Origin of the sequence: Nitrospira sp., from assembly GCA_016715825.1 — a bacterium.
Taxonomy (GTDB): Bacteria; Nitrospirota; Nitrospiria; order Nitrospirales; family Nitrospiraceae; genus Nitrospira_D.
Map to the genome: position 1 here is coordinate 1 of JADJXO010000004.1, position 57,671 is coordinate 57,671.

General features: G+C 55.5%; 42 protein-coding genes and 4 pseudogenes. 24 read left to right on the forward strand and 22 right to left on the reverse strand.

Annotated features, from left to right (window positions below):
- Positions 1-71 precede the first annotated feature (71 nt).
- From IPM58_12040 to IPM58_12060, 5 genes are all read left to right on the forward strand, one after another.
- A complete protein-coding gene (locus tag IPM58_12040; GenBank protein MBK9307789.1) occupies positions 72-278 on the forward strand; it encodes a hypothetical protein in 207 nt (68 codons plus the stop codon).
- Positions 279-375: 97 nt separating this feature from the next.
- The gene (locus IPM58_12045) at positions 376-783 is read left to right on the forward strand and encodes a PilZ domain-containing protein (protein ID MBK9307790.1); all 408 of its coding nucleotides are present in this window, start codon (positions 376-378) and stop codon (positions 781-783) included.
- Between the two features lie 348 nt (positions 784-1,131).
- Complete coding sequence (locus tag IPM58_12050; GenBank protein ID MBK9307791.1) at positions 1,132-1,416, forward strand: PilZ domain-containing protein; 285 nt, start codon at positions 1,132-1,134, stop codon at positions 1,414-1,416.
- 500 nt (positions 1,417-1,916) lie between these two features.
- On the forward strand, positions 1,917-3,071 hold the full coding sequence (locus IPM58_12055) for an efflux RND transporter periplasmic adaptor subunit (GenBank protein MBK9307792.1): 1,155 nt from the start codon (positions 1,917-1,919) through the stop codon (positions 3,069-3,071).
- Between the two features lie 85 nt (positions 3,072-3,156).
- The gene (locus IPM58_12060; protein ID MBK9307793.1) at positions 3,157-6,342 is read left to right on the forward strand and encodes an efflux RND transporter permease subunit; all 3,186 of its coding nucleotides are present in this window, start codon (positions 3,157-3,159) and stop codon (positions 6,340-6,342) included.
- Between the two features lie 5 nt (positions 6,343-6,347).
- On the opposite strand, the gene IPM58_12065 is transcribed toward IPM58_12060, so the two are convergent.
- The 9 genes from IPM58_12065 to IPM58_12105 all read right to left on the reverse strand — a co-directional run bounded on the left by IPM58_12065 (position 6,348) and on the right by IPM58_12105 (position 12,799).
- Entirely contained in the window at positions 6,348-6,686 is a 339-nt protein-coding gene (locus IPM58_12065; protein MBK9307794.1) for an SCP2 sterol-binding domain-containing protein, read from the reverse strand.
- Positions 6,687-6,775: 89 nt separating this feature from the next.
- Complete coding sequence (locus tag IPM58_12070) at positions 6,776-7,216, reverse strand: S-adenosylmethionine decarboxylase (GenBank protein MBK9307795.1); 441 nt, start codon at positions 7,214-7,216, stop codon at positions 6,776-6,778.
- Positions 7,217-7,807: 591 nt separating this feature from the next.
- Entirely contained in the window at positions 7,808-8,131 is a 324-nt protein-coding gene (locus tag IPM58_12075) for a PilZ domain-containing protein (protein ID MBK9307796.1), read from the reverse strand.
- A gap of 68 nt (positions 8,132-8,199) precedes the next feature.
- The gene (locus tag IPM58_12080) at positions 8,200-8,562 is read right to left on the reverse strand and encodes a DUF1499 domain-containing protein (GenBank protein ID MBK9307797.1); all 363 of its coding nucleotides are present in this window, start codon (positions 8,560-8,562) and stop codon (positions 8,200-8,202) included.
- 151 nt (positions 8,563-8,713) lie between these two features.
- The gene (locus IPM58_12085) at positions 8,714-9,778 is read right to left on the reverse strand and encodes a DUF2914 domain-containing protein (GenBank protein ID MBK9307798.1); all 1,065 of its coding nucleotides are present in this window, start codon (positions 9,776-9,778) and stop codon (positions 8,714-8,716) included.
- A gap of 155 nt (positions 9,779-9,933) precedes the next feature.
- The gene (locus IPM58_12090; protein ID MBK9307799.1) at positions 9,934-10,995 is read right to left on the reverse strand and encodes a hypothetical protein; all 1,062 of its coding nucleotides are present in this window, start codon (positions 10,993-10,995) and stop codon (positions 9,934-9,936) included.
- A 34-nt stretch (positions 10,996-11,029) separates the two neighbouring features.
- Positions 11,030-11,677, reverse strand: coding sequence for a hypothetical protein (locus tag IPM58_12095; GenBank protein MBK9307800.1), 648 nt, complete (start codon positions 11,675-11,677; stop codon positions 11,030-11,032).
- Between the two features lie 83 nt (positions 11,678-11,760).
- Complete coding sequence (locus tag IPM58_12100) at positions 11,761-12,369, reverse strand: hypothetical protein (protein MBK9307801.1); 609 nt, start codon at positions 12,367-12,369, stop codon at positions 11,761-11,763.
- A gap of 58 nt (positions 12,370-12,427) precedes the next feature.
- The gene (locus tag IPM58_12105; protein MBK9307802.1) at positions 12,428-12,799 is read right to left on the reverse strand and encodes a hypothetical protein; all 372 of its coding nucleotides are present in this window, start codon (positions 12,797-12,799) and stop codon (positions 12,428-12,430) included.
- Between the two features lie 654 nt (positions 12,800-13,453).
- Here IPM58_12105 and IPM58_12110 point away from each other — a divergent pair.
- The 8 genes from IPM58_12110 (at position 13,454) to IPM58_12145 (ending at position 20,857) form a co-directional block, all read left to right on the forward strand.
- A complete protein-coding gene (locus tag IPM58_12110) occupies positions 13,454-14,344 on the forward strand; it encodes a polyprenyl synthetase family protein (GenBank protein ID MBK9307803.1) in 891 nt (296 codons plus the stop codon).
- Between the two features lie 105 nt (positions 14,345-14,449).
- Complete coding sequence (locus IPM58_12115) at positions 14,450-15,433, forward strand: NAD-dependent epimerase/dehydratase family protein (GenBank protein MBK9307804.1); 984 nt, start codon at positions 14,450-14,452, stop codon at positions 15,431-15,433.
- Positions 15,434-15,456: 23 nt separating this feature from the next.
- The gene (locus IPM58_12120) at positions 15,457-16,266 is read left to right on the forward strand and encodes a carotenoid biosynthesis protein (protein MBK9307805.1); all 810 of its coding nucleotides are present in this window, start codon (positions 15,457-15,459) and stop codon (positions 16,264-16,266) included.
- A 126-nt stretch (positions 16,267-16,392) separates the two neighbouring features.
- Positions 16,393-16,734: a hypothetical protein gene (locus IPM58_12125; protein MBK9307806.1), complete on the forward strand. Its 342-nt coding sequence runs from the start codon at positions 16,393-16,395 to the stop codon at positions 16,732-16,734.
- Between the two features lie 3 nt (positions 16,735-16,737).
- Positions 16,738-17,196 (forward strand): phage holin family protein, encoded by a 459-nt coding sequence (locus IPM58_12130; protein MBK9307807.1) that lies wholly within the window; start codon positions 16,738-16,740, stop codon positions 17,194-17,196.
- A 427-nt stretch (positions 17,197-17,623) separates the two neighbouring features.
- The gene (locus IPM58_12135) at positions 17,624-19,090 is read left to right on the forward strand and encodes a zinc-dependent metalloprotease (GenBank protein MBK9307808.1); all 1,467 of its coding nucleotides are present in this window, start codon (positions 17,624-17,626) and stop codon (positions 19,088-19,090) included.
- 115 nt (positions 19,091-19,205) lie between these two features.
- Entirely contained in the window at positions 19,206-19,712 is a 507-nt protein-coding gene (locus IPM58_12140) for a hypothetical protein (protein MBK9307809.1), read from the forward strand.
- A 101-nt stretch (positions 19,713-19,813) separates the two neighbouring features.
- Positions 19,814-20,857, forward strand: a complete 1,044-nt coding sequence (locus IPM58_12145) for a putative sugar O-methyltransferase (protein MBK9307810.1) — start codon at positions 19,814-19,816, stop codon at positions 20,855-20,857.
- Between the two features lie 110 nt (positions 20,858-20,967).
- Here IPM58_12145 and IPM58_12150 read toward each other — a convergent pair whose 3' ends face one another.
- Both IPM58_12150 and IPM58_12155 read right to left on the reverse strand, forming a co-directional pair.
- On the reverse strand, positions 20,968-21,978 hold the full coding sequence (locus tag IPM58_12150) for a hypothetical protein (protein MBK9307811.1): 1,011 nt from the start codon (positions 21,976-21,978) through the stop codon (positions 20,968-20,970).
- 358 nt (positions 21,979-22,336) lie between these two features.
- Positions 22,337-23,071, reverse strand: coding sequence for a PEP-CTERM sorting domain-containing protein (locus IPM58_12155; GenBank protein ID MBK9307812.1), 735 nt, complete (start codon positions 23,069-23,071; stop codon positions 22,337-22,339).
- Positions 23,072-23,637: 566 nt separating this feature from the next.
- On the opposite strand from IPM58_12155, the gene IPM58_12160 reads away from it, so the two are divergent.
- Positions 23,638-25,461 carry a GAF domain-containing protein gene (locus IPM58_12160; GenBank protein ID MBK9307813.1) on the forward strand — a complete coding sequence of 608 codons (1,824 nt, stop codon included), beginning with the start codon at positions 23,638-23,640 and terminating at the stop codon, positions 25,459-25,461.
- A 214-nt stretch (positions 25,462-25,675) separates the two neighbouring features.
- The gene (locus IPM58_12165; protein MBK9307814.1) at positions 25,676-26,044 is read left to right on the forward strand and encodes a hypothetical protein; all 369 of its coding nucleotides are present in this window, start codon (positions 25,676-25,678) and stop codon (positions 26,042-26,044) included.
- 95 nt (positions 26,045-26,139) lie between these two features.
- On the opposite strand, the gene IPM58_12170 is transcribed toward IPM58_12165, so the two are convergent.
- From IPM58_12170 to IPM58_12190, 5 genes are all read right to left on the reverse strand, one after another.
- Positions 26,140-26,676 (reverse strand): DNA-3-methyladenine glycosylase, encoded by a 537-nt coding sequence (locus IPM58_12170; protein MBK9307815.1) that lies wholly within the window; start codon positions 26,674-26,676, stop codon positions 26,140-26,142.
- A 61-nt stretch (positions 26,677-26,737) separates the two neighbouring features.
- Positions 26,738-28,780, reverse strand: a complete 2,043-nt coding sequence (locus tag IPM58_12175; GenBank protein MBK9307816.1) for a TonB-dependent receptor plug domain-containing protein — start codon at positions 28,778-28,780, stop codon at positions 26,738-26,740.
- A 25-nt stretch (positions 28,781-28,805) separates the two neighbouring features.
- Positions 28,806-29,222 carry a nickel-responsive transcriptional regulator NikR gene (gene nikR / locus IPM58_12180; GenBank protein ID MBK9307817.1) on the reverse strand — a complete coding sequence of 139 codons (417 nt, stop codon included), beginning with the start codon at positions 29,220-29,222 and terminating at the stop codon, positions 28,806-28,808.
- Between the two features lie 148 nt (positions 29,223-29,370).
- Complete coding sequence (locus IPM58_12185) at positions 29,371-30,294, reverse strand: cupin domain-containing protein (GenBank protein ID MBK9307818.1); 924 nt, start codon at positions 30,292-30,294, stop codon at positions 29,371-29,373.
- Positions 30,291-30,893 (reverse strand): sigma-70 family RNA polymerase sigma factor, encoded by a 603-nt coding sequence (locus IPM58_12190; GenBank protein ID MBK9307819.1) that lies wholly within the window; start codon positions 30,891-30,893, stop codon positions 30,291-30,293. Before IPM58_12190 ends, IPM58_12185 begins: the two co-directional genes overlap by 4 nt.
- A 510-nt stretch (positions 30,894-31,403) precedes the next feature.
- Between IPM58_12190 and IPM58_12195 the strand changes: the two genes are divergently transcribed.
- The 4 genes and pseudogenes from IPM58_12195 (at position 31,404) to IPM58_12210 (ending at position 39,900) form a co-directional block, all read left to right on the forward strand.
- Positions 31,404-31,841, forward strand: coding sequence for a DUF4331 family protein (locus IPM58_12195; GenBank protein MBK9307820.1), 438 nt, complete (start codon positions 31,404-31,406; stop codon positions 31,839-31,841).
- Positions 31,842-31,984: 143 nt separating this feature from the next.
- On the forward strand, positions 31,985-32,329 hold the full coding sequence (locus tag IPM58_12200; GenBank protein ID MBK9307821.1) for a hypothetical protein: 345 nt from the start codon (positions 31,985-31,987) through the stop codon (positions 32,327-32,329).
- A gap of 118 nt (positions 32,330-32,447) precedes the next feature.
- Positions 32,448-33,528, forward strand: a pseudogene (locus tag IPM58_12205) (HupE/UreJ family protein).
- A gap of 426 nt (positions 33,529-33,954) precedes the next feature.
- Positions 33,955-39,900, forward strand: a complete 5,946-nt coding sequence (locus tag IPM58_12210; GenBank protein MBK9307822.1) for an RHS repeat-associated core domain-containing protein — start codon at positions 33,955-33,957, stop codon at positions 39,898-39,900.
- A 726-nt stretch (positions 39,901-40,626) separates the two neighbouring features.
- On the opposite strand, the gene IPM58_12215 is transcribed toward IPM58_12210, so the two are convergent.
- Both IPM58_12215 and IPM58_12220 read right to left on the reverse strand, forming a co-directional pair.
- On the reverse strand, positions 40,627-41,241 hold the full coding sequence (locus IPM58_12215; GenBank protein MBK9307823.1) for a cytochrome P460 family protein: 615 nt from the start codon (positions 41,239-41,241) through the stop codon (positions 40,627-40,629).
- 251 nt (positions 41,242-41,492) lie between these two features.
- Positions 41,493-42,176: a Crp/Fnr family transcriptional regulator gene (locus IPM58_12220; GenBank protein ID MBK9307824.1), complete on the reverse strand. Its 684-nt coding sequence runs from the start codon at positions 42,174-42,176 to the stop codon at positions 41,493-41,495.
- A gap of 442 nt (positions 42,177-42,618) precedes the next feature.
- Between IPM58_12220 and IPM58_12225 the strand changes: the two genes are divergently transcribed.
- The 3 genes from IPM58_12225 to IPM58_12235 all read left to right on the forward strand — a co-directional run bounded on the left by IPM58_12225 (position 42,619) and on the right by IPM58_12235 (position 46,734).
- Positions 42,619-43,137, forward strand: coding sequence for a cytochrome P460 family protein (locus IPM58_12225; protein ID MBK9307825.1), 519 nt, complete (start codon positions 42,619-42,621; stop codon positions 43,135-43,137).
- A gap of 339 nt (positions 43,138-43,476) precedes the next feature.
- On the forward strand, positions 43,477-44,313 hold the full coding sequence (locus IPM58_12230; GenBank protein MBK9307826.1) for a hypothetical protein: 837 nt from the start codon (positions 43,477-43,479) through the stop codon (positions 44,311-44,313).
- 537 nt (positions 44,314-44,850) lie between these two features.
- Positions 44,851-46,734 carry a cation:proton antiporter gene (locus IPM58_12235; protein ID MBK9307827.1) on the forward strand — a complete coding sequence of 628 codons (1,884 nt, stop codon included), beginning with the start codon at positions 44,851-44,853 and terminating at the stop codon, positions 46,732-46,734.
- Positions 46,735-46,806: 72 nt separating this feature from the next.
- Here IPM58_12235 and IPM58_12240 read toward each other — a convergent pair whose 3' ends face one another.
- Entirely contained in the window at positions 46,807-48,210 is a 1,404-nt protein-coding gene (locus tag IPM58_12240; protein MBK9307828.1) for a Do family serine endopeptidase, read from the reverse strand.
- 268 nt (positions 48,211-48,478) lie between these two features.
- Between IPM58_12240 and IPM58_12245 the strand changes: the two genes are divergently transcribed.
- Complete coding sequence (locus tag IPM58_12245; GenBank protein ID MBK9307829.1) at positions 48,479-49,216, forward strand: hypothetical protein; 738 nt, start codon at positions 48,479-48,481, stop codon at positions 49,214-49,216.
- Between the two features lie 3 nt (positions 49,217-49,219).
- Positions 49,220-49,885 (forward strand): hypothetical protein, encoded by a 666-nt coding sequence (locus tag IPM58_12250; GenBank protein MBK9307830.1) that lies wholly within the window; start codon positions 49,220-49,222, stop codon positions 49,883-49,885.
- Positions 49,886-49,972: 87 nt separating this feature from the next.
- On the opposite strand, the pseudogene IPM58_12255 reads toward IPM58_12250, so the two are convergent.
- The 3 pseudogenes from IPM58_12255 to IPM58_12265 all read right to left on the reverse strand — a co-directional run bounded on the left by IPM58_12255 (position 49,973) and on the right by IPM58_12265 (position 57,558).
- Positions 49,973-50,301 (reverse strand): annotated as a pseudogene (locus IPM58_12255) (YnfA family protein).
- A gap of 65 nt (positions 50,302-50,366) precedes the next feature.
- Positions 50,367-53,440 (reverse strand): annotated as a pseudogene (locus IPM58_12260) (efflux RND transporter permease subunit).
- 1,786 nt (positions 53,441-55,226) lie between these two features.
- A pseudogene (locus IPM58_12265) lies at positions 55,227-57,558 on the reverse strand (copper-translocating P-type ATPase).
- Positions 57,559-57,671 lie beyond the last annotated feature (113 nt).

A 57,671-nucleotide genomic window follows, 5' to 3' on the forward strand; every position in this document is an offset into this window, starting at 1 on the left:
TTACAACGTTTGAGAACAAATTGGGCCGGGTCACTGTCCGCTACAGTGGCACAGGAGCTCATGAAGAAATCATGCGCTACCTTCAGTCTCAATACGGTCCACTCGATCACACACCAGGACAAATCGCGGTCGGCTCAGTGAAGGTATACGCTTGGCATGGCGTTCATACGGAGGTGACGTTGCGGTTTGAGAGTAAAATTGAACGAGGCATTATCTTTTTCGAAAGCCGCACACTTCCTGAAAAACTAGCCGATGGGACTAGCGCTACGGTCTTCTGACCATATCCTCGAACAGTATCACCACCACGCTTCCAGATGACTTCCAAGTATGCGGTCATATTGCTGAATTGATTTGGAAAGGCCCTTTCACGAGGGTATGATAACGGGACTTATCATGTACAACCGAAAGCCTTATGTGCCGTTAGACAACCGCTATGCCGAACGCATCGCGGTCACATGTCGAGTTCGCTATGTCGGCGAAGTTCCGACACAACCGCATCAAGGGGAAGGCCTCACGAAAAATATATCAGTCTCTGGATGTCATGTTATCAGCGACCGCCCGGTCACCCGTGGCACATTATTAACGCTGACCGTCTCACTTCCAGACGGACTACCACAACTGGTCATCAAATCTGCGCATGTGGTATGGGTGTCCGGGTGCCAGTTTTCCGTCCGATTCATGGACCTGAGTCAGGACCGCCGGAAGCGGCTGCAAGCCTTCATCTGGAAAAGTATTTCCCTCAAGACGGTGAGTGATCAGCGAACCCGATTCCGACTCATGTAGTTCCCCACCAGCCCGCTGGCAGATCCAGCAGGAAGCCGTACGCTTCCAAGAGCACGTGAGCATTCTTTTCTCCCTGCACCTGTGTTCAGAAACCCTTCGGTGACGAAAACCCGCTCGTCACGCTCTGTGTCCCCCTTCGGGGCGAGGTTTACCCCCTCCGTTTGTAGGGAAGTAATACTAATATCCCGCGCTACTCTTTATGCATAGGAAAACGCTCGGAGCGGAATCACAATCGTGGAGGGAATGACCATGAGACGGATGAAACACATAAGACATTCAGAATGTCGACACTCCCACCCTTCAATAGAACGCCGGACAATACGGAGGACGCCCATCTCCTTCGGGCTCATGTATTCGGGCTTCAACGGAGAAGACGTCTTGATCGGTGATGGCTTCGTTGCCGACTTGTCAGAGGGCGGAGTCGGTATTCGTGGGAATTGTCCGGTGCAGGTTGGGATGGACCTCACATTGTTCCTGTATGTGCCGAATGAGGAAGATCCGTTATTCATCCTAGAGGGAACCGTGGCATGGACGACAGGGCCGCTGTTCGGTGTGACCCTGAAAGAGCTGAGTCTGTCCGAAGGGAATCGGATGCGGGTATTTCTCCATCCCCCGTCTGTTGGCCAAGCATAGCGGATTGTTGCCTCGACAGGCCGTGCGGTGCTTTGAGGGGACTTTGTTCCCTTTAACAGCCTGCACGACCCGTCGCCCCGCGCGTGACCCTATCTTGCCTTTCCAGTGACCTGATGGTAGGAGTGATGAATGATCGCTCACCCAGCATGAACAGAATTAGGCAGCCGACTCCTCATCCTCAACAGAATTCACGACCATCGGCTAACCAACGCCAAACCAGCGTGACCAACGCTATTCCAACGCGACTTGCTTCAAACGTATTTCTGAGAACGACCACGAGACAAGTCAGGACAACAGCCGGAGTCAGTATCCCCCTGCGCTTTCAGTTGCCGCATGATACTGTCGGCTTACCCATGGATCACAGGCAAACAAACACGGTCGCCGAGCGTATCTCCCTATTCCCTGACGAACTCGCTCCGCTATTGCGTAATTCATAATTGCTGCCCACTCCCATGAACCATCTCGCTCGCCATCCTTTGGTAGTCCTAGGAATCGCCGTTGTGGTTGTACTGACCGCCCTTCTCATCGTTCGTCTGAGCACAGGCGCTAAGACCGATACACATAAGCCACGATTCGTTACCGTTGGCATTGCGTCTCCGATCAGACAAGATCTCGATGTTCGCTTGGCCTACACCGCGGATATCTCACCCAATCAGGTGGTGAATATTTTCTCGCGTGTCGACGGCCACATTGCCACATTGCACGTTGATAAAGGGGATTTCGTAAAGGCGAATCAGCTGCTTGTTGAGATCGATCACACGGACTATCAGCATGCGGTTAACCAAGCCAAAGCTAATCTTGCAGCAGCCAAAGCAAGAGTCGCACAACAGGATGCAGTTGTGCGTAATGCCAAGCTTACTGTTGATCGCATGCAGACTCTCATCAAAGATCAGTTCGTTTCGCGGCAGGACCTCGATAATGCAGAGGTCAATTTTGATACTGCGAGAGCGGCACAGGAATCTTTGCAAGCACAAGTGAACCAAATGCACGTTGCCCTGGCTCAGGCAGAAGCCCATCTGGCCTATAGCTATATCCGAGCTCCCTTTGCTGGCTATATCGCCGAACGCAATCTCGATACCGGGTCCTATGTGAGCAGTGCTACGGCCAGTACGTCGACCATGTCACGAGGCATCATGAGCGTACATGACATCGATACGGTTCGTGTTCTGGTCGAAGTGGTCGAACGAGATATTCCGCTCGTGAAAATCGGGCAAGGAGCTGAGCTTCGAGCTGAGGCGTACCCTGACCAGATATTTCATGGAACTGTGACCAGGATCGTCCAAGCCTTGAATCGTGCCACACGCACCATGACTGTTGAAGTCGACTTACCCAACAAAAATCACCGACTAAAAGGTGGAATGTTCGGCCGCGTCGAAGTAATGGTTGGGACACATCATCAGGCCTTGCAGATCCCTATCGACGCAGTCAGTCGCCTGGAAAGCACACAATATGTGTTTATTGTCGAAGAAGGACACGCGAGGCGGGTAGAAATTGAAATCGGTGCCCGGCAAGGGAACCAGATTGAGATCACTAAAGGCCTGACAGGAAATGAAGAAGTCATTGTCTCAGGAAAAGACTTAGTTCACGATGGGACGCCCGTCCAAACTCGACTTCTTTCACCAGCTTTAGATTCTGATCCAGTGAGTAACGAATGAGGCCTGCACTTCTCCCACATAGACGCAGTTCTTACAGGGCGGATTCAACCTCCGCAGCCAACTGCCCTTCTCTGATGTCTGCGACATGTGGCTAACTCTACTCGCATTACGCAATCGCATCGGCATTTTGATGCTGTCGTTGGCGTTCGTGGTATTGGGTATCACGTCACTTCAAAGACTGCCGGTTGATCTTTTCCCACAAATCCAGGTTCCCGTCGCATTCGTGGGTGTCATTTATAAAGGGGCACCTCCGCTCGACATTGAACAGAGTGTCGTATACCCGATCGAGAAAGCCGTCAGTTCTGCCTCCAATGTGGAACATGTCGAGTCGTTCAGTAAGCAAGGCCTCGGGGCAGTCCAGATCTGGTTCAACTGGGGGGCCAACCTCGATGTCGGACAAATGGAGGTCATGCAGCGTATCACACAGATTCTGAACAGCCTCCCTCCAGGTATTCTGCAACCGTTCATCGTCAAGTTCGATGTCTCCAACATTCCGGTTTCAGTTGTCTCGGTCTCGAGCAACGAGCTGGATGAGCGCGCACTCTATGATCTTGCGTCCAACACGATCGCCCCGCAGATCGAGCAAATCGCTGACGTGGCGGCCGCGACCGTGGAAGGAGGAAAGATTCGCCAAATCAACATCAACCTCGATCCGGCGCTCCTCAGTGCCCGCGGGCTTTCGATCCTTGACGTCGTCAAATCGGTCAAAGCATCCAACTTGATCTTACCCTCAGGCGATATTAAGGCCGGCAACCTCGACTACAACGTGTTTACGAACAACCAGTTCAGGACGGTAGAGCCGATACAGGACGTCATCGTGAAGGTAAATCCGCAGGGTACCCCTGTCCGTGTGCGTGACGTGGGAACCGTGACGGACTCCTCCGACATTCAAACCAACATCGTCCATACCGACGGAGCCAGATCCGTGTTTCTTCGTGTCAATAAACAACCGCTCGCCAACACGGTCGCCGTCGTCGACGCCCTCCGCGCCGCTTTGCCTCAAATGTTTGGTATCCCCGAAGGGGTAAATCTTGGCATCTCGTTCGACCAGTCTCTCTACATCCGTCAAGCTATCCGGAATCTGGTCGAACAGGCCTTCCATGGTTCATTGCTGGCCGCGGCAGTGATTCTCATCTTCCTACGAAACCTGACCAGTACCCTGATCATTTCCGTGGCTATTCCGCTTTCGATGCTGGTGACGTTTGTGGTTCTGTACTTCACAGATCAGACTCTGAATGTGTTTACACTCGGCGGGCTGGCGCTAGGAATCGGTCGGCTCGTGGATGACTCTATCGTAGAACTGGAGAACATTCAGCGCCACCTCAACATCAACCCCAATCGATGGAACGGCATTCTCGAAGCCGCCCGTGAAGTGGCCATGCCGATCTTTGCCTCGACCGTGACGACGGTGGTTGTCTTCCTTCCGATGTTCTTCATCGTCGGTATCGCGCGCCTGTTATTGATTCCCCTGACCGTCACGATCGCCATCGCACTCTTCACGTCATTTTTCGTCTCCCGCACGGTAACCCCGGCACTCTGTTACAAATTCCTGAAGCCAGAACAGGAAGCACAACGTGCGTTGCCGAGCTGGCTGCGGGCGATGATGGAGTGGAGTCGGAACCGCTATGAATCGCTGGATCGAAATTATGAACATTCCCTGCAATGGGTCCTGGCCCATCGCAAGATTCTCATCTGTACCGTTCTCCTGATTTTCCTTGGCTCGCTCATGCTCGTTCCTTTGATCGGAACCGAGTTCCTGCCGGTTTCCGATGAGAGTCAGTTTCGGATCGTGCTGCGAGCGCCGGTCGGCCAACGAGTCGAAAAGACCGAACAGCAGGTCTCTGAAGTCGAACGGGTCCTGCGTGCCAATATTCCCACGACCGAACTGATAACCATCGTTTCGAGTACCGGCGTGCTATCCCAAGGTCGTTCCTCTCTGTTCAACCCCAATACCGGTCCTCACACCTCGTCTATTCAAGTGTACCTCGTCGAGCCTGCTAAGCGGACACGAACTCAGGTCGAGATCATGAACGATGTACGCCCCATGATTGCCACACTATTTCCCGGCGTCTCAATGTATTTCGACCCCGGGGGATTAGTGAAGCGTGTCACAAGCTTTGGCTCACAAAAGACCGTCGATGTGGAAATTTACGGACATGACTTCGAAAAGGCGAGAGAGGTTATTGCCCAAGTCAAAGAGGTCATGGAGCACACTCCGGGACTAGCTGACATTGAACCGAGCCGGGAGGAAAATTATCCGGAAGTCAACGTGACCGTGGATCGAGAGAAAGCCGCTCTACTCGGCATCACCGAAACCGATGTGGCCAATGCCGTGCTCTTTTCCTTGAATGGGAACGGCCAAACCGACCCGATTATTTACACCGACCCTCAAAGCGGAAACGAGTACTTCATCAGCGCGTGGCTAGCCGAGAAACATCGTAAGAGTCTCACCGATTTGGAGAATATTCTCCTCACCACCAAGGCCGGCGAACCAGTCCTCCTCAAGAATATGGCGTCGCTTAAGTTGAATGCCGGACCAGTGAAAGTGGACCGAAAGCACTTTCAACGCGTGATCCACATCACGGCAAATCCTATCAATCGAGCCTTAGGCGATATCGCGGATGATCTTGAGTCGGCATTCGCCAAACTCCAGCTACCTGCGGGGTTCAGCATCAAATTGGCCGGGCAGATTCAACAGCAACGGGAAACCTTCGAAGGCTTGCAGTTTGCCATCGTCCTCGCGCTCATGCTGGTCTATATGGTGATGGCGGCTCAGTTTAAGTCGTTCATCGACCCGTTCATCATCATGTTTGCAGTCCCGATGGGATTCCCTGGAGTTATCTTGATCCTGTTCTTGACAGATACGACACTGTCTACCTCATCAATGATGGGCATTATTATGATGTTAGGAATTGTGGTCTCAAACGGGGTGTTGCTGGTTGACTATACCAACGTGCTTCGTCGAAGGGGTGAGCCACTCCACCGCGCGGTCATGACCGGCGCGAGAACCAGGCTGAGACCGATCCTCATGACCTCGCTCGCCACCGTCTTCGGACTTCTTCCCATGGCAATCGGACTCGGGACCGGAGCCGAAACCAATGCACCCTTGGCACGTGCGGTCGTCGGAGGGTTGAGCGCTTCCACTCTGCTCACGCTGTTCCTCGTCCCAACGATGTATGTAATCTTGGAAGAGCGGTTTCCACGGAGATTCGAGGTAGAGCCTGACGAGCAGGGATCGGCGTCACATGAGGCATTTCCTGATCCCAGATAGTGCAGTTACGGTTCCACTATATTGGGAAACAAGGACTTCAGCTGCATGGCCAACCCAATGTCCCCCGCGATCTGCAAACGCCCAGACATGGCCATGGTCATGCTACTCAACTGCCCATTGAGGATTCGAATGCAATCTTCCCCAGCCATCGACAGAGTCACATGTGGATCGCTGTGCACTCCATCCTTCACCACGCAGGTTCCGTTCTGGACCAGCAAATGATATTGCCCGCCTTGAGGCCCTTTGAGATCAAACTGGTACACGGCCTCGACATCCTCCGCGACATCTTTGTCCAGTTTTGATGGAAGAGTGTCGAGCACTTCTCGAATAGTTTTCGCGTTCATGAATGGGAAAACTCCCCTCAGGATGATAACAACATTCGGGGGCGGCTCTATTCCGCCCCCGAGACAACTATATCTACGGTTGAAAAGGGTTAGTACCGGAGAGTGGCTGTTGCAACACTACGCCGGGCGCCGAAGAACTCCTTCGAAAAGGACTCAACGACCGCCGGATCATAGCCTTTGCAGCTGAAAATGTCGAGATAGGCGTAATTCGTATCGTTCGCAAAATGCCCGCTGATCAACGAGGTGGAAATCAACTGCACCATGGAATAACCGGCGACACGACCTTCGCCGAAATTCACAACCTGACACTCACCGAAACGCTTCATGCCGATGAGTTCGCACAACTCAACGACATAACGTTTGATAGATTCGGCATCACGGATAAGATCGGGATTGCAATCGTGGAGGTCGACTGCGGTACAGAGTCCCCATGCCTTGCCGTTGCCCACCATGTCCTGAACGGGTCGGGCCGTAGCTCCAGGGGCGTTGGATGGTAAGATTGTGGAGTCAGAACTCGGCGAGCTGCTCATAGGGGGTCGCTACCTTTCTGTAAGTGGGTTAGGCACATCGACTGACCGTTGCGTGAACTATACCATTTTTTTTCGCTGCGTACGTGCCGGCAAGGAATATTTCAACCTCGAACAGGAAGTTATCCGCAATCGGTTGACAAGGTGACCTCGCTCAGGAAGAATGGCCCCATATGACGACGCTCCCACAAGCACCACGAGTTGAACTCCCCGACCGCCTCTGTACCTGGTGCAAGGTGCTGATGAAAAAGCGGCTGGTTGGGGGGAATCGATTCATCCACTACACCTGTCCTAAATGCATTTTTCAGCACACCAGTCGACTCGCACAAAAATCATAAACAATTGATTTATCAATATGTAATTGAGTCTCAGGGTGTATGTGAACTTCCTGTGACCTCGGATTCGATACCGCTTCCCCCCGATGCATTCCCATTCCAGCGTTAGGGGTCTGTGCAGGGGACACTGCACACTCAAGAAACCATATGCCCCGTGGGATATTAAGCATTTGATAAAACCTGACGACCCCGGCCATTTTCCATGCCACGCAGGAGTCAAACGAACAGACCCCCATATATGAATGATCGCCGGGGAGGATTAGCCTCGAGAAAAACTGCTCTGGATGTGATCGTCAAGAATATGGACCAATCGTTCGCGGTCCTCCGCGCTGATCGCCATGATCCGTGCCCCCAATTTAGGAGCCCGCACATGGATGACCTCCAACTCACACGTTAAGGTTTTTCCGCCAGGAAGCTCAATGAGGAGCTGCAACACCTCGCCTTTCTTGACGAACAGCCGGCTCTCGAGCCGAACTCCCGACTCGCTCACATCGATGACCTTACAGGCTGCCGAAAGCGCCCCACGTTGTAACCGACCGGGACGGCCCATATCCACACGCGAATGTTTCCGGTTGAACCCCATGATCTAGCCTCCCGTGGCAGGCATCATAACAGGAGGAGTACCTGTACCAAAGATATTTGGAGAAACCGCTAGAGTTTCCTGCCTACGAGAGCCCGCAGGTCCTCCATTCGCCGGCGATTGACACCAAGGTCGCTGTAGCCCGTGCGGGAAGCGGAGCGGAAGTGGACGGTCTTCGTGTCGTCGTCGAAGAGAAATTCGACATCGTCGACGAATCGGAGCAGCAGGGAAGTGAACTCATAATGAAGGTAGGACTCGTCTTCCTCAATGAGTTTGGTCCGAGAGAGTGAATTGATCACGGCCTTCAACGCCTCCTTCGCCTCAGCCCGCGGCTTTTTGTAGCGAAAGGGCGTGATCGCATGACCTTCGTCAGTCGCCTGGGTCGACACACAGTTGGGGCTGTCAGGACAGGGAGAAAGGGTCCGTTCACTCATGGAGATGTCACTTTACATCCTTCCATAATGGCTCGCAACCGGGTGCCTTCCATCCGTCCCCCTCTGCACCCTGGAAAAGACAACCAGCACATTCCTATTCGTTTTGGAATTCGTCGCCACGCAACGGTTCCTAGATCGGTGTCCAAACCGCCTAATAGGTCACCGTCACCAGCCTGGGCTGCTCTTCCGTTTTGCTCACGACCGTCACCGCCACCCGTCCGATGATCCGCCCATCTTCAGTCTCGACATCGACACGCCAGTCGCCCGGATCAAGGCGCTGTTTGAGGCTGTAGGCTCGATATCCACCCTCGCGCCCCCCTGAAATTCTGATGGGAATCCGGTCGGCATGTATGAAAGGCTTCGTATCATTCGACCGATAGCGCCAGTGATGGTAGATGGTTGTGTTGAGATCAACCGGAGCAAATACCGCCGTAAAGCAATAGACCGGTTCATCCGTCGGGAAGGTCGTGTCGGCACGTTTCCAAAATTGATACCACTGCTTCTCAAAGACTAACTCGAACCGGTCACCCGTCCGCTTGATCTCATGATAGACCCCGCCGAACTTGAGCGATAGCGGCACCGGCGGAATCCAATTCATGAAGTAGAATCCGACCAGCATCGCGATGAGCACGATAGCGGGAGCCATCACCGCGAGTGGTTGCCGTCCTGATGAATCCGGACCATGACGGTAGACCAGTTGAACCAGATACAGCGTCACGCCCAGACTCAAGAGAGCGCCGAGCAAGAAGATCACCGCATTCATGAACCCGGTGATGACCGGCACAAAAAAGGTAAAAAACGCGAAACTGACCACCGCGTACAGACTGACCAGTATTCGAAGATTGGACAATCGATCGCGCAAAAACTCGTTGGTCACGAAGAGCGCAATGAGCACGGCAAAGAAGATCGCCGTCGTGGTGAACGTGGCGCTTTGGGAATAGAAAATTGCGTAGGCGCTGAAAAGGCCACCGAGAAGGAACTGACTGGCCATCGGATAGTAGGGACGGCTTTCCCAGGCCCATCGCGTAAATTTGGAGCCTGAAACGAGCGCTTCACGCTCAGGCGGGGATTCGATCCCCAAACGCCCAGTCAAGACGATCAGCGCTCCCAGCAAAACTAAGTAGAGCAACAGAAGCAGATTATCCAAAAGCCGATCGATTCGCGACAGCGTCACGGTGTCGTAGCCCACACCGCCGAGAAAGAATACTGCCGGCATGAACGGCTTCGAGAGTATGGACTGAAGCTTCGTGAGGGGGCTCACCCCTCCACTCTGCGAAATCCCGTTCGATTGTTCAACGAAAACACTGAATTGTGCGGGAGCTTGCACCGACTCGGGAACTGGATCCTGGGGGCGCTCAACCGGCATTCCGGTCACACAAACGCAGGAAGCGGCGCATACACGACCGGATGGCCAATGACCCGTTCCAGCCATGGTGCCATGGTATCTTCCGGGAGCGGCGCGTGATTCAGACGCGCTTCGATCTTGAACTGTCCGTTGGCACCGACAATCCCGATGATCGCCGACGCATCATCGCGCTCAGGCAACAGGGTGTGGGTCTGAAATTCGCAGAGCGTGGCATACAGGATACCATCAGGCTGGATCACGGTCAGGATCTCAGGAAGATCGTCAAGCGGACAATGGACCGAACAACGATAGGCGAATCGCGCACCTGGTTCGATAGCCTGAAACTCTGTTAGCGCTGCTTCGGAAAATCCGGTGAGATAGGCCCGCACTCCTGCCGGCTCCGGGATAAACGTCTCCGCAAGTTTGCTGGCCGGCACGAGAAACTCGAACGCATCCGTGGTGTTGTATTCGAACTGGCAGGGACCAAAGGCGTCGGGCCACGAGCAAAAGAACGGCACGGCCGCATCGGACGATCGTACGACCACCGCCTTCTTTTCGACATGCGTTTCAACTGGGAGATCCAAAACGGCAATAGCTTCCAGAAATGCCGCGCGACGCTCATCTAGCCAACGCGCCCGTTCATCGTCACCACGCACCTCCCCAGGCGTGATCACCGCATGGGTCTGAAGCCGAATACGGATGAAGGCGTGGGCATGCCGAAAGCCGATCCAGAACATGGCACGTTGATCATGAAGCCGCAACACTTCTCGAATCCGCCAGGGATGACTGATGGAGCAGTAGGTTCCGACATCCTGGTGGTGTTGATAGACCGTATGGTACGCACCGGAGAGGAGGAAGAAATCCCCTCTCCATCGTTCCCGGACATGGACGAGCGTGACATCTTCAGTCGCCCATGGATCAAGTTGATCGAACTCGTCCGGAGAGCCGACCGTCCATTCTTCGACGTAGCAGATCACGTCTTGAGCAGGGACAGCCGGCTTGAGCCCGAGCGCCGCAAGTCGATCACCTACCGCAAGAGCCTGACCAAAGCTCAGTGGCGTCGTCGTTTCCCACCGCCGCTCTCGCACGAATAACTTCCTTTACAGCGGCCGCCCCACCAATTCACTGCTCCGAGACTGAGCGCAGAGCCTTGTCTTCGATTGTAGTATCACTGATCAGCCGCTCAATCCCATCCTTGAGCGTCACGGACAACTGTTCCTGCACATCGTCCTCGCTAAACCAAAAGACGGTCCGACTGCGGCCTCCCTCAATGTTACGAATCGTGGTACTTTGGTCTGCCTGATTCTTCGCCACCACCTTAAATCGGCTCTTGGTGTCGATCACGGTGGAAAAGACGCGGCTCTTCGCACTCGCGGAAAAATCCATCACCTGACCACTCACGACGATATCCGCGTCCGGTACAGACCCTGGGGAAGCCACACGCACATCCCAGACTCGATCCTGCCACCCGCGAGTTCGTAGCCGATCGGCAATCCGCTGGGTGATCACACTGGCCAGCCGATCACCAGGCACATTGAAATAGGTGGTGCCTCCCCAAAGGTGTGTGCGCAGGCCCACCCGGCTTTTGTCCGCCCGTCGATCGTCAAACGGTTCAACGACGATCTTGACCGGCTGGATGTCGGTCACCTGCACCATCGGTGGCTTCTCACGTAAGTCCAGCGCGCGGACCGTTCCAGTTCCTCGACAACCGGCCACCATGGTCACCACCACGATAGCGCAACCTAGAATCCCTAAAGGCGATGGCTTCACGGGCTCCTCCCTGTCAAAGGTCAACGATCAAGCGTGCTTAGTCTACCCAAGTTATTGTTCGGAGACAATCGCCATAAGAAGACCTACGGGGTAACGATCGGAAGCATCGAGCGAAACGAACTACAGGCCACCTGGGCCAACTGGCCAGCTTGGATATCCCGATCGTTCAACGGCACACAACGCACAACTTTCATGAATGCTCGTTCTGCCAGAACAGCCGCGATCTGAGCCTTGCGGTCATGGGTAATCGGCAACGTATAGCCCTCACCACGATTCCAGTCCCACAATGACGGTGCCAAGGACAACTCCAGGGCATGGCCCGCGACTTGGTGAAATCTACCGAGAAACTGTCGTTTGTATTGTGAAATGCCAACTCCTTCCAACAGCAGCGCGCAGGTGACATGATGCCCCCACCAGACAAGCGTGCGAAATGTGAACTTATCAGCGCCGGAGAAATGTTTGGGATAATCCAAGTATTGATAAGGAAAGTCGTCCAGATGTTCACCCTTCACCAGTTGATGGAGCGTTGGGTCAAAACCTGGCGGGGTATCAAGCGAGAGAGTTGTGAGCTCCTGCTTCAAGGCATCATGGGTTGTTTCAAGCTGGGCTCGTATTTTTATCGTGATTGCAGCCTTTCTTCGAAAGAGCTGTGCATCAGCCAACAGTGCAGTTTCATCATTAGTGAACAGCATTGGATGGGCCATCATGAGAGAGATGTGAAGGGGTGATACCTTCTTCCCTCTCCTCCTACTATTTCTGTCTGGTTTCGAATATCGCAACCGTCAAGTCGTACAGCCGTCGGCAGTCGGCACAGCGCAGCCGCACCAGATCTTGAAAGACATCCATCTCACGGAGTGAAAGCGCCGACGAATGCGAGGAGACACAGGCCTTGAGGCATTCTTCCCCGGGTGGCTCGTCTTGAACGTTGTGTCCCCCGGACGCTCCCGGCACTGAAGGGCCACTCGACACGATAGTCGTTGTTGTGAGGTGATGGACTGACTTACACGAGCTGCAGGAGAGCACCACGATCTGCGCCTCGGTCATGCGCTTCACGGTCACGCACAGAGGGTGGACCGACCAGCACTGCTGAAGAAAGGCTCCGCTGCGAATGACCTGCGCCATGATCAGCCTAGGGAACGGTCGCGCACTCAACGCTGTCCTCAGCGACAGTCCAGTTGAGCACCGAGTGGTCTGGTCTAAGAAATCAGTTTCGCGAGATACAGGCACACAGGTCTGAACGTCGAGCTCGGACTCAGGACACGGCAGTCACGGGAGATTCGTTCTTCGTCGAGGGAGACGGAACGACGCCTTCCTGAACTAAGCGACAAGTCTTGCACACCCGAGGCCGTGCTTTTAAGAAGGAGACCTTTCCACTCGCAAGGCAACTGTAGTGCACGAACTCATCGCAGACGGTACATCGGGACCAACCACCTCGTAGCATCGTTTTATCCCGATAGAGATCCTCTCGACACACACGGCAGAGGCGGGGTTCCACCCCGAGTAGCATCGGTTCCCATTCACCACCGGCTTTTCTGATACTCATAGCGGGGCGAGTATAGCGGGACAACCGGCTGAAAAACAAGGAGAGGGAGACGCTACTTGGCTCTACTGCATGGAACCCACACTCAAGATTTTTGCATTACTGATACATGAGCATGGCAACGCAATGGAACTGGAGGCATAAGGACTCGCTCACGCCACCCGTTTGACTCATCTTTAATCGTTTGTTACTCTCCGCGCGAGTCGGCGCCAATCGCCCAATACGAGTGAGACTTCATGAATATTGCCGAGTATCTGGAACATAAACGAATTGAGGTTGACCGCTTTCTCGACTTCGTGGCTCCACCGGCCGTCGTGCCGCCGACGGCGCTGCATGAGAGCCTACGTTATAGCTTGATGGCGGGCGGGAAGCGGGTACGCCCGATCCTGACGATCGCAGCGGCAGAAGCCCTTGCTCAGACGCCTCCCGGCCTCATGGCAGTTGCCTGCTCGCTGGAACTCATCCATACCTATTCCCTAATTCACGACGATCTCCCATCGATGGACAACGATGACTTTCGCCGTGGAAAGCCCACAAACCATAAAGTCTATGGCGAAGCCATGGCCATCCTTGCGGGAGACGCGTTGCTCACCATGGCGTTCGACCTGGTCAGCAGGCCGGACCTCATGAAAGGCTGCGATCCTGTGCGGCAGGTCCGTATCATCCAAGAGTTGGCCTTTGGGTCCGGCAATATGGGCATGGTGGGCGGTCAGGTGTTCGACATCCAAGCTGAAAACAAGGATATCGATCTTCCGACCCTGCAGAACATTCACAAGCACAAGACCGGCATGCTCATTCGTGCCGCGGTCCGCATGGGTGCGATTGCGGCCGGAGCGAACGACCGTCAACTTGACGACATGACCGGCTATGCCGAAGATATCGGCCTTGCCTTCCAGATCGCGGATGATGTGTTGAACGTGACAGGGACGCGCGAAGAGCTTGGCAAGAATCCCAACACCGACGCTGAGCGTGGAAAGAAAACCTATCCGACGTTCTATGGCGTGGACGGGGCGAAGAAACTGGCTGATGACTGTGTCACCCGTGCCATTAGCCGCCTCTCCTCCTTTGGCCCTTCTGCCGATCCGTTGCGTGAGATCGCACGGTATATCACAAGTCGCAAAAACTGACGTCGCTCGTGAAGCGCATCTCGTGAAACGTCAATCCATGCAATCGACCAACCGTCCCTACTTCACACGCTTCACGCTTTACACTTCACATTTCACATTTTCGTTATGAAAGCCCTCGTCACCGGAGCAACAGGGTTTGTCGGGGCCGCCGTGGTTCGTGCCCTGCTCAAGACCGGGGTGGAAGTGCGTGTTATTGCCCGCCCAGGAAGTGATCCAACCAATCTCCGGTCGTTGAACATCGATACCGTCCCCGGCGATCTCCGTGATAAAGCCTCGCTCCACCGGGCCCTCACCGGTTGCCGCCACCTCTACCATGTTGCCGCACACTACGCGCTGTGGGCCAAAGATCCATCGATCTTCTATGACATTAACGTGGTCGGCACCAGAAATCTGTTGGAAGCGGCGCGTGAAGTGGGAGTCGAGCGCACGGTCTATTGCAGCACTATCGGTGCGATCGGCTTGCCGCCTGGTGGAGGACTCGGAACGGAGGAGACACCGGTATCACTCGAACAAATGGCTGGCCACTATAAACGCTCGAAGTACCTGGCTGAGCAGGAGGTGCACAAGCTGGCAAAGGAGGGGTTGCCCGTCGTCATCGTCAATCCCAGCGCCCCGGTCGGCGAGCGCGACGTGAAGCCGACACCGACCGGCCAGATCATCGTAGATTTCATGAAAGGTCGGATGCCGGCCTACATTGAAACCGGCATGAACATCATCGACGTCGACGATGTCGCCACCGGCCACTTGCTTGCAATGGAGAAAGGCCGCCAGGGTGAACGGTATATCCTTGGCGCTAAGAACCTGTTACTGCGTGAGGTATTTGAGATTCTCAGCACATTAACCGGCGTCAAAGCTCCGGCCCTAAAATTACCGAGAGGCGCGGTGCTCCCGCTCGCCTATCTCAATCACTGGTTTGCCAACCTGTCCGGCATACCACCGCGCATTCCGCTGGAAGGGGTAAAGATGGCCAAGTACAAGATGCACTACGATTGCAGCAAGGCGATCCGAGAACTGGGCCTGCCGCAACATCCCCCCGAAGTGGCGCTGGAGAAGGCGGTGCGATGGTTCAAGACTCACGGGTACGCATAATGGTCCCCGCGTAAACCCTGTTCATGGAAGCTGTTACACTTTTCCTCAAGACGATCGTCCTCCGGCCCTATGTTTTTATCTTCCTTGCCGCGTTTCTCTTTTCCGCCATCAAACTGATCGGGTGGCCACGCACATGGCGGTTCTGGCTCATCAGCTGGATCACGGCATTCATCTGCGAATTCTCGTCCACGAGAACCGGCGTCCCCTTCGGCTGGTACTTCTACAATGGTTCCACGGTCGGTCAGGAGCTCTATGTGTTCGACGTGCCGTTTATGGATTCCCTCTCCTTCAGTTTTCTACTTTTCGCTGCGTACTCTGTAGCCCTTGGACTCGTGCTTCCGGTTGACTCGTCTTCGACCAGCGCGAGGCGCTTTCCAAGGCCATTACGGTTCGACCTAGTTGCCCGAACCAGCTGGGCGGTCTATGGATTGACCGCGTTTCTCTTTGCCTTCATCGATATGGTGATTGATCCAGTGGCCTTGCGCGGCGACCGGTGGTTCTTGGGCAAAATCTACTACTATCCCGATCCAGGCTGGCACTTCGGTGTTCCGATGGCCAACTATATCGGCTGGACCGTGGTTGGGCTGATTGCCCTTGCCCTGTATTTCTTGATTGATCGTCGTCTTGCTCCCCTCTCACTTGCGCAACCGATCACCCCACGGCTTTTGCTCGGCATCGGACTCTACTACGGAGTGTTGGTCTTCAACCTCGCGATGACCTTCTGGATTAGTGAATGGTTCATGGGCCTGAGCGGCCTGCTGATGCACCTACCCTTGGTCGTTGTTCTCATCGTTCGCCTTGCCGGTTCACCACGGTTCTACCCGCCCACCTGAGGGAGTGGTATTCGCCAGGAAGAATTTGTATAGTGGAGCGAGCGTGTGTTCTGGTCCTGCTCACAGAAGCGGTTCCCCTTCGAATCGCCGGAACGACGAAGACACTCGACTTTACCGGATAGGGTTATGTTTCTGAGCGTCGATCGGCTGATACGAACCAGTGTTGGGTTATTCATGCTCGTCGGATTGTTTTCTGCTGGCCCGACCCGCGCAGCGGATGTTATGCACGTACTTGGTACCGTGACGGCTATCGATGTCCAACATATAGAAGTCAAGACAGCCAAAGGGCCGGTCGTCTCCGTGCTGCTCGACAAGCAGGTGAAATTTAGAAACAAGAACAACCTCAAATCAGTCGACCCGCCCGAAGTGGGCGACCGTGTCATCATTGAGGCGACCAAAGACAAGCAGAAGGTGACTGCAACCGTCGTTCATTATTCACCGATGAGAAACCCTGCTATCCCTCGGTAGCCGATGCCTGGCATTCGTTTTTCTCGCGCGGTTCACGAATCTCCATTCCACGGCGGTATCCGCCATGCGCTTATGCGCGTGTTCATCACCGGTGTAGCCGTGTTCCTGGCGATTGCAATGGTCCCGGGGCTGGAAGCGAACAGCCTCACAGCCGGTGTAGCGGCGGTCTTAGTCTTGACGTTCTTGAACGTGATCCTTCGTCCAGTGCTCTTTCTTCTCACCTTGCCATTGATCCTCTTTACCCTTGGACTCTTTCTCGTGGTTTTGAATGCACTGTTATTGGAATTCACGGCGTTTCTCGTGAAAGGGTTCACGGTCTCCGGATTCTGGTCGGCCGTCGGGGGTGCCTTGGTCATCAGTCTGGTGACGACCGTCCTCAACAGCTGGACCGTCGACCGCCAAGTCCATCTTGACGTCCACGAGGAACAGCGCCGTCCTCCCAAGATTATCAATCCTGATTGATGACTACCGGTACTCTGCTTCCTGATTCCGCCGCGCCCTTCGAAAAGGGAAGACGGTAAATACACCACCCTGTCACCGCAACGATCCAATCGATTACCACACGCTTTTCTACGTAGGCTTACTCCTTCACCTTCTACACTTTCTTGCAGAGGTGTTCCCCTTACTCGTCTGTGCCCCGTTGTATGTGTCAACATCGAACACGCTTCATACTGTAGAAAGCACAGCCCTTTGCTCAAGGGACAATCCCTTGCTACGCGATGGTATAGCCTTTGCTCCTGAATGAGTCAGCGCATTTATCAATTACAAGGAGGGTTACATGGAGCCGACGCTGCTGGGTGGACGGTCGCGGACAGATTGCCGCATACGTTCTTGCTCATCGTTCCGATCATATCCCTTGGTCCTTAGTCTATGCGCGATCACCTTTGGCATGTCCGATGTCGGAATCTGCGCCTCGCCGCAGTCCGAAACACCACTCCTTATTGAAGCCCCGAGCGACATTCCTCCTGCCATTGCCCAAGCCTTTCCGTCACCTCAGATGGCCAAGCGATGGGTGCGAAAGCATCGAACCATGGCCCTCAACCCGGTCGCGCTTGAGGCCTTACACTCCTCTCGCAAAGAAAATAAGGCTACCGTCACGCTGGACCTCTTCGAGACCGTGACACAGACGCTCGAACTCGATGAACCGGAAGTCCAGGGCAACAAGGCAAAGGTATGGCGTGGACGGCTACGCGGTGACCAGAACAGCGATGTCACCTTGGCTGTGCGCGGCAAGAAAATGGCTGGGACGATCGTCTCGGGCGACCGACTCTACAAAATCGAGCCGACTGAGGACAACCGTCATCGCCTCGTTGAAATTGACGACGACGCCATGCGTCCGGATCACCATCCACTCGTGGTACCCGATGATGGAACTCCTGCAGATCCGCCGGATCCAGAACCGGAGCTCCAGCAGCCTGATGCCAGTGTGGCCGCCTCAACTGATAGCGTGACCACAGCGGCAGCGACGAGCACAAATACCATCGTTGATCTGCTCGTCGTCTACACCTCCATGGCGCGCGCGAAACAGGGTGGACAAGCTGCCATGAACGCGTTGATCGCGCTGGGCGTTGATCTGGCCAATCAAGCATACAGCAATAGCAGAATCGCAATGCGACTCCGGCTGGTCCGAGCTGCCGAAGTCGCCTATACGGAAACGGGCAACATCAGCACCGATCTCTCGCGTTTACAGCGGACAACCGATGGATTCATGGATTCCATTCATCAACTGCGCAATCAATATAAGGCCGATCTGGTCGCATTGATCGTGGACAATGGGGGCGCCTATTGCGGCATCGCCTATGTCATGGCGAACGGCCCGAGGGCCAGCTTCGCCAATTACGCTTTCAGCGTGACGGATCGTGACTGTGTGGCGAACAACACCCTCACGCACGAATTGGGTCATAACATGGGGAACGCACACGATCGCGCAAGCGGCGGTACCGGCGTCTATCCCTATTCGTACGGCTATCGAGACACCGTCGGGAAATTTCGGACGATCATGGCCTATCCCTGCCCCACGGGGTCCTGCCCACGCGTGAAGTATTTTTCAAACCCAAAGATCAAGATCAATGGTCGGCCGGCTGGGATCGATCATCGGATCAATCCCACGAACTCAGCAGACATTGCGCGGTCTATGAATGAGGTCCGCAATACCATTGCCGCCTGGCGTGCAGGCGGCACAACGTCTGCCACCACCTTTGCTGATCCCTTGAAAAGTTCTCGACCCAACTTGCGGGGAGATTCACTCGATGATGTTGACGAATCGGATGACGATTCAGACGGCGATGCTCTCGATAAGGCTCGCACGGATTCTCAGGGGAAATCGCATGGAACGATTCGCACACCTTTCCCTTGAGCCGCAACATACCAAGAGGAAACTACAACTGCGTCCTCCCGGTCACAATCGCGCTGAATCGCTGAATTTGATATGGTACAGTGACGAAATATGTAGCGCTTCATGGAGAGCCTCTGTGTCTCACCGATTTCGATATCTTCCTCTCATTGTTATGGTGCTCAGTGGCATGGTGTTAGGGGGCGGGCTGAGCCGGACTGCGAAGGCTGAGGAGCATTCTGAGCCGAAGCGCTTGTGGCAAACCGTTCTCACACCTCAGTCGAATCAATCACCGGTGCCAAGAAAACCTTGGATGATTCGCGATCGAGAGGTTGCACTTGATCTTCCGCTCCTTCAACTTCTCAAGGATGCGGGAGCCAGACCCCTTCCTAGGATTACCGTTGAGCTTTTCGACAAGGCCAACCCCGAACTGGAGGTCTCTTCCCCGGCTTCCCGCATCAATGACACGAGTGTCATCCGCGGGGTTTTCAAACCTCCGGTCGAAGGCGACTTCACATTTGTCATCACCGGCAATCTCCTAATCGGAACCATCCAGATCGGCGATCGTATCTACAAGACCGACCACATTGGTAACGGCAGACTGCGGTTGGTTGAGCTCGATCCCGATAAAATGCCGAGGGATTGATGCATTGCATCAAGCGATCGTTTCGGGAAACACGTGAGGGAGGATCAAAGAAGACGGTGCTTGGGGTAACTGCGGTCATCACATTGTCTAAAGGCTGAGCAATGAGCCTCTTTCGTGTGACGGGAACACTCAATGGTATCTTAAGCCCTCTGGACCTTGCTGTCGTTCGACGAAGTCACTTCAAAGAGATCTTTGAGGATCCCGTTGAGAAATATAAAGGCTGGTGCAGCAAAGGCCATGTATCAGCCAACGCCTTAGAATATCTCCGTCACGATAATCCTCGACTGTTGGAATACAGGAAGCGATATGAAGGGCATCCCGCAGCGTCTCATTCAATATGGAAGCCAGAATACCTTCAAACTGACTTGAGCATGGGTTCTTTCCGTGACGATAATGTGTATTTGTGGCAAAGCAGACGAACCGGGCACGATCTCTTGGTCGCCTATGCATTCACAACCTACTACGTGAAGGAGATCGACACCCTCGGCCTCCTCGACCGATTGGATGAGGACGGATCATTTGGGGTATTAACCTTCACCATGGACCACGGAAAAACTGTGAGCAGAGACCTGCTGGACTCCGTGCTCGAGATTAACTTCCTGGAACGCCATCTCCAGGTATCACGGAGGTCGTCGATGCGAATCCTTGATATTGGGGCAGGCTATGGCCGACTGGCACATCGGCTGGTGAAGGGCTTGCCAAATCTGGAACAGATTCTATGCACCGATGCTGTTCCGGAATCGAGTTTCCTCTGTGAATACTACCTTCACTACAGAGACGTGTCGGGTAAAGCGAAAACCATACCATTAGATGCGGTCCAAACCAGTTTTGAACATCATGACATCGATATCGTGACCAATATTCATAGTTTTCAGGAGTGCACCATGGAGTCGATCACCTGGTGGCTCAATGCGATTTCACGATGTCAGGCCAAATACTTCATGCTGGCCCATTATGACGATGAGTTGTTCTCGCGCGAACAGGATCATTCCCAACAAAACTTTCGCCCTCTCTTGGAAAAGCACGGGTTCCATCTGATTGCGAAAGAACCTGTCTATGCTCCAGGCACATTGGCAGGACTCTATGGTCTGTACCCAAAACGGTGGCACTACCTGTTTGAGTCTAATTCGCGAAAGGAGTTCTGACCGTTTCTAGCACCTTCCTGACTCAATATGCAGATGGCAAACTCTCTCTTCCCAACAATCGACAAAATGTATGGTTAAAGCCTGACCAGAAATATCTGTGGCTTAGCTCACTACTTGGCCCGGACAGCCCCACATCGTCCCATCTTGAAAGCGATCAACCCGAGCAAACCCAACCCCGTCAATACGAGGGCACTGGACTCCGGCACAGGTGTAGCCGGATGGGCAAAAGCCACATGAACCGACGGCCCTCCTTCGATTGTGAACGCCCTTTGCTGTACTAGGTTTGCATTAGCGAGGATGATCTCACCAAAACGGCCACTGGCAAGTATCTGACCTCCTGGATTGATATCTATGTCCATTAGGTTTGAAATCCCCGTGTTCACTGACCGACGTATCATCCCGGTACCGTCAACCTGAAAAATGTTCCCGTCCCACCCAGCTGCATAAATCAACCCGTTCTGGTCGACAGCAATTCCCCGAACGTCGGCTATAAAAAGATCGTCCGGGAATGGGATGGTTCGTACTGATGCCAGAGTGGTTGGGTCAAAGACCTCTATGGAACTAGCAGGCGTCCCTTCTCCAGGCAAGGCGTAGAGCAGGCCATTAAGACCGATCGTGAGATCCTGATAACCCTCTGAGGTAGCAAAGCGCGTCGCTGAGAAATCCGTCAGGCTAAATCGAACAATTCCCATGGCTTCGTCTGCCCCACCATCCCCAAACGTACGCATATCCGTGAGGAACGCAACGTTCCCAAACGTATCGAGTCCACCAAAACTGACGTTGTTCACTGTGCTCAAGCCTGAGAATGTGTGATGCTGAAAACTATTTGAACGAGGATCGAGTGACGTCAGATAAGGATCAAATGTTCCGTTGTATAGGTGAACTCCGTTATTTGAGTCGACCTTCACATCTCGTAATTCATGGAAACCATCACCGTCAACGTCAGGAACGCTGAATGTCTGCACCAATGTCCCGGACGAGGTGTACTCGGAAAGAAGACCGGTTTCCCAACTCGCGGCGAGAATGTTTCCAGGTGTCACGGGAGCTGCCTGAGCATCGTCTACGCACACCACAATGAGGATCAGTAGAATGGCAGTACGATAGCAAATAGTTTTAAACATATTCTTCCCCTTGTCTCTTCCCTCTTCCGAGGTTCTAAAATTGAGCATTAGTGAATTCCCATCAGAGTTGGTATGGACTCCTCATTCATATGGGGCTACACGCAATACCCAATCCCACTGCCGATGGGGAGTCAGGGACTCGAATGTATGGAATCCTCTGATGGACGTACCAAGTACGATCAACGGATTCAACGGCGAGGCCAGATGGCCGAGTACCATCCCCTCAAAGTTTAGCGTCACCGGTATAGCCTGGGCCAGCCCACTGAAAGACAGCCACAAGGCTACGCATGACAGGTTAATTGTAATCCAACACGACGCTCGTCTGCTTTTCATGCGCATGAGTCTCCCTGGCATCCCTTCAAAGCCTGGGCAGACGCTCTTTTGACCGAAGATTTGCTGTCAGGCGACGTCTCATCTCATAGCCAATTAATCCGAGCAGCCCGATCTCCATCAACATCAGCGAGCTCGGCTCCGGTACAGCCGTCAAGGAAGTAAGCCTGCCCTGAATCCCAGCAACAATTCCCCCTCCCGTAAAAGTGATGTTGAATGTGGGATTACCTGGCAGTGGAGGAGGCACAAGGGGAAGGGCCGCGCTCGTGAACATATTTCCAAAAATATTGAATTGAAAAGAAGTTGGTATCAGGCCGTTTATTGAAGGGCCAATAATAGCCTGCTCAAGCCCCGATGGGATGAGAAGCACTCGATAGGCATCAGCAAAATTATTATCCTCAATTCGGATCTCATTTGGCCTTGAATGGGTGGCCATTGAATAGGTTCGGCCGAGAAAACTGACTGAAAAGTTACTGAGGGCATAACTCCCGATGACATTTAACGGATCGCCTATGATGAACTGATCAGGCGTTGTGGATTCGAACGTATAGGATCCGCTGATAAGAGTGCCGGGAAGAACTGTAGTATTCAACGGAGAATTTGCATTAAAGACGGCTCCCGCAAATTGAACCGTCACTGGTATGGCTTGGGCCGATTCCCTTGCCCCAAACGACATGACCGAGATTATGACAAGCCCTACCGCTACCAGCCGCCGAATCCCCGTCCGCTTCATGTGCATGATCTCCTCCTTTGTCAGAGCCACGCCTTCCTCTTAACCGCCTTCCAAATCAAAAAAGTGTCAAAACATAATGCAATCCGAACGCCACCCATTAACCTGTTGAAATTTATCGAAGGATATGAGCGACCGAGATTCAAGTTGTAAAAAATATTTACACCATGAATCGCCTTGTCGGTGAAGTTCTACCATGTGGACAGACAAATATATTTGCAAACCTAAACAATTGCGCCTGCTTCGGATATCCGCCCTGGTCCCAAGTGCACGTGTAAAATATCTTTGTATCGATGCCACGGTCATTACACCTCTTTTCACCTCCTATGTCATGTCCACAGCGGTCTACCTAGGAGGGCGCCGCTAAGACATGGCGGTAGGGAACGGTTGATGATCGTCCAAGATAGTAACCAAGCCGTTAGGGGTTCGGAGAGACGCCGACCGAGTCGCTCGTTCGACTCCGTCGAGAGTCTTCTCCTGTCTTGACTGATCACATTCGTAGCCGTAGCACATCGCCATCCAAAGGCCACCTGTACGAGTTGCGAAAGAGTAGCTATTCATGAAGGATCCGGCTACAATGCGCACCGATATTCGAACCTATGACCACATCGACTGCTCAGACCAAGCCATCCCCTGAGACCCTGCTTCAACGGACGTTGAATGCCGCGCTGAACGACATCGGGTCCGATTCGGTCCTAGCGGCCATCTTCCATCAAGAGAACGGCCCCCTTATCGAGCATGCGTCGCGTGGCTTCGCCCCGAGGGACATTCAAGCGGTACTCCGCACCCTGTCAAACCACCGAGCCGCCGTCTTGGCGACGACCACGCAAGACCAAGAAAGCGGACGCACGGTTCGCTTACGGTTGATTACCCCGGGCGCGAAGTCGCTGCTCGCTGTTCCACTTCGCCACCTCAATCGTGTGTACGGTTGCCTGGTCATTGGACGAAAGGAAGGTGCGGCTTTTTCGAAGAAGGAGAAGTCGCAGCTGGAGCAGATGTGCGATGGCATGACCAAGGCCTTGGACCGCGAAGGGCTTTTTAATACGAATGTAGTATTGAGCCGTTCTTACGTCACGCAGGAACCGAGCGCGCAACAGCCGGCCGGTGCAGAACTCTATCCACCGGTCACAAAACATTCCTCACCAGAACTCCAGGGCAGAATTGAAACGGTCTTGACCGAGGCCTACCAATTGGTGGCCTATGATCGGGCCTGGGCCTGCTACTACGATCCACTTGCGGGAAATGTCGAGGTGTTGGGCCTTGTCGATGACCTGAAAGGGGAACAGAAAGAGGCGAAGAAGGAACTCAAGCCCGGGCAGCGGCTCACCCTGGATAGCTCGGCTGCGGGCTGGGCGGTGCGGCATCGAAAGCCGCGCGTGGATCACGACCTGGCTAGCACGCAAGGTCGTTTTGTCGACCACAAGCATCTCTTTAAAGACCGGTTTCAGTCCTCGCTTGTTATTCCCTTCTTTGTCAAAGGGCAGGTTGGTGGAACCATTACGCTGGGGGCGAAGGATGCAGACCGTTACCAAACCACCGACGCTCGCACCCTGGAACCTGTCATTCTCAAACTCGCGGAACTTTTACAAACACCCGCGCCTCAGACCACGAACCCTCTCCTGGCGACCGAAGCTGGACCTTCTAGCCTCCAACCCTCCGCCACTGGTCCTTCCGAACCCGTCATTCGTAAGCAGGAGCGCCAGGCCGCCATCAGCGAATTCAGCACATTTTTAGCGACGGAAATTCGGGAACCGCTTGCCTCTATTCGATCCCAACTGGAGGAAGTGACCAGCGAAGGCATTCTCGACTTTGATCCCCAGACGCGCGTTGAGAATGCCATGCGTGACCTAATCCGGATCGAGGCGATTCTCAATGAAATCCTCGATTTCGCCAAACCGCTCGAACTCCACCGGCATCTCTGTCGGATTCCTGAAGTACTCGAAAGTGCGCTGGTCGTCGTGGGAACCGATCTCGAAGCGACCCGTATTCAAGTCACCAAAGACTACGCCAATATCATTGCACCGGTGAGAGGCGATGAAGCCAAGCTCCAACAGACGTTCCTCAGCATTTTCCGGAATGCCTCCGAGGCGATGTCTCCCGGCGGCCATCTTCATATCCAAGTCACGCAGCATCGCGCCGGTCGAGGGATTGAAGTACAGATATTGATCAAGAACGACGGCGTGCCGATCCCAGCCGAACTCGTCGACAAAGTCTTCGAGCCATTTTTCACCACCAAGCGCTCAGGGATTGGACTGGGCCTCCCCAGCGTCAAGAAGATCGTCGAAGAGCACGGCGGAGCGATCGCAATCAGCAGTGCCGCAGGGGAAGGCACAAGCGTCACGATTCGCCTTCCCGGGGTCAGCCGTGGACCAGCATTTCGACATCGCGGACGAGGCCGACGTCCCCCTCGCCGACCGACCTGACAAACCAATTTTCATCATCGTGCCTTAATCATGCTTTATTGTATGGTTCACAGCGGCTCGACGACGCCACCACGGCAAGGTCCGTCAGGCTTCGACCTGTTTGACAGAAATGCCGTCCATCGCTATGATTCTGCCCGCGTACATAAGGCTCACATTCGACAACTCAAGAACGCATGATGGTCATCTATCTTTCTTTTTCAAATGGAGAACAGGTATGAAACCTCTTACTGGTGTGTTTGCGACCGTGTCCTCAATCCTGCTTGCGTGTTCCGTCGCGTCGGCAAACCCGGCGCTGCTCCCCAAGCATGAGGGCTATCCGATGCAGAACTCGGGCAGTCCGGTCACCGGCCAGCCGACGGCAAACGATCCCGGCCAGGCGAATGCTGGGGGAGCCAACTCTCTGTTGAAAGCGGCTGGCTTCGACGATCACCACAGCAAGCAAGAGCTCGTGAAGACGGACAATGCGCGGATCACGCAGACGCAGGGTGCCGGCAGGCTTCCAAACGTCCAGGGGCCGGACATCAAGATTGCCCCTCCGGTGACCTCTGCAACCAAGATTACCGGCGATCGTAAGATCGACTGATTGCTCAGTGATCCACCGGGGAAGCCTTGTAGAACACAAGGCTTCCCCAGTTTGTGCTTTCAGAATCCGCTCCACCAGCCGGACGGCTCACCTGCTTAGACCCGGTGCATCAATCGGAACCGCCAAGGTTTTTTGGCCCAGGCCCCGGCGTAGTCGACGCCGATTCGCGGAAATGTCCCGACCTGCTTGCTGGGAACCCTGGAACCTCGATCTTCAAACCAGAGCGATTGGCCTTGTGTCAGATCGAGTCGATGCAATGACCGGTCGATCTCCAGCTCCCGGCACAGCTTCCCAGGCCCATCGATCAACCTCCCCTCGACTTCAATCGCTCGAATCAGCACGGCAGCTGGAAGTTCCGCCCGCTCCGTCACCACGTTCAACATGTCGTACATGCCGTAGATCAGGTAGACATAGGCTATTCCTGGAGGACCGAACAACACCTCGGTTCGCGTAGTCCTCCCTTTTGAGGCATGACAGGCTTTGTCTTCAGTACCGATATACGCTTCCACCTCGATGATTTTTCCAAGAAGGAGCCCCTTCCCGTTCTCACGCACCACATACTTGCCGATAAGGGAGCGCGCAACCGTCAGCGTGGGACGATCAAAAAAAGTACGAGTGAGGATCTTTGGCATCGCAATGCTTACTTCGTGGATGATGGATCGTGAGCCATTTTAAACATTGACCATGCCCCATTCAAAAGTACCAGGCCAGTCCCCCCATCACCGTCCTCGGATTGCCTGGTACAAAGTGAATGTCCGCCACGCCAGTCGGTTCGGTCCGCAGACGTGACTCAAACGCAAAGATCGCCTGTTCCCATTTGGTATTGAACAGGTTCTGCACGAAGAGAAAGGCCTCGAGGCGTCCATGAGGCAATTTGACGGGTATGCGATAGCGTTCTGAAAGATCGAAGGTAATCCACGAAGGCGACTTGATGCTCCGATCTTCAATCAGCGGTCGAACCCCGAGATACGTCGCCTGCAGTTGCGATGTGAGCCCGGGCGGCCACTGAAGAATGGCCGCTCCATAGGCGGTATATTCAGGCGCCAACGGGATGGCATCGCCGTTGCGAAATTCCGCATGGGTCCAGGTGAAACTCCCGTTCACATAGAGCGGTCCCCAGACTTGGCCCCGGACGGCGACTTCCACCCCCTGGCGTCGGGTGGCTCCACGAATTTCCGTCGTCCCTTCGTCACCGACCAGAACCAATTCCGACTTAAGATCCAATCGCCATGCCGTGGCGATCAGCTCGAGACCCTGCGGACCCCAGGGCCTGAATCGGATCCCGACTTCATAGCTTCTCGCTCTTGCAAGAGGAGACGCCCCGGTTGCTATGGCTGAGCGGGCATCATTGCTGTGAAACCCTTCTCCGTAGTTGACGAAGAATTCAGTACGTGCCCAGGGCCCGAGAATCATACTCATCTTCGGGAGAATAATGCCGGAACCCTTTCGACCGTCCGGCTGTTCGGCACAAGTGGCGCATCGGTTGCCTACGTCGAATGTGAAAAACTCTCCCCTGACACCTCCCGAAAACCGAACCCATGGTAGAGGCTGAACCTCTGCCTTGATGAAGGGCGAATAGGATACCGTTCGGGCATCGCTGTCGATGGTGGTGCCGGTCGGCGTGCGTAGGGTCTGCGTTCCCAATTTGGCATGAACATCGTCGACTCTCGTCTGAAACCCCACGGTCCCCACGGTCGGCATGCCCAGCAGTTCGATCCGTTGCTTGAAACCAAAATCGCCACCATAGATGGCCCGACGATCGAATTGTGCGAAGCCGTCGCCGTTTACGGGATCATTGAGGAAGAATGTAAAATCCGTGAACAGGTCCAGCCGATAGTATTGGCCATAGGCATTCGCAAAAAACTGACCACCTGTGGTGGTGTCGTAGTGATAGTTCACGTTCCCTGTCGTTCGGAGTGTATTGCCTCCTTCATACGGATTGATGGTACCAAACCGGTCCAGAAGCCCCGTACTCACGGCACGGAAAGGAATCTCACCGGAACCATCCCATTTGGAATGAAGGAAGGTGGCCTTGACACTCAACTCGTCTCTTCCGGTCAGATTCGTCGTGACCTTGCCCAATAGATTGGTCCGATAATATTGATTGTCGTTGAGATACGGGCCGTTCGTATAGAACCCTTCGGCGGCAAACAAGGTGCGGACGCGGTCTTTCGTCGGCGAGAGCATCAGCAGATACCGCTGGGCGCTATACTCTCCACCCGCTCCTTGAACGAGTCCTTCTTTCACCATATCGCGCGTCCGAAAATTCACCGCCCCTGCTGTGGCGAAATCCCCGTACTCCGGTAGGTAAGAGCCCTTGTGGACATCAACCCCAATGATAGTCTCTGGAATAATGACGTTGAGATCCGTATAGCCTTGCCCATGCGCATGGGTACGAAGATTGATCGGCATGCCATCAAGAAAAAATCCCACGTCTGTGCCGTGGTCCGCGTCGAAGCCCCGGAGAAAATACTGATCAGCTTTGCCGGCGCCCCCGGAGTGTTCCACCGCCACGAAGCCGGGAATCAAGCGAAGCACCTGGGCCGGGCGGCCCTGAGGCTGCAGAACGATTTCTTTGTCAGGGATGAACTGTTGTGACGAGGCTGCCACTGGCCGTTCAGCCACCACAGACACTTCTGGGACCTCGATCTCCAGTTCATCGGGATCGTGCCCGAAGGCGTCATCGCTCCAACAGAGAGCTAATATCAGAGATACCAGATAGGGTACGAATGGCATCTGGGGCACTCCACACAAATCCTATTTAGCGCAGTGCTTTTCCTGTCGTCGTCATCGTCAACTTGCCGTGTTTCACACCTTTTACAGATACCAACGCATCCGCCACCTTTTTGAGGTCCCCCCCCTTGCCTTTGACCACCAGGACTTCAAGACAGTGGTGATGATCGAGATGCACGTGCATGCCGGACAGAATGTGCCCAGCGTGTGCATGTTGGATGTCGGTCAACTTTCCAGTTAAATCCCGCACATGGTGGTCGTAGACAAACGTGATCGTCCCGACCGTTTCCTTGTTTTCATCCCACTCCTCGCCCACGAGCTTGTCTCGGATCAGATCACGGAGTGCCTCCGAACGGTTCGTATACCGCCGTCCTCGAATGTGACGGTCGAACTCCCCTAACAGCTTTCGATCCAACGACACTCCGAAACGGACCAGTTCATCCATAAGACCTCCACTAGGTGGTAGCACGAATAGTAGTTTCGTAACACGATTGAGCGGAACTGGCAATCTCAAACTCAGAGGCTGCTTACCTTACGACACGTCCACTGTGTTTGGATTCATGACAGGGAGGGAATCAGTAACAGACGGCACACTACCTCAACATCTCGTTCTGAGGAGAGGAAATCACGAGCAGGAGACATCCGTCGTCCGTCGACGTATCGTGGTGTACAGTGCCAGCTTCCGCGCGGTGATAGTCCCCGACCGTCATCGCACGACCGGCAATACTGCAACCACCTTCCAGAACAAAGAGCTCTTCCACTGTGCTGTGACGATGCGGCGCATAGCTGGTGCCCGGAGCAAAACGAAGCAGCGTCGTGACTCTTCGGGAAACCGGATCGAACGAGAGCACTTTGGCCGTCACTCCCGGTGCGATTCCACGCCAGATTCCCTCCGACGCCCTAATATAGGTGAGCCCCTTGGTCGGCCGTTGAAACATCAGTTTGGCCTTCCAGTACCGGACTGGCTCAGAGGTCATAGACCGAATCAAAAGAGTCCGGAGGAAATTTGAAAGGGCAGTCCGGCAAGAAGCTAACCAGGTAGCAAGAGAGTCGACATCATGCCTGGGCCTTGCCTCACTTTCATTTGCGGCCCCCTCGCCTTGCCGGACCGACGTATGGCCTGTAACGGAGGCTTGGTGTTCCAGATGAAGTTGGACATCGCTCGGCTCTTCAATGCGGGACAGAAGTCGCTCCCGTAATGAATCCCGAGGCTTTACGGGGACGGTGTTGAGTGCCAGCACGTCGGCAGTTCGCTCAAACTGTTTGGCCTCGCGAGCTTCTTCTACCGCAATCCGGTCTAGAAGCCGTTCACGAAGGGTCGCCTGAGGTCGTACCGGAGCCAGCGCACCAGTCAGTGCTCCGAGCGTTGCTTGATAGGCTTGCGTTGTTTCTCGCAGAAGATCTGATTCTCCTTTGAGCCTCACCGTAAAGACCTGCTCATCCTCTGGATCCAAGACCCCGAGGGCATGGAGTATCGCCTGCTCTTCTAATTCTTCCGGTAACTTAGTCTCACTCATGGCATCAGACCTGCTTCGTAGGGTGCAAGGGCCTCGCGCAGTTTGATCATCCCCAATCTCATTCTCGTCTTCACCGTCCCCAGAGGTAGTTGTAGTTTGTCAGCGATCTCGCTTTGACTCAACCCATAGAAATACGCGAGGGCGATGGCTTGCCGCTGGTCTTCAGCAAGCTTGGCCAAAGCATGTCGCACATACCGTCGACGCTCTTGCCCTTCCACATCCTGCTCCGGCGTCTCGTCGTCGCTGGCAAACACATGAGCGGCATCCAACGATTCGATCCGTCCATGTTCGGCGGCCCCCGCGCGAAACCGATCGATCGCCCTCGTTCGAGCCAACATCATCAACCACGCACCAGGGGTCCCTCTGGTCCGGTCATAGGTATGCGCCTGACGCCACACCTGAGTGTAGACGTCCAATGTGACTTCTTCAGCTGCTTCGCGATTCGTGAGAATTTTGACGACAAGACCGAAGACCTGGGCGCTCGTCCGATCGTACAGCGTCGCAAGCGCAGCCTGATCACCCTGCGCTGTGAGAGCGATCAGTTGAGTCCATTCTTGGTCTTGAGCCAGCTTGGTCAGGTGCACAGTCATGACCGGCATACGATCTCCCCCATAAAGCTGTACGAGCCAATGGGGAAGATTAGATTCCTGATTGCGGGTCTTTTTTGATCTCTCGATCGAAATCGGACTATAGCACCGCAAAAATCGACCAGCAAGCAGACCTGCCACCAAGAAGAGATCCAAACGGCAATCTGTCTCGTAATGGAAAGCAGACCGCCGGCAGGTGCTGATGCCAAATGCACCGTCACAACAGCAGCAGTTCACCGTGGAGAGGAGAGCAGAGCCATGAAACCATCCAAGTTTGAGTCTGTAGGAGTCGTCTGCGCCGTCGGACTCTTGTCCGGCTGCAATGGCAGTGACAACGTGCCACTCATCACCCAAGCGGACCAACAGCCGCCGTGGAGGAGCAGCGTGTTCCGGAATCGGATGCACTCACGTCAGAGGAGGCAGCATTGGTCAGTCAGGCTGAATCCGAACCCGTTCCGGCTCCACTACCCGACCTCTAATCCAACTCGCCGATAAGGCTGACGTACATAGGAGGAGGACACCATGTTTTCTCGAATTCGACCACTCGTTCTGGCAATGCTGGCGGTGTTCACGATAACACCAGCCTTGGCTGCCAGCCACCGCGAAGCCCCGCTGATCGCGAACGATCCGACGGCGGATATCACCGACTTTTACTTTTTCCGTAGCTGGCAGGACTCCGTCAAAGCCATTCTGATCATGAATGTGATCCCGAGTCAGGAGGCGGGATCGGGGCCTAATTATTTCAATTTCGCGGACGGCGTGCTGTATGAAATTCATGTCGACAACAATAAGAACAACATCGCGGCAAACATCGTCTACCAGATCCGCTCCACAACCGAGATTCGCCAACCGAGAAGCGCTTTTCCTCTCTCCTATGTCGCGTTACCGCCAATTACGGCGTTGGACGGGAATGGAACGGAAGGGTGGCTATTGCGGCAAAGCTATACGGTGACGGAATAACGATTTGGCCGACCAAGCCGTGATCTCGGTACCGGACCGATGTTCGCGGTGCCCTCGAACGTCGGTCCCCGCACGATGCCGACGATGCCAACGACGCAATCATCGTCGGAGCGTCTGGCGCCGATACCTTCAGCGGATTCAACGTGAACACCATCGGGCTGGAAATTCCTATCCGCGAGCTCATCGGTCCAAACGGCAATAAATTGCTCGGTGCCTATTCGGATTTCCTGCTAGATCAGCGCCGTTATCAGGCTGTCATTTCCCTACTTCAATCTGAAACGAGGGCCGATGGATTGCTCCTGCGTCTGGCGATTGAGGAACAGGCGTTACAGCTGCCCGCGTTCAAAAACCATACAGCCGAACTGACAGCCCGCTTTGCCGCCAGCCGCGAGTGCGGAACAAACCTCCATGTCAGGGAGGAGGCACGATTCACATTGGCCTTGCTTCACGATGCGAAACTCGCCCTGCCGTTAGCTCAGACTAATTGAGCTGTGCAGCGGGGAACCGAGCAGCCGCTCAGCCGGTGCTTGATTGGATAAAGGCGAACCCTGTGGAAGACTTTCAGTTGCGGCAACTTGCAACGCAGTTTCAGGAGGCACGATTCTGATGCGCACTCTGCTCATCATCACCTGGCTGCTGCTCAGCTTTCCTGCTTGGGCCCACAAACCCAGCGATAGCTATCTCTCGCTCTCGATTCAGCGTGATCACATTGAGGGACGATGGGACATCGCCTTACGCGACCTTAACGATGCCGTTGGATTAAATAGTGATGGAAACGGGCAACTCACCTGGGGGGAAGTCCGAAGCAAACACAACGAGATCACCGCGCACGCACTGTCTCGTCTTACCTTGTCTGCTGCTACGCAGGTCTGTACGAGTCAGGTGCTGGAGAAACTCATCGATCATCACACGGATAGAACCTATTCAGTCTTACGTTTCCGGTCCGATTGCGGCGGACCGATCGAACAGCTCGCGGTGGACTACCGACTCCTGTTCGATATCGACGCACAACATAAGGGGCTCCTGCGTATAACTCAAGCGGGACACACCAGCACCGCTATTTTCAGTCAAGAATCCACGGCCCAGGAATTCTCCATGGCCGAGTTGTCACGCTGGACCGAGAGCATGCACTTTGTCCACGAAGGGATCTGGCACATCTGGCTTGGCTTCGACCATGTCCTAATTCCTACTGGCTCTCTCGCTTCCCGCAGTTTTGATCCGAGTGGAGGAGCACTGGCAAGCAGCTGGTACGTTTCCATCGGTGTGCTGGAATGTCGTCAGCATCATCACGGCCTTTACCTTGGCCCACTCCCTGACGTTGAGTTTGGCTGCACTGGATATCATCCGGCTCCCGTCCCGCTTGGTAGAATCGGTGATTGCCGCCTCAATCGTGTTCGCAGGGATCGGTAATTTATACCCACTGATGATGAGCCGACGTTGGATGGTGACATTCGGATTCGGCCTCATTCATGGATTCGGGTTCGCGTCCGTTCTTACCGATCTCGGCCTACCTCATGACACATTGCTTCTAAGCCTGGTCAGCTTCAATGTGGGTGTGGAGCTCGGCCAACTCGCCATTGTCTCAGCATTCCTGCCCCTGGCCTATCTCATCCGCCGCTCCGGGTCCTATCCGAGATTGGTCCTCACCGGCGGATCGCTGGCGGTAGTCGCTATAGCACTCGTCTGATTCACTGAGCGGGCCTTCAACTGGCTCCGACGCTGCTCTTCCATGGGCACATCAATCCGTATGGTCAGTTCACGCTCGATCTGGCACGACCGTCATTTTTGAGGGCAGCCTGAGCCATCCTGTCACCATGACGCCACGTCTTCCCATGAGAGCAATATCAAGCCGCCATGCTGTTCGCTGAAGTGGAGGGCTATGGCGTGCCATCGCAGCGTCCCTTCCGTTACCCCAGGTACCCGAGCCTATTCGGGAATCTAAACCGATATCTCCGCTAGTACGACTCAGTTGCCCCGGTTTGTTCTCCGCTCCGGATTCAGCGGAATATGCAATTTATCCTGATAGCGCCAATCCGTTTTCGCCATTCACTCGTATACCAGTTAAGAGTGCCCACTCAATGGGAGCAGGGCCATGCTTGAGAGGAGGAAGACGATGAAACAGACCCCACCATGCCAATCGCAATCTCGAACGCTTCGTTATAGCGGTGATCAATTGGTGCTGGTCGAAAAAGACCCGCTCGGGTTTGGTCCCGATGCCACTGCGTGCTTCGACTTCGATGGTGATGGCGAATTCGAGCAGGAGGTACGCACCGATTCAGAAGGCCGCTACTCGTTTGCTCTCCACGTGCAACATCTATCCGCTGATGGTCGGTTCTCCATGTTCACGCGCGCGGCCCACGGCAAGAAGAAAAGCCCGGTTGTCACCGTGCACGCCATCCAGGAGAAGCCTTGCAGCCCGGCCTGTGAAGTCCCGGTCAACCGCGTGCCGATCGAACCGGTGCCAGGCGAGAATAAACCGCCCGAAACAGGCATCTGCACCTCCTCCTGTACGACGTGCGCAACAGATGACACGCTACCGGGCGACTCGTTGGATGCCTACACGAACAGCACGACACCCACGATGCACGGAGTCGAACTGGCAACGGGCAAGCTACGGCAATCCTGGTCGATGACGTCTTTCGCCACCCGTCAGCTTGGCTTTAACTTTACCCTCCACCACAGCTCGCTGGTGGACTACGATGGGCCTTGGGGACAGGGATTTTCGCACAGCTTCAACATGATGATCGTGCAGGATGCCCCCCTGACGGGGCAGATCGTCACCACCGACCTACGCTGTTATCCCATCTACTCAGACGACGGCTGTGAGTGGCGATTGCCACGAAGTTTCTTCTCGAGTCTGCGACTCGACAGGGCTCGCTGCCGCTGGACGATGACACACTTCTCGGGGCTCGAAGTCGAATTCTTTCAAGGGGCGTTGAATAAGCCCGGTTATCCGCTCTCGATTTGCGATCCAAACGGGAACAGAGCCTACCTTGAATACGACAACTCCGGTCTCTTGCAGAGCATTGCCACCGACCTGAATCAGACGCAACGCTTCACCTACGACGACAGCTATCGACTCCGCACCTTCACCGACCACATCGGGCGTGGCTGGCAATTCGGCTACGACGGGCATCATCGTCTCACCCGCATCCTCACTCCCGCCACCGAGTACGTTGATATCGCGGCTTGCCAGGAGATCACGGATCGCGACCTACCCAGTGTGCTCGTCAAGCAGCCGCGCACAACGTTGCTGGGCTACGCCGACCAGCGATTCCCCAGCCATATCACCTCAATCACGGACCAGCGCGGCGCCACGCCCGAATCGCGTCTATACGATTCTTTGGGGCGAGTCCAGACGACCTTCATCAACAGAACGCCTGTCCAATATCAATACGACGTGGATTTTGCGTTGGAGAAGCTTGAAGCGACCAACCTCGTCACTCGCGTCACCGATCGTGAAGGCAACGTCAACGACTATGAAATTCACGGAACGGCTGGGAGTGCATTCAACAGGAGGGGACGGTTCGGACTACGCCGGCAGATCACATGGACCGAGCGCGGCAAGGGCAATGTTCCACTGCGCGAGGCTGAGCCTCAATACTGGGAGCAGCGTTGGCTGCACGACTGCAATTGTCTTGCGCCCATCGTGGTGACGCAGCCGTTCAGCAGCGAAGACGCCAAAAACCTGACCTTTGACGGCAACGGCATCCCGGTCAACTGGCCGCGTACTCTCTATACCTACAACGACCTGCGTCAGATTCTCGTCGATCTCTATACCGACGGTAATGAATCGATCCGCACCCAGTCCGCGTATCAAGAGCAAGCCTTCGGCAACCAGAGCCAATACTCTCGCAAGACCCGTTGGACAGAGGCCCGCGACTTCGATAATAATCCGATCTACGCCGGGCTGAATTTCAGCCACATCTATCAGTACGATGCTCGCGGGAACCGCGCTCGCCACGATGCCCCGACCGTGACTCGCGGCGTCGACAGGCCCCAAGTCATCGCGGAGAGCTGGCTCTACAACCAATTTGGCCAAGCGCTTCAACACATCGATGCCAACGGGAATATCACCACCAACACCTACTACGACGGACCCAGCACCGGCGGCGAGATAAATACCAAGGGCACATTCGGCGGCTATCTGCAATCCACCACCCGAGGTGCCGAGGGCTCCAAGGATGCCGCAACCAATCTGACGACCACCTATCGAGTTAACCCGCTGGGCATGACGACGCAGGAAATCGATCCCAATGGGTTTGTCTATGACACGGAATACAACGACCTAGAGGAACGAACTCGGTGGATCGAGCCGTCAGTGACCCTGCGCAACGGCACGCAGGTTCGCTATGAAACGCGCTGTGTGTACGACGGCGCCGGCAACCAGGTCTTGGACTGCCGCAGCAATAGCGATGTGGACGGCAGCCTACCGGCGAATGCCTGGATCGACCGGTCGATGAGCTACGACGACGTCAACAACCTGCTCTCCCAGCGGGTCGAGGTAGACGCGAACGACGCCAACGACCTGATCACCCGCTACGCCTACGACGACAACGATGACCAGGTTGTCACCCGCAAACCAGAGGGCAATCGGGAATTTCGTCTCTACGACGAACGGCGCCTGCTGCTCAAGACGTTCTACGGGGTAGCAACGGGATCGCGCATTCTCGAAGGCTATCCAGACGATAAGCGCGCTGTCGATCTCGGCTCCACGGTCTTCGTCGGCATGACACTCACCACCTATGATGCGCGTCGCAACGCCACCCGCCTCCGCGATGGGCGTGGTAATTTCACAGACAGGTTCTATGACTTCTACAACCGGCAGACGGCCGAATCCGATCCAAACGGCAACGGCTGGGTGCGAGCCTATGATGACGCCTCGAACGTACTGACGACCGAGCGTGGCGCAGTATCGAAAGACATGGGCCAGGTCACCCAAGTGCTCGAACGCAGCTACGATCGGTTCGACGAAATCGGCCGTAGTTACCAGCACGTGCTCGATATCGATCTTGGGAGTGACGAGCGCACCGCTGTCAATCCGGACGATGGGCAAAACTCCAGTTATCGTACCAGCTTCGATCCCGGTTCGCGAACGGCCCAGAGCGCCGACGCCAACGGCAATACCACCGTTTACAACTACGACGCTGCCGACCGGATACTGACGGTGACCGACGCGCTAGGCAACGTACGAACTCATGTCTATGATGCCAACTCCAACATTGTCCAGGTGACAGAGACTGAGGTGCCAGGTCCCGGCGCAAGCGGTGTGCCGGAAACCTATGTCACCACCTTCGCCTTCGACGAGCTCAATCGTCGGATTGAACAACATATTCGCGGTCTCAATGGTAACAGCATCGACCATGCCTGGTTCTTTGCCTATGATTCGCGGAACAACCAGCGCGTTATGCAAGACGCCGAGGGCAACGTGACGCTCACCACATTCGACGACGCCGATCGCACGATCTTGCAGCAGCGCTTCGCCGGCGATCCGCTCACGAGTACCGCTCAGGAGCTACTGCACTACGAGTGGGCCTACGACCGCAACAGCCGCATGTCCGAGGAACGCGCCCTCTCCACTGTGACAGACCCGGCCAGTGTCCAAATCACCCGTCATGCCTATGACGACCTCGACCGGCAGGTGCGGACGGTCTACCCGGATTCGGACGATCCCATCGACGGTAGCGGCAATGGCCCGGACCGCCTCTTCGACCGAGTCGAGCTCCGGTACGATCCGAACTCCAACCTCGTCCGTGTCATCGAACAACGGGAGGTGGTCTTCGACAACAGTTTCGACCCTGGCAACCGGCTGACCAAGCAAGCCATTACTCGGCCGACGAGTGTACCCGGTGTGATAGGCCAGGTCTATGCGTACGATGCGCTCAACCGCGTCATCACCGCCGACAACGACTACGCCCGTGTCGCACACAGCTATGATCCCTTCTCACGGCTCACGGCCGAGGCGCAGTCGATCCGCCTTGATAGTTCCGGCTTTGCGAACGGATGGGAGAACCCTATTCGGGTGGCGCACGTCTATGACAAGGAGTCGAACGATACGATGTGTCAGGTGTTGGACGGCACCCAGACGGACCTCACCGTATCGACCACCTTCGACGCACTCAACCGCGAAGCCCGCCGCAGAGCACAGTATTTCGACAGGCCGATGCACGACATTGCCACCTATGCCTATCTGGGTCCGTGGCGGATGCAGACCAAGACACTCGGCAACGGTGCCCTGCTCACCCGCATGTATGACGCGAAGCGCCGCACTCAGTCGCACCGGTGGACGAGCCAAAATAATCTGCTGGTCGGATTTGAATACGACTATGATCGAATGGACAACGTCCTGTTCGAACGCTTCGCCCACGACAACGGCCTGTACGACCATTTCCAATATAACGACCGCTACGAAGTGGTCAGCGTGGATTACCGTGCTCCCACAGCCACGCCGCCGGCCAACCCGCGCACGCGCTTCTTCTATGACGATGTGTTCAATCGAACGCAGGCTAGCTTCGGCGATCCGTTCGAGACCACGTCCAATACTCTCGATAGCTACAGAGCCAACCGGGCTAACGAGTACACCCAGATCAAGCGCAACGGCCGGACAGTCAGGCAGATCCATGACCGCGCGGGTAATCTAACCCAGCTTCTGGTGCGGACGGTACTGAACCGGCAGCGGCGGACGGACAGCCTGGCGACTGCCCGCTGGGATGCCTACAACTTGCTCTTCGACATCGACACGGGCGTGACACCAAAACAAGACTACCGCTACGACGCACTACGCCGTCGCATCGCCACGATGGAGTTGGACGGTGATGCCATCCAGCCTGGCTCTCGACGCTACATCTATGACGGGTGGGAGGTGGTCGAAGAACGTCTGTTCGACGACGGGACGACGCTCGCCGCCGCTCCCTCGACACTGGAGCGTATCTACGTCACAGGCCGGGAGATCGACGAGCCGCTGCTGACAGCCATCGACGGCAACGGCGATCGCCAACTGGGCGGCAACGTTCCAAAGAACCTACCGAACACAAACGGCGACCAGGAATACTATTTCCTGAACAACCGCCTCGGTAACATCATGGCCCTGCTCGACGCCGATCGGGCGGATCGAGTGTTGGAGTACTACCGCTACAGCGTTTACGGCGAGACGACGGTCCTGCCTGCGGTTGACGACAACGGCGACAGCCTGGAAGACACTCTGCTCGACCTCTCAGACAACAGCGCACCTGGCTTAGAAACAGGTTTGTCCGGTCACAGCAACATCTACCTCTTCACCGCTCGCCGCTTCGACCAGGCAACGGGGCTCTACTATTTCCGAAATCGTTATTTCGAGGCTTCCACGGGCAGATTCATCTCGCGAGATCCAGTCGGACTCACAACTGGTATGAATATCTACGCTGCTGACTTTGTAAACCATGGCACCGATCCTCTGGGGCTGTATCGCTGGTCGTGTAAAGACGAGTGCTCGACGGTGAACCAAGCTGAGAACACAAGGCACATCACGGCGATTTCCTTGGGTCCTCCTCATGACCAAGCAGCCCCCGGCGGCATTCTCGCTGGCATTCAGGCACTTGCCTGGTCAGAGACCGCCTCGGCCTTTTCTAACGCCGCATCTTCGAGTTCGGCCGTTGCTGCTGGAACAGCCGTAGAGAAGGCCACTGAATCCGTCGCAGCGGTTTTTGACCAAACGCGCAACAATACCAGTGGCGCCTGGAAGGCGCTACTCGCCTCACACAACATGAGGATGGACCAGCAGCTGAGCATCTGGATGAAAGTCGAAGGGAAATGTTGCTTGGAGCAATGCTGCGGTTTTTTCAAGAAGTCACTACAGTTGGAACAACATACATACTGGCACCAGTGCAAGGATCCTGCACATGGATCCGGGAAAACTCTTGTTTTTGACTCCCCGTTTTCCGGTAGTTTCAGCAAGACGCAATCCCAGATGACAACGGCGCAGGATGCGATCCTCGCGGCACTGCCCAACTGCTTCGAAGAGGCCGTCCAGGCCTTTGACTGTACCAAGACCACGAACAATCCCAAATTAAACGGCAAATGAGCACCCACATCTCCAGCGATCATGGGCGAGCCACCTATTCACTCTGTGGATAATGCGACTCGCCCATAATCGTCCGTGTACCTACCCACCTCAAACGGTGAAGCAAGCGAAGATACCACACCACTTTCATTGGGGTGTGGACACACCAATGAAGAGAGGCTTCACCTGATAAGCCGCCGGTACGCAGATTTAATAATGCTTATTTATTGTACGCGAGGTCAAAATACAATGGAGAAGACAAGGCGAGAAGAGCGAAGGGTCTTATGGAGCAAGAAAACTAGGACAGGTGGTGCTTTATCCGGAGAGCATCACAAACCCGGGGGTCACCCATGGTCACGTGTGGCCCCCATCGACCGGTCGGCGTGGATCGTCAACGACTTATGCGCAGGTGATACGGTGTCGATGCCGTATCACCTCCCATGCCACCCAGCCGAACCGAACATGGGGGCACCTCAAGATTCGGACTATCACGTACGATAACGATTTTACCGGTACGTGCATTCCACAACTTACATTGAGTATGGTGAGCGATCTCACAGTTCACGAAGATGACTGCGACAAGATGAGTGAAAACAACGCCGATCAAGCCGTCGGGTTGAGTATGGCTACAACCGTGTCCAAGAAATCAGGAGCGGTACAGAATGATGCCCCATATTTTCAATGGACAGCGCTCAAGTCGTCCTGTCGTTCCAGCTTGCTTCTCGCTCAGCAACGAATGAATGCACCTTACTTTTTCTGCAGCACCGGATAGCCGAAAGTATAGACCCACTTATCCTCTTCGACAGCATTGGTAGGAGCCGCTGATCGTGCCGGCAAATGACACGGCACGCATTCGACTTGGAAATTTTTCGACACAGTGTGCACAGGATCATCGGCGTTAAAGAGCGACCACCCCCAGCCTTTTCCCCAGAGCTTGGAGTCTTTGTAGCGCCCCTTGGTGTCGCGCACAAGCACGAACCAGCCCTTGGTGGTCGTTGCATGTCCCACTGCCGGACCGGTGGTCATTGCCATGCTCTTGGCATTGAGCAACTCCTTCACCAGGACAGCCCCATCAGGAAATTGCCCCGTCTTCTGGTAATGGGCAATCGTCTCCGGTTGCGTGTGCACAACATGATACTCGTGCAAACCTGGCCCATCCGTTTCCAACGCCTTGTCTGTCTTGGCATGCGCCCAAGTCCCCAATGTAGGCCAGAGCCGATAACCTTCAGGTACGCGAATCTCGCCTGTGGCCCCATCCACGACAATTGGGAGGAACGGTTTCTCCTCTTCACCGTACGAGACCTTCATGACCTGCAGGGTCACAAGCGCGACCACTACAACACACAGCCATACCTTTGTCATAATCTCCCTCCTAATACATTGAAGTCTTCCGCCCTGAGGAAAGTGTCTCTTCCTCCCATATGGACGCTCACAGGTCTAATCAGGCACGTCATACGTCATCCGCATGAGCCTTGTCTGTCATCTAGATGACCATCTCGATTGTTGGCATACATCGGGGTTCTCTCAGTCCATGCCGGTCGTACCGGACGGATCGCCGTGGAATAAGGTCGCTCGCCTGTGTACCAGTGGTTTCGGTCTCAAACGTGGAGAGATTACGAAGACTTCTCTCTGGAGTGGACGATTTCAGCGAGGGCGGCTGGGCTACGGACACAAAGATAGGTACGCGTGTACCAGAGAAAGCCTTCGGCACGGAGCTCGTTCAAAATGGCCGTCACAACCTGACGTGCTGCACCCACAAGCTCAGCCAACTCCTCGTGAGTCATGCGGATATCCATGAGAAACCCCTCGTGATGCGGACAGGGTGATCGCCCGAACTCAACCAAGTCCAGGAGAATCATCGCCACTCGCCGACGGAGTGGGGCGGCAAACTGCCACTGAAGGCGTCGGTCAAGAATACCAAGTTGCTTGCTATAGATTTCCAACAGCGTTTCACAGAGAACGTCATCGTGATGAACCGCAGCTTCCAGAGTCCGTCGTGGAAACTCCAGAATGGACGTCGGCCCACTGGTGAGGGCGGATTCTTCCTTTATGCTCATCGCTGGGGTGAACGGCAAATCACCGAAAATGGCTCCTTTTCCTAATAGCATCCTCGTGAATTGCTCTCCAGCTTCACCCAGAGCGAGAAGTCGTACGTACCCGTCTTGAACAACATACGTCTTGCCAGGCCGAAAGGAAGCATACACCAACCTCCGATGGGGTAGACTTCGAACGGACAGCGGCTGCAGCTTCCTTAAAGAGGCCAAGAACCTGGATTGCAGATCGTCGGAATCTCTCACGGTCATCCTCCTCCGTTGATCCTGCAGATCGGAAATAGGCCATACTGAAGACTCATGACCCTACGCACCAGTCCCTCCCACCTCGCAACGACTCCGAACCAGTGGGCTGCATGCCTCCCCGCCTGAAACCATGCATGACGCCTACGGCGCTTAGCCATACGCAGGCCGGTTATAGGATTGGCCTATTTACTAACATTATCCTTCTCACTCGATTGTCATATGGATGACTGATCGCTCCTTAAAACTCCCCTACGCTCCAACCTCCGATTCTATACGCGTCCTTTGTATCGCAGCTCACTTTTTCCACAGGAGGTCATCCATGCATCTCAGACACGCGATTTATACGAAACGATTGCTTCCATTCGTCGGGATAGTCCTTGGAGCCGTGATAGGACTCACAGACAGCCCCACGCCCTATGCAACTGCCGGCTCCCCTCCGACGATGGTGACAGGAGGCTACGCCTCGACAAACAAGTGGGTGGAATACACCCCTGAGGGCAAGATGAAAAAGCCGCCGGTTTCCTTCCGCAAATGGGTCTATGTTGGAACCCCCCTGACTCCGAACGATCTGAACGATGGGAAAGCCAACTTTCCTGAATTCCACAACGTGTATATGGACCCGGACAGCTTCGTCCACTTTGAGAAGACAGGAGAGTACCGCGATGGGACGGTCATTGTGAAGGAATTGGTGAGCGTGGGAGAGAAGGAGGCCGCCAGCGGGAATGGCTATTTTCAAGGAGACTTCATCGGTCTAGAAGTGTCCGTGAAAGACGCCAGGCGCTATCCGACCGAGCCCGGCAACTGGGGGTATTATAGCTTCGGGCACTCCTATCCGCTGAAGGAACAGTCTGCAAAGAACAAAACGGACGAATGCAACGGCTGTCACCAACGGCATGCGATTAACTTTGTGTTCTCCCAGTACTATCCCGTGTTACGAGCCGCCATGCCCGCAAAGAAGTAAGCAGACGGCGCGTTCGCGCCTCTAAGGTAGCTCGAACGCGCCTTTCGTTCATCCAGCTAGCTTCCTAGCCTCCTCGCATTTGCAAATCTTCACACCGGCGTCAAGCCTCTTAACAGCCTTATATTTCCTGTCAGTTAGAAGCAGGCTGCTGATCTGCAATTCGCCGTTGAGGCTTGCCAGATCTTGTTGGTGTCCTGTACCTTCTCTTCCACCACACAGGAGGACAGCATGTCCAATGATCGTGCACCGGCTCACGATGATCGCTGGGGAGATCACATCCCCTGGTCGCTCCGCTACCAAATCGTTCTTGAGAAGGGGAATTGGACAAGGTTTTTTTCCTTGCTGAGCTATCGCCTTTCGAGCCTCATCAAACATCAAGAAGCCAATCTCCAAAACCTTCATCATTTCCTGGAACAGTTATCTGCCGAATCCTTGGGGCGTTTTATTGCGGACAATCGTACCTATACTCCCGATCACCAAGTTCAATTATTCTTCTCTCCAGATGAAATCCACAGAGAGATTGAAGAGCATAGAGACAAAGATCCCCTTCGTCCCATTCACGACCGCCTTGAAGTCCTGCAATCGTTTCTCGTTCTCCTCCCGTGTCATCAGAAGGATAACGCTCTCCCATCTCTGATTAGGGACATTAAGCGTTTCGCGGCTGAATCGAATATCTGGCTGAACATTCAAGGAAGCCCCCCAACACTTGTGCCGCTAGAAGAACCGCTCCTCCAAAAAGAAGTACTGGACAGGCTATTGCCTCGTCTCGAAGAGAAGTATCCAGATCGGGCAGCAGATTTGATCAAGGCATACCACGATCTACTCAAGGGCGTAGATACCAACACCGTATTTGCAAATGCCTTCAAAGCATTGGAACAGCTAGCTCGCGATCTTAGTGGGAATCCAAAACTTGAATTAACCAAAGAGCCAGAGCTTAGAGACCATTTTTCTAAACTGCATAGGACGAGCCTAGTGACCATTACCAAGCTCGCAGCACAGCGAGGTGACGAAGGAGGCCACGGCCGCCTGGGGCCGGACGAGTATGAGATCAGGTATCTGCTATTTAGCATCTGTAATGTGGCTCTCTTGCTCTTAGACTACAAAGAACACTGTGGCAGAACTATCGTGTCCGACGTGGTTTCATCGGTTCTCCGTCTGCCTTTGTCTCCTCTGTAAGTGATTGAGTAGAAAACGATTGGACTAGATCGTGACCCATAGTCTCTGACCTTGGCGGGGCTTCAAATCCCACGGCCTCTGTCCTCCTATCAGGCAGCTGTCTCGCTATTCCCCCTGAATCAGAATGTACATGACATTCCCTGGCGATTGACAAGCAGGAAAGCGAGGTCGGTAGGTTTCAGTGGATCGGCGAGGCACAGAAGGGTTGAACAATTTGGTACGTACTGCCGGTTAAGCTGGACATGAGACTACTCGATGGCATTCACACTGGAGTTCATCCCTTCCACGCTAGCGGTCCACGCTGTTCCGATGACGAAAAGGTTTGTACCAAGGACGTAGGTTCTGTATCTTGAGAAGCACCCGAGACGTCACCGCCCCCTTTTTTGGCACAGACATGGTGGCGTCCACGGGTATCCGTCTAATACCTCGTAACACACTGGTCGGTTCACAGACAACGATGGCTTCGGTCTTTCACCCAATCATCTTGAATCAGGCATCGCCGGCGTGCACGCAGGCTTAACCCTCTCGATCGCTCTCATGGCAGGTGTGCTGGCGCAGTCGCTCGCCCGCCATCTGAATATTCCGAGCACCGTGCTCCTCCTCCCCCTCGGCGCAGCATTGGGCCCTGAGTGGCTCAATTGGGTTCACCCTGGATCCATGGGACATGGACTCTTTGACCTGGTCGATTTTGCGATCGCTGTCATTCTGTTTGAGGGAGGACTAAATCTGCAGTGGTCGCGTCTTCGTCGACAAGAAGCGCCTATTCGGCAGCTCGTGACCTGGGGCGCCGTGCTGACATTAGCCGGCGCCACCTTCGCCGCCCATATGATTCTTGACTGGTCGTTTGGGCATTCGCTGCTGTTCGGGAGTCTGGTCGTGGTCACCGGGCCGACTGTCGTCGCTCCGCTTGTCCGGAACATGCGCCTACGCCCTCACATGCGAACCATCATCGAAGCAGAAGGTGTATTAATCGATCCGATCGGCGCAGTCCTGGCGATTCTCGTCTTGAACTTTGTGCTCTCGCCGGCGGCCGAGACGCTGACGAGCGAACTGCATCTGTTGGCCATGCGGCTGGGATTCGGCATCGTCGCCGGCACTGTCGGTGGTTTCCTCATCGGTGGGCTCCTCCGCTGGCCGGGCCTTGTCCCTCATGGTTACACCAATATCTTTACTCTCGCCTTGACGTACGGACTGTTTCAGCTCTCCGATCAGGTGATCCCTCAAAGCGGCATCCTCGCGGTCACCGTCGCCGGCATTCTGGTCGGGAACCTCGGGACGCAGGTCGATCGGGACTTGCGGGATTTCAAGGACCAGATGACGGTCATGCTCGTCGGATTGTTGTTCATCCTGCTCGTCGCCGACATTCGGTGGAAAGATATCGTAGAGCTAGGGGCGGCAGCCTGGTGGACTGTGGCCGTCTTGATCTTCATGGTGCGTCCCGCGAGCGTATTCTTGTCGACGATCGGAACCGGACTCCCCATACAAGAGCGGATGTTTCTTGCCTGGGTGGCTCCTCGTGGCATTGTCGCTGCTGCGATCGCATCATTGACCGCCGAGGCGATGCGGCAAGAACAGCTCGAGGGCGGCGAGGCCCTTCGGGCGATGGTTTTCATGACGATAGGGGTGACCGTGTTGCATGCGAGCATCTTTGCCCGACCCATGGCACACCTCCTTCAACTTCGACTTCCTAAGCGAGAAACCGTAGCGATCCTCGGCGTCCGCGAGTTGAGCTTGGCCGTGGCAGCCGAACTCAAGAAGGGCGGGACGCCCGTCGTGTTCATCGACTCCGAGCCGCGGCACTGTCGGCTGGCGGAAGACGCAGGGTTCCCTGTCATTTTCGGAGATGCCCTGGAGGAACGCACCATGATGCGCGCCCGATTCGATAGTGTCGAGACGGTGGTCGGACTGACGGAAAACGACCACCTGAACAGTCGGTTCGTCACGCTGGCGCGTACGCTGTTCAAAGTTCCACACGCGTATATGGCTGTGGATAGCCTAGATGGCCAGTCCTCTCCGACACACGTCCGCCAGGCCGATGCCGACATCCTCTTCGAGGGCCCTCACGATATCGAACGATGGAACGTCCGGTTCCGACAACGTGCGGTGGAGATGCTTGAGGTGATCTTTACGGAACCGCCCAAGCCGAGTACGGCAGCAGACGACAAGCCGGTTGAACCGAAGCGCGTCGCGAGCCCATTCAACGAACTGTGCATCTTCCTGGCGATTCACAATGGGAACCGGACGGCCCTGATGCGAATGGGATATGTACCCAAGAAGGGCGATCGCGCCTCGGTCGCGGTACATCGGTATGATAGCGAGAACGCACGGGAGCAGTTGCGACAACAAGGATGGACCCCTCTGCCGAGAGAAGAGCCTCAGCCGACTCCTGCCACATCGCGTATCGCTCAAGTCGAAAAATAATCAAGAACGACACGATGAGTTGGTGACGGGATCTCGTCGACTCTGCCATCCTGACAGATGGCCGCTCCTTCTCTACTCCCCTTGAATCGGGATATACATGACGTTGCTCTGGCGATTCACAAGGAGGAGGGCGAGGTCCGTGGGTTTGAGTGGTTCGGCGAGGCGCTGAAGAGTTGAAAAATTTTGGACGTATTGCCGGTTGAGTTCCAGCACGACATCACCCGGCTGCAAGCCGGACGCTTCAGCCAGGCTGCCTTCTTCGATATCCGTCACAACCACACCGCTATTCACCGGTAAGTCCATCTGGCGCGCCAACGGTTGGGTCACGTCGTCAAAGACCACCCCAGCGAGCGGATGGACGGTAGACGCAGTGGAGGCAGCCTGAACCTTCTTCGTCCGTTCACGCGGGGCTTCCTGAATGACCAGTTCAGCCTGATACACCTTTCCCTCTCTGATGAGATCCAGCCGATGTTTGCTGCCGATCGACGATTGCGCCACCAGATTCCGCAGATGGCCGCTATCCATCACATCGCCCCCGTCGAACCGTACCACGACATCGCCTCGTTTGAGACCGGCTCGTTCGGCCGATCCCTTCGATTGCACATCCGTCACGATCGCGCCTTTCACGTCCGGCAAGCGAAAAATCTTCCCCAGGGGAGGGCTGACATCTTGCGTGTAGGCACCGAGAAATCCTCGGACGACCCGGCCCGTCTTCATCAGGCTCTGCATCGCAGCTCTGGCCATATTGCTGGGGATCGCAAATCCGACCCCTACACTCCCGCCGGTGGGACTCGCGATCGCCGTATTGATGCCCACCAGCTCACCATGAATGTTGACGAGCGCCCCGCCTGAATTCCCGGGATTGATCGGCGCGTCCGTCTGGATAAAGTCTTCGAAATCCGCTACGCCGACATCCGCGCGACCGACAGCACTGACGATACCGAACGTGACCGTGCGGCTCAGTCCCAGCGGGTTCCCGATGGCAAGAACAAAGTCCCCGACATCCAGTTGGCTCGAATCACCCCAGGCGACGGTGGGAAGCTTCGTCGCCTGAATCTTCACGACGGCGACGTCGGTCTTGGGATCCGTGGCGATCACTCTTCCCTTGTATTGACGTCGGTCCGCCAAGACCACTTCCACATCGACCGCATCGGCAACCACATGGTTATTGGTGATGATGTAGCCGTCCGGTGCGACGATCACGCCGGACCCCTGCCCATATTGCCGACGGGTAGGAGGCTCTTTGAACAGGCCGAACGGCAACGCCTCGTCTCCAAAGGCTTGATCGCGTACCACCACGGTCGACGCGATACTCACGACCGCTGGAATCACTCTACTGGCAGTGCTCTTCACTTGGCGCTGCAAATCCTGGCTGCTTGCCTTAAGAACCTGCTGGGTAGCGGCCACTCCTGAAATCGGAGCGGTGAGAGAGGCTACGATTCCCCACACGATGATTCTGAGCCTACCAAGCTTCACGGGAGGGTTTCTCCTAGGATTTGTCATGATGGTAATACGTCCGAGCCTACCACGCGAACCCAATCACGCGCATTCATAATTCGATATGATGTATGCACGGTCGTGTAGGCCACCGCTTTCCAGTGAGCCGACGCGACCTTCAGCGGGCACGACAGCGTCCCGCCTGGGCGAGTTGGTCGGGAAGGATACGCGTATGTTACGATGACAGAAACCGGTTTCTTCTTCATTCATTCCCGGGTGAAGGTGATCCCTAGCCAAAGGTGACCTGATGACACGTTTTCCAAAATTCATAGCTGTGATCCTACTGACAACGGCTTCAGGACTTCTTGTCTCCCTTGCGCATGCCGAGGAAAGTACGTTTGGGACGCCTAAGGGAGATGAAGGCACCAGGATTTTTAAAGCGCCTGAGCATCCGTTTTACAGTGGTGATTTTCGGCTCAAAGGGGATCGCGCGTTCCTCATCGGAAGTATGAGCGATGCAGCGCCCTGGGATCATCTGGACTATGCGGGCAAGCACCTGAACACGGTGAAGGGATCGATTGAGATTGAGGTGAACGAACGTGCCAACATGGGGCGGGTAATAGCCGAATTTGTCGAAGGAGCTAGCCGGTATCGAATCGTCTTTGATCGGTTTGCCGCAAAAGCTCCGTTCCAGGATGGCGGCATTGCGACCAGAATCTATGAGCATGGCGATTCGAACAACGGCGATCCGCTGTATCCCAAAACGTGGTTGTACCTGGGTGGCTGGGGTACTGCGACGATGTATAAGGATGACCAGGTACTCTACAAAGACTATGACGCGCACTTCATGGTGATGGAACGGTCGCGCGACCCTAGAACCCGTGAGGTCCGCTACCCGGTCGCACGTACCTTGCCAGGCGGCGAAACCGATCCAGCCGGGATGGAAATCGATCTCTGGGTGCGATCAAAAGAACAAAACACCAACAACTTTCCTCCCTTTGAAACGTTTGTCCATCTCTGTTGGGAAGAAGTGACCTGGCGATAAGCAATGGGAAGCTCTTTCCAACGCATCCTTCTACTGGTTCTTCTGGCGATAGCTGCACCAGTGGTCGGGTATGCCTCTGAGAGCACGCTCCACGTATGGACGTTTGACCATGAATCGACGAATACTCTTCCTTCTACGTTCAAGATAGGCACCTTGTTTGATGGGAGACCTGCCGGAGAATGGAAGGTGCTCGCGACCGATCGGGCGAAGAGTCCTTCCCGTGTGCTCGGGCAACTCATGGCAAAGGGCGCGGAGCATGCGTATAAGACGGTGCTCATCGATGAAACCACCTCGTCAGACATCGAGCTTTCTGTCTCATTCTTGCCGATCGACGGCAAAGCCGATATGGGCGGGGGGCTGATCTGGCGCGCCACAGACGATCGCAACTACTACCTCGCGAGGGCCAATCCGCTGGAGCAGAATATTCGGATCTATCGGGTCGTGAAGGGTGTCCGGCGGATGCTCAAGAACTTTGATCGGATCATTGATGTCCGGCAGTGGCATACCCTCCGCGTAGTTACTCAGGGATGCCACGTGCAAGTGTTCTTCGATGCGCAGCAGGCGTTCGACCTGTGCGATCAGACCTTCTCAACCGGCCGGGTCGGACTCTGGACGAAATCCGATGCCGTCACCTATTTCGATGATCTGAAACTGCAGATTGTGCGCTGAGCCAGGTTGGTACAGCCGCTCGTTTACATCGACTCCGTTTCCATTTGGCCATTGATTCAGACCTGTGCATCTGTTTCAATTTCTTCCTCATGTCCTGGGCGCATACATGATGACCATCATGCCGCCCAAACAGAGCATGGCTCCCATTACGTCATAGCGATCCGGCCGAACTCCGTCGATTCCCCAGCCCACAGGAGGGACAACACAATAAACATTCCACCGTACGCCGCATAGACACGACCAAAGTGAGCAGGCTGTAGAGTTGGGATGACTCCATAAAGAATAAGAATGGCTGCACCTATTGCTCCGTACAGCCACGGTCGGCCTTCCCTGAGCGTCAGCCAGATCAGGTACCCGCCGCCGATTTCGCACGCCCCAGCCAGAACATAAAGCCCAAACGAGCTGACTAGGGACATCGATTCCTCCTTCACGCTGCACTGCGAATGTTGGCCGGAGGCATATCCGGTTACAAGTCACTGATTCATTGCTCTGCCCGCTGTTCAATCCACCGATACACCACAGGCATCACAATCAAGGTCAATGCCGTCGATGAGATCAATCCACCGATGACGACTGTCGCCAGCGGTCGCTGCACTTCCGCTCCCATACTCGTCGCGAGTGCCATAGGAGAAAAGCCAAGACCGGCAACGAGCGCCGTCATAAGCACGGGTCTCCAATCGATCCAAGGCTCCGCTGCGTAACGGCCTCATCCGGTGAGAGCCCTTCGGTCTCGAGTCGTCGAATATGACTGACCAGAACGACACCGTTGAGTACCGCAATACCGAACAAGGCAATGAATCCAACAACGGCAGACATGCTCAGCGGCAGGCCACGGAGCCAGAGGGGCAATGAGCCCCCGACAGAGCGAGCGGGACATTCAGAAAGATCAAGAGCGCCGGGCGCATCGCCCCAAAGACAACAGATAGGACGCCCAGAATCAGTAACAGCGTGATGGGCACAATGACGGCCATGCGTTGTGACGCCCCTCGAAGATGCTCGAATTGCCCACCCCAGGTCAATTCATATCCGGCAGGGAGAACTATCGCCTGCGCAACAGCCTGTTGAGCATCTACAATGAAGGCACCCAGGTCGCGTCCCCGAATATTACATTCCACCACGATGCGGCGCTGGACGTGCTCTCGACTGACCTGAGCCGGTCCGGAATCAACTAGAATCTTCGCCACGCGCGACAGCCAGAACAAGCTCGCCCTGTCTCGTCGGGATCAAGAGATTTCCCAATGTGCTGGGATCTTGCCCCACATGCTCGGCCAGGCGTACAACAAGCTCGAATGAAGAGGCCCTGCACGACAGTTCCCACCACCACACCTCCACGGATCGATTGCACAAGACTCAGCACCTCATCCGCCATCAGTCCGTAACGTGCAATCTGCTCGCGGTCGACGACCACCCTTAGGAGCGATGGGCAGGCCGGACACCTGCTCGACTTTCACATCCGCTGCACCCTGCACCTCCAGGTGCGGGCAACGGCATCGGCCTGCTGTTCGAGAGCTCCCAAGTCGGGGCCGAAGATCTTCACTGCCAGATCCCGATCGAACACCTGCGATCAACCCATTGAATCGCATCTCGATCGGTTGCGTGAAGCCGAGACCGACTCCCCGGCACCTGTTGATGAACGGCGGCTTTCATCTGCTCAATCAAGTCCTCCCGGGTACGTGCCGTAACCCAGTCATGCCGCGGCTTCATCATGACAAATACATCCGATAGTTCTACTCATGACATCGGTCGCCGCTTCGGACTGCCAGGTTCGCGTCACGACTTGTGTCACTTCAGGAAAGCGCCGCAAGACTCGTTCGATCTCCAGCGAGGTCGCAATCGACTCGCTTAATGACACGCTCGGCAACCGCCACACTTGCACCGCTAGATCGCCTTCCTCAAGTCGGGGGACGAACTCGATACCCAGTTGCGATCCGATGGTGAAGAAGATGAGAACATTCCCGAACCGCAGAACTGACCGGCCAGATCGGCCGTGCCAGCGCCAGCGAAGACAGGCGTACAGAGTTCGCGTGTTTTCCGAATCAACGAATGGTTCTCCCGCGATCTGACCTCGTTCGAACAAACCAGAAGGAAAGAAGAGGGCAACGGTCACGGCAAGCAAGAGGGAACCTGCGAGGCCATAATGACGGTCATGCGGCCATCAGGGCGGAACATCTTTCCCTCAATGCCGGTGAGCGCCAGAATGGGGTACATAGACGAGAGAATGATGATCCCCACCGCAAGCGCCAGGGCGCATGACCTCGTCCGGCAGCCAGTACTTGGGCCAGGCGCTCCTCTGGACGTTGCCGATTTGCGTTTGGCGTCGTCGCAAAATATTGTCGATCATCACGACGGAACCATCGACCAACAACCCGGAGTCGATAGCTCCCAAACTCTTGCGATTGCCGACACCCCGCGTGCATCATGCCGGTGAAAGCAATCAGCATCGACAGAGGATCGCCCGTTGACGCGACGATCAAGCCCGCCCGAAGGTCGCCGAGAAACAGGAACAACACCGCAATGACGAGCAGGCCTCCTTCAAGAAGATTGTTCCGAACAGTCTGGATCACTTGGGATGCGAAGAGAGTTCGACTTAATAGGGCAGCGATCACCACGCCGGGAGGCAACGTCTTTTGGATCTCCTGCACTCTCGCTTTTACCTGAGTCACGACACGTTGCGCATTCTCTCCCGCGAGCATCTGGACCATCCCGATCACCGTTTCGCCTTCTCCCATCGCGGTGGCGGCCCCGATGCGCAAAGCGGAGGCTTCTTTGATCTCCGCAAGATCGGCAATGTAAATCGGTACTCCTCCGGCACCATGAGACACGACGATCTTTGCAAGATCGGCTATGTGCGTAACCAGCGCTTCACCGCGAATGAGCAATTGTTCACGCTGGCGCTCAATGTAGCCACCACCTGCAATGGCGTTATTTCTTTCAAGCGTCTCAAAGACCTGTCGAAGCGACAATTTGTACGAGAGAAGCTTGGCCGGATCGACCACGACATGGAACTGCTGTGGCTCTCCTCCCCAAATATTGACCTCCACCACACCGGGCACGGCCCGCAGTCGCATCCCGACTTCCCATTCGAGTAACGTGCGCAGGGCCATTGCGCTATACCCTGGACCTTGCAGTGTGAATTGGTAAATTTCGCCCAATCCGGTCGTCAGCGGACCCATGACCGGACGACACAGCTCCCACTGGAATCCGCTCCATGGCACGAGCCAACCGTTCAGCCACCAGCTGGCGGGCTCGATAGATGTCAGTGCCGTCTTCGAAAATCGCTGTGACCGCCGAGAGTCCGTAGCGTGACACGGAGCGAAGTTCACGCATGGAAGGCAAGCCGCTCAGCGAGGCCTCGATCGGAAATGTGACAAACTGCTCTACTTCGACAGGACCAAGCGATGGGGAACGGGTCAGGATTTGGACCTGCACCGGTGTCAAATCGGGCACCGCATCGATCGTGAGATGAGTGAACGACCACAGTCCCACGGCAATGACGACCAGCAGTGCAACCACCAAAGAACCGATATCGCAATGTGAGGTCAACAAGCGATCCATCAAAGCCTCATTCCCCGCTCCCAATATGCGCCCTGAGCAGTTCAGACTTCAGATCGAACACGCCTTCGACGACAACCCGGTCACCTTCCCGCACGCCCTCGCGGATCTCGCGTCCAACCGTGATCGGCATGAAGATGTGGCTGGAATCCGCTCAACCAAACTCCTCTGGTCTGGTCAACGGCTGTGACAGCCGACAAAGGAACAGCCAGCGTGGCTGAATCCAGGACGCGGAGAGGTCACTTCAACATATTCCTGAGGTCTCGTTGCCCCCGAGGATTGGCGACCTCAAAGCGCACTTGAATCGTCCTGGTAACTTCGTCCGCGATCGGCGCGGGAGGTGAGCGGAGCGGTGGTCGGCTCGGCCCTGCTGGGCGTAATCGGCGCGATACTCTCCAGTTTTGAAGTTTCTGGCCTGTTCGATAGACAGATTGGCGAAACCCTGGACATCGGCTCGTATCCACGACTCTCGAACAGCTCGTCTCCCGGCGCCAGCCCCTGACCAAGCACGACACGTTGAGCTACAACGGTCGGCAATCGGAGACGTCACCGCATACCGATGTCCCTCCTGATGTGAGCCTCGCTCCAGCTGAGTCAATTCCGAGACGGAGAGCCCCATATTCAGAAGCTTCTCGTGGGTATGCTGATACCGAGCCTCCGCCTGAGTAGCGCCCCGGTCCTCGATAAGCTTTCGCTCCGGGACACTTCGGCGGCCCGCAATTTTTGAGTCCGTCGAAGGTTGTTTTCTGCGCCAGATCAACTTGCGCTTTCGGCAAGGTATTCCTCAGTCGAGTTGATCGAGCTGCAGACTGCCGATCGCGGCGAGCGGTCTGCGCGGCAATACTCGATCGCCGAGTTGAACGTGAATACGTTCAACCTGCACCGCGATTCGTGGTGATCTTCGCCACCTGCTTAAGATCAACGCGACCTGACCTGGGGCCGTGACAACTTCCGGTATCGGATGGGTGATGACAGGTTTGCGTGTTCAGTCGAGATCGAACGGTGACAGCGGGCTGCAATGAATGGCTGGCAATGGAACCCGATGTGCCGCCGACCTCAAGCATCGTCTTCCGGTGGGTCAGCGTTGCGATCGCCACAACCGGCCTAGAACGACAATCGCGGCAACCATCAAGGATCTCGATGTGGTGTATCGTCGCATACCAGTACTCCAAAGCAGATCCGAGCGCCGGCAGAATACATGTCTGCTGCGCAGAGATGCTTACAAAACGTCATGACCTAGAGAAGAGTGAACGCTAGACGGACGGGGAAAGGTGGCGCTCGCGAGTGAATATGATGAGTGAAAAATGCGTAGCGAGGGGGGACTCTCAGCGGACGGCACAATGGAAAGTCGGAGCAGGCATGATGCTCGCGAGGATTCAGCTACAGCAGAAGCGGGCCGATCGGCTTGAAAGCTTCACCCGGTTGAATCGATGAGGTATATGAACTCCAGTTCGTCTTCCGCAGCGGCTGCAGGATGAACTAAGAAATCACTATGGCTTGGAATCGTGTATTGAGAGCTACCGGTCGCATGGTGGGTGGTCATTATTCCCCGTCTAAATCAGGGACCACACCATGTGGGTGATTCCACCATGGAGATGTCCTCCTGCTCCATGCTGATGCTCCACCTCAGGATGAACATGGAACAAGGGAGCCGCAAGCATCCACAGGCACGCCCAACTCAGAACCGCCACGCGAGACCAGGATGTTACATCAGTCATTGAATGCATGGTGGATTAAAGCTAGCACAATTTTCACCTGCCAGCAATTGAGGGAGTTACAAGTCCATGCCTTAGCGCCGCGCGTTGGCGATAACCGAGACAGAACTGAACGTCATGGCGGCGCTCGCGATCATGGGGCTCAAAAACACCCCGACGAAGGGATAGAGAATACCAGCAGCGACCAGGGACCCAGAGGGATTGTAGACAAAGGCGAAGAAGGAGATTCTGCCGGATGTTCTGCATCGTCCCTGACTCCAACCGACGTGCGCGTGCGATCGCGCGATCCCTTGACCAGCGTACCCCGGCACTCTCCATCGCGATATCAGCCCCGGTTCCCATCGCGACCTGCGGGCCTGCGCCAAGGCCGGCGCATCGTTGATTCCGGCTCCCGCCATCGCCACGACATGCCTTCAGATTGGAACTGTTTGACCACCGCCACCTTTTGCTCCGGGCAACACGTCGGCGCGAACATCATCAGATGAAGCCGTCGCCCCACCGCCTCCGCGGTTATTCGATTGTCGCCGGTCAACATCACGATCCGCAGACCTTCCTTGTGCAAGAGGTCGATGGCCTCCGGCGTGGTGGACAATGGGATCGGCCACAGCAACCCGGCCGGCTTGCCGTCGATCGCGGCAAACATGACAGTGTGACCATCATGACGGAGAGGCTCGGCCTGAGCCGACAACACCGTCGTCTCGACGTTCAATTTGCGCAAACATCGCGGTCCCCACAGCCACCGTTCGGTCTTCGACTGTGCCTGTCACTCCCTTTCCCTGAGAGAGGGAAACTCCTGTGCCCGCGCCGGGACGATGCCTCAACCTGAGCACCGGACGCCATCGGCAGGCAAGGGATGTTCGCTGTTCTGCTCCAGACCCGCGACCAACCGAAGCAAATCATGCTCCGTTACCGGCGAAAGAGTCGACTGCCATCAGACGTGGTTTTACCTTCCGTGAGCGTGCCGGTCTTGTCCACCACGAGCGCGTCCACCTTGGCTAGCGTCTCCAATGCCTCGGCGTTCCGGATCAGCACGCCTGCCGTCGCTCCGCGCCCGGTTCCAACCATGATCGACATCGGTGTCGCCAGACCCAAGGCACAGGGGCATGCGATGATTAACACCGCGACCGCATTCAATAAGGCATAGGCCATGCGCGGCTCCGGGCCAATGAGTGCCCAGACGGCAAAGGTGATGATCGAGGCCACGATTACGATCGGCACGAAGTAGCCCGCCACGACGTCGGCAAGCCGTTGAATCGGCGCGCGGGTCCGTTGGGCTTCACTGACCATCCGGACGATTTGCGCCAACAATGTCTCCCGACCGATTCGCTCCGCCTGCATCACGAAACTGCCCCTGCCATTGACGGTAGCCCCACCACCGTGTCCCGCTGCTTCTCCACTGGAATCGGCTCGCCGGTCACCATCGATTCATCGACGGTAGCTCGGCCTTCGATCACCGCACCGTCCACCGGAATCTTTTCGCCTGGCCGGCCGCGCAACCGATCGCCGACCTGGACCTGTTCCCGAAGGAATGTCCTCTTCGCGACCATCCCGTGCGGATCACGCGAGCTGTTTTGGGGCAAGCCCCAAGAGTGTCTTGAGGGGCACTGCTGGTCCGGCTTCTGGCTTGCAGCTCCAGCACCTGTCCCAGCAATACGAGGGTGATGATCGCCACCGCAGGTTCGAAATAGACAGCAAAGCTCCCCTCCATGCGTACAGGAAGGAGTCAGGAAGACTCCAGGAGCCACCAGCCGCAACACTGTAGAGTAGCGGCACCGGTCCCGAGTCCGATGAGCGTAAACATGTTGAGGTGGCGACTCATGATCGACGACCAGGCGCGTTTCGAACAAGCGGTCGACCGATCAGCACCGACCGGTGTGGCCAGCAACAACTGGAACCAGACAAGATTCGCCCTGACACCAGGTGCTGTAACGGCTGACCCGGCAACATCTCGGAAATCATCAGGGCAAAAATTGGCGCCCCAAGTGCCACGCTCTACCGGAAGCGGCGCGTCATATCCACAAGCTCCGGGTTAGCCTCTTCCACCGTCACCGTCCGCGGCTCAAAGCCATCCCACATCGGACAGCTTCCCGGTTCGGCCTGGACAACCTCCGGATGCATGGGGCACGTGTATTCGGTGCGGGTCGGCAGGAGGCGTCACATCCCTCAGGCTCCAGCGCCATTCCACAGATGGGACAGGCCCCAGCCTTGGTTTCTGAAACCTCAGGGTCCATCGGGCAGATACTTGTGCCCAACTGGAGCAGAAGTCGGCTTTGGAATGCGCTGTTCAGGAGGGTTACATAATACTCGGGGTCGGCTCCGGAACTGTCGAGGCATCTGGTGCGCGCAGAAATAGTAGGTCTTGTCGCGATACGCAAATGACCCGGCCGAATCCGGCTGAACCGTCATCCACAGACCGGATCGAATTCTCGCCTGACGAGCCGGTTGCATCATCGGCAACACTCCGCGGGAGAAGGCATCGTAATGAGGTCAGCGCTTCTTGCCGAGCGCCCGTTCCGGTC

What these genes read in the sequence shown, in the direction of transcription:
- IPM58_12040 (MBK9307789.1), top strand. Translation starts at nt 72, where the DNA reads ATGCGCTACCTTCAGTCTCAATACGGTCCACTCGATCACACACCAGGA.
- IPM58_12045 (MBK9307790.1), top strand. Translation starts at nt 376, where the DNA reads ATGATAACGGGACTTATCATGTACAACCGAAAGCCTTATGTGCCGTTA.
- IPM58_12050 (MBK9307791.1), top strand. Translation starts at nt 1,132, where the DNA reads ATGTATTCGGGCTTCAACGGAGAAGACGTCTTGATCGGTGATGGCTTC.
- IPM58_12060 (MBK9307793.1), top strand. Translation starts at nt 3,157, where the DNA reads ATGTGGCTAACTCTACTCGCATTACGCAATCGCATCGGCATTTTGATG.
- IPM58_12065 (MBK9307794.1), bottom strand. Translation starts at nt 6,686, where the DNA reads ATGAACGCGAAAACTATTCGAGAAGTGCTCGACACTCTTCCATCAAAA.
- IPM58_12070 (MBK9307795.1), bottom strand. Translation starts at nt 7,216, where the DNA reads ATGAGCAGCTCGCCGAGTTCTGACTCCACAATCTTACCATCCAACGCC.
- IPM58_12075 (MBK9307796.1), bottom strand. Translation starts at nt 8,131, where the DNA reads ATGGGGTTCAACCGGAAACATTCGCGTGTGGATATGGGCCGTCCCGGT.
- IPM58_12080 (MBK9307797.1), bottom strand. Translation starts at nt 8,562, where the DNA reads ATGAGTGAACGGACCCTTTCTCCCTGTCCTGACAGCCCCAACTGTGTG.
- IPM58_12085 (MBK9307798.1), bottom strand. Translation starts at nt 9,778, where the DNA reads ATGCCGGCAGTATTCTTTCTCGGCGGTGTGGGCTACGACACCGTGACG.
- IPM58_12100 (MBK9307801.1), bottom strand. Translation starts at nt 12,369, where the DNA reads ATGCTGTTCACTAATGATGAAACTGCACTGTTGGCTGATGCACAGCTC.
- IPM58_12105 (MBK9307802.1), bottom strand. Translation starts at nt 12,799, where the DNA reads ATGGCGCAGGTCATTCGCAGCGGAGCCTTTCTTCAGCAGTGCTGGTCG.
- IPM58_12110 (MBK9307803.1), top strand. Translation starts at nt 13,454, where the DNA reads ATGAATATTGCCGAGTATCTGGAACATAAACGAATTGAGGTTGACCGC.
- IPM58_12115 (MBK9307804.1), top strand. Translation starts at nt 14,450, where the DNA reads ATGAAAGCCCTCGTCACCGGAGCAACAGGGTTTGTCGGGGCCGCCGTG.
- IPM58_12120 (MBK9307805.1), top strand. Translation starts at nt 15,457, where the DNA reads ATGGAAGCTGTTACACTTTTCCTCAAGACGATCGTCCTCCGGCCCTAT.
- IPM58_12125 (MBK9307806.1), top strand. Translation starts at nt 16,393, where the DNA reads ATGTTTCTGAGCGTCGATCGGCTGATACGAACCAGTGTTGGGTTATTC.
- IPM58_12130 (MBK9307807.1), top strand. Translation starts at nt 16,738, where the DNA reads ATGCCTGGCATTCGTTTTTCTCGCGCGGTTCACGAATCTCCATTCCAC.
- IPM58_12135 (MBK9307808.1), top strand. Translation starts at nt 17,624, where the DNA reads ATGTCCGATGTCGGAATCTGCGCCTCGCCGCAGTCCGAAACACCACTC.
- IPM58_12145 (MBK9307810.1), top strand. Translation starts at nt 19,814, where the DNA reads ATGAGCCTCTTTCGTGTGACGGGAACACTCAATGGTATCTTAAGCCCT.
- IPM58_12150 (MBK9307811.1), bottom strand. Translation starts at nt 21,978, where the DNA reads ATGTTTAAAACTATTTGCTATCGTACTGCCATTCTACTGATCCTCATT.
- IPM58_12160 (MBK9307813.1), top strand. Translation starts at nt 23,638, where the DNA reads ATGACCACATCGACTGCTCAGACCAAGCCATCCCCTGAGACCCTGCTT.
- IPM58_12165 (MBK9307814.1), top strand. Translation starts at nt 25,676, where the DNA reads ATGAAACCTCTTACTGGTGTGTTTGCGACCGTGTCCTCAATCCTGCTT.
- IPM58_12170 (MBK9307815.1), bottom strand. Translation starts at nt 26,676, where the DNA reads ATGCCAAAGATCCTCACTCGTACTTTTTTTGATCGTCCCACGCTGACG.
- IPM58_12175 (MBK9307816.1), bottom strand. Translation starts at nt 28,780, where the DNA reads ATGCCATTCGTACCCTATCTGGTATCTCTGATATTAGCTCTCTGTTGG.
- nikR (MBK9307817.1), bottom strand. Translation starts at nt 29,222, where the DNA reads ATGGATGAACTGGTCCGTTTCGGAGTGTCGTTGGATCGAAAGCTGTTA.
- IPM58_12185 (MBK9307818.1), bottom strand. Translation starts at nt 30,294, where the DNA reads ATGAGTGAGACTAAGTTACCGGAAGAATTAGAAGAGCAGGCGATACTC.
- IPM58_12190 (MBK9307819.1), bottom strand. Translation starts at nt 30,893, where the DNA reads ATGCCGGTCATGACTGTGCACCTGACCAAGCTGGCTCAAGACCAAGAA.
- IPM58_12195 (MBK9307820.1), top strand. Translation starts at nt 31,404, where the DNA reads ATGTTTTCTCGAATTCGACCACTCGTTCTGGCAATGCTGGCGGTGTTC.
- IPM58_12210 (MBK9307822.1), top strand. Translation starts at nt 33,955, where the DNA reads ATGAAACAGACCCCACCATGCCAATCGCAATCTCGAACGCTTCGTTAT.
- IPM58_12215 (MBK9307823.1), bottom strand. Translation starts at nt 41,241, where the DNA reads ATGACAAAGGTATGGCTGTGTGTTGTAGTGGTCGCGCTTGTGACCCTG.
- IPM58_12225 (MBK9307825.1), top strand. Translation starts at nt 42,619, where the DNA reads ATGGTGACAGGAGGCTACGCCTCGACAAACAAGTGGGTGGAATACACC.
- IPM58_12235 (MBK9307827.1), top strand. Translation starts at nt 44,851, where the DNA reads ATGGCAGGTGTGCTGGCGCAGTCGCTCGCCCGCCATCTGAATATTCCG.
- IPM58_12245 (MBK9307829.1), top strand. Translation starts at nt 48,479, where the DNA reads ATGACACGTTTTCCAAAATTCATAGCTGTGATCCTACTGACAACGGCT.
- IPM58_12250 (MBK9307830.1), top strand. Translation starts at nt 49,220, where the DNA reads ATGGGAAGCTCTTTCCAACGCATCCTTCTACTGGTTCTTCTGGCGATA.